Annotated in this window: 52 protein-coding genes and 1 tRNA gene (1 of these 53 running past the window's edge); 12 read left to right on the top strand and 41 right to left on the bottom strand. The window is 39.1% G+C overall.

The window, feature by feature from the left end; all coding sequences use genetic code 11:
* The 5 genes from ruvC to rplU all read right to left on the bottom strand — a co-directional run.
* Positions 1-178: the start of a crossover junction endodeoxyribonuclease RuvC gene (ruvC, locus tag JIV24_RS08030; protein ID WP_200464513.1), read on the bottom strand. 377 nt of this gene lie to the left of the window's left edge; 178 of the gene's 555 nt are visible here — the first part of the coding sequence; the start codon lies at positions 176-178; its stop codon lies beyond the left edge, outside the window.
* Complete coding sequence (locus JIV24_RS08025; RefSeq protein WP_200464512.1) at positions 171-479, bottom strand: DUF4286 family protein; 309 nt, start codon at positions 477-479, stop codon at positions 171-173. Before JIV24_RS08025 ends, ruvC begins: the two co-directional genes overlap by 8 nt.
* Before the next feature lie 72 nt (positions 480-551).
* A complete protein-coding gene (serS, locus tag JIV24_RS08020) occupies positions 552-1823 on the bottom strand; it encodes a serine--tRNA ligase (protein ID WP_200464511.1) in 1272 nt (423 codons plus the stop codon).
* Between the two features lie 89 nt (positions 1824-1912).
* On the bottom strand, positions 1913-2176 hold the full coding sequence (rpmA, locus tag JIV24_RS08015; protein ID WP_200464510.1) for a 50S ribosomal protein L27: 264 nt from the start codon (positions 2174-2176) through the stop codon (positions 1913-1915).
* Positions 2177-2196: 20 nt separating this feature from the next.
* Positions 2197-2508 (bottom strand): 50S ribosomal protein L21, encoded by a 312-nt coding sequence (gene rplU / locus JIV24_RS08010; RefSeq protein WP_200464509.1) that lies wholly within the window; start codon positions 2506-2508, stop codon positions 2197-2199.
* Positions 2509-2823: 315 nt separating this feature from the next.
* Here rplU and JIV24_RS08005 point away from each other — a divergent pair, with 315 nt between their 5' ends.
* Positions 2824-3426: a bifunctional nuclease family protein gene (locus JIV24_RS08005; RefSeq protein ID WP_200464508.1), complete on the top strand. Its 603-nt coding sequence runs from the start codon at positions 2824-2826 to the stop codon at positions 3424-3426.
* Between the two features lie 50 nt (positions 3427-3476).
* Complete coding sequence (locus JIV24_RS08000; RefSeq protein WP_200464507.1) at positions 3477-4868, top strand: NupC/NupG family nucleoside CNT transporter; 1392 nt, start codon at positions 3477-3479, stop codon at positions 4866-4868.
* Positions 4869-4931: 63 nt separating this feature from the next.
* Here JIV24_RS08000 and JIV24_RS07995 read toward each other — a convergent pair whose 3' ends face one another.
* The 3 genes from JIV24_RS07995 to dnaE form a co-directional block, all read right to left on the bottom strand.
* Entirely contained in the window at positions 4932-5723 is a 792-nt protein-coding gene (locus JIV24_RS07995; protein WP_200464506.1) for a toxin-antitoxin system YwqK family antitoxin, read from the bottom strand.
* An 86-nt stretch (positions 5724-5809) separates the two neighbouring features.
* Positions 5810-6127 (bottom strand): thioredoxin, encoded by a 318-nt coding sequence (gene trxA / locus JIV24_RS07990; protein WP_200464505.1) that lies wholly within the window; start codon positions 6125-6127, stop codon positions 5810-5812.
* A 150-nt stretch (positions 6128-6277) separates the two neighbouring features.
* A complete protein-coding gene (dnaE, locus tag JIV24_RS07985) occupies positions 6278-10669 on the bottom strand; it encodes a DNA polymerase III subunit alpha (protein ID WP_200464504.1) in 4392 nt (1463 codons plus the stop codon).
* 351 nt (positions 10670-11020) lie between these two features.
* On the opposite strand from dnaE, the gene JIV24_RS07980 reads away from it, so the two are divergent.
* Together JIV24_RS07980 and JIV24_RS07975 are read left to right on the top strand one after the other, a co-directional pair.
* Positions 11021-11179: a TonB-dependent receptor plug domain-containing protein gene (locus JIV24_RS07980; RefSeq protein ID WP_200464503.1), complete on the top strand. Its 159-nt coding sequence runs from the start codon at positions 11021-11023 to the stop codon at positions 11177-11179.
* Between the two features lie 131 nt (positions 11180-11310).
* Positions 11311-11889: a 30S ribosomal protein S16 gene (locus JIV24_RS07975; RefSeq protein ID WP_200464502.1), complete on the top strand. Its 579-nt coding sequence runs from the start codon at positions 11311-11313 to the stop codon at positions 11887-11889.
* A 144-nt stretch (positions 11890-12033) separates the two neighbouring features.
* Here JIV24_RS07975 and JIV24_RS07970 read toward each other — a convergent pair whose 3' ends face one another.
* From JIV24_RS07970 to ispG, 5 genes are all read right to left on the bottom strand, one after another.
* Positions 12034-12642: a PAP2 family protein gene (locus JIV24_RS07970; RefSeq protein ID WP_200464501.1), complete on the bottom strand. Its 609-nt coding sequence runs from the start codon at positions 12640-12642 to the stop codon at positions 12034-12036.
* A gap of 40 nt (positions 12643-12682) precedes the next feature.
* Positions 12683-14131, bottom strand: a complete 1449-nt coding sequence (gene rpoN, locus JIV24_RS07965; RefSeq protein WP_200464500.1) for an RNA polymerase factor sigma-54 — start codon at positions 14129-14131, stop codon at positions 12683-12685.
* A 185-nt stretch (positions 14132-14316) separates the two neighbouring features.
* A complete protein-coding gene (gene asnS / locus JIV24_RS07960) occupies positions 14317-15765 on the bottom strand; it encodes an asparagine--tRNA ligase (RefSeq protein ID WP_200464499.1) in 1449 nt (482 codons plus the stop codon).
* Between the two features lie 163 nt (positions 15766-15928).
* Complete coding sequence (locus JIV24_RS07955) at positions 15929-16714, bottom strand: hypothetical protein (RefSeq protein WP_200464498.1); 786 nt, start codon at positions 16712-16714, stop codon at positions 15929-15931.
* 130 nt (positions 16715-16844) lie between these two features.
* The gene (ispG, locus tag JIV24_RS07950; protein WP_200464497.1) at positions 16845-18710 is read right to left on the bottom strand and encodes a (E)-4-hydroxy-3-methylbut-2-enyl-diphosphate synthase; all 1866 of its coding nucleotides are present in this window, start codon (positions 18708-18710) and stop codon (positions 16845-16847) included.
* A gap of 138 nt (positions 18711-18848) precedes the next feature.
* On the opposite strand from ispG, the gene gldA reads away from it, so the two are divergent.
* The gene (gene gldA / locus JIV24_RS07945) at positions 18849-19751 is read left to right on the top strand and encodes a gliding motility-associated ABC transporter ATP-binding subunit GldA (protein ID WP_200464496.1); all 903 of its coding nucleotides are present in this window, start codon (positions 18849-18851) and stop codon (positions 19749-19751) included.
* Here gldA and pdxH read toward each other — a convergent pair whose 3' ends face one another.
* A complete protein-coding gene (gene pdxH / locus JIV24_RS07940) occupies positions 19752-20390 on the bottom strand; it encodes a pyridoxamine 5'-phosphate oxidase (protein ID WP_234445755.1) in 639 nt (212 codons plus the stop codon).
* A gap of 146 nt (positions 20391-20536) precedes the next feature.
* Between pdxH and JIV24_RS07935 the strand changes: the two genes are divergently transcribed.
* Positions 20537-21106, top strand: coding sequence for a cob(I)yrinic acid a,c-diamide adenosyltransferase (locus tag JIV24_RS07935; protein WP_200464494.1), 570 nt, complete (start codon positions 20537-20539; stop codon positions 21104-21106).
* Positions 21107-21165: 59 nt separating this feature from the next.
* Positions 21166-21702: a ribosome maturation factor RimM gene (gene rimM, locus JIV24_RS07930; RefSeq protein ID WP_200464493.1), complete on the top strand. Its 537-nt coding sequence runs from the start codon at positions 21166-21168 to the stop codon at positions 21700-21702.
* Positions 21703-21741: 39 nt separating this feature from the next.
* Here rimM and JIV24_RS07925 read toward each other — a convergent pair whose 3' ends face one another.
* From JIV24_RS07925 to rsfS, 9 genes are all read right to left on the bottom strand, one after another.
* A complete protein-coding gene (locus JIV24_RS07925) occupies positions 21742-22167 on the bottom strand; it encodes an acyl-CoA thioesterase (RefSeq protein ID WP_200464492.1) in 426 nt (141 codons plus the stop codon).
* A gap of 8 nt (positions 22168-22175) precedes the next feature.
* Entirely contained in the window at positions 22176-22739 is a 564-nt protein-coding gene (locus tag JIV24_RS07920; RefSeq protein ID WP_234445754.1) for an L-threonylcarbamoyladenylate synthase, read from the bottom strand.
* Between the two features lie 130 nt (positions 22740-22869).
* Positions 22870-23136 (bottom strand): hypothetical protein, encoded by a 267-nt coding sequence (locus JIV24_RS07915; protein WP_200464490.1) that lies wholly within the window; start codon positions 23134-23136, stop codon positions 22870-22872.
* A gap of 20 nt (positions 23137-23156) precedes the next feature.
* On the bottom strand, positions 23157-23774 hold the full coding sequence (locus JIV24_RS07910; RefSeq protein WP_200464489.1) for a cytochrome c oxidase subunit 3: 618 nt from the start codon (positions 23772-23774) through the stop codon (positions 23157-23159).
* 218 nt (positions 23775-23992) lie between these two features.
* Positions 23993-24646, bottom strand: a complete 654-nt coding sequence (locus JIV24_RS07905) for a phosphatidylserine decarboxylase family protein (RefSeq protein WP_200464488.1) — start codon at positions 24644-24646, stop codon at positions 23993-23995.
* Positions 24647-24670: 24 nt separating this feature from the next.
* Entirely contained in the window at positions 24671-25480 is an 810-nt protein-coding gene (locus JIV24_RS07900) for a phosphatidate cytidylyltransferase (RefSeq protein ID WP_200464487.1), read from the bottom strand.
* Positions 25481-25532: 52 nt separating this feature from the next.
* Positions 25533-26177 (bottom strand): LutC/YkgG family protein, encoded by a 645-nt coding sequence (locus JIV24_RS07895; protein WP_200464486.1) that lies wholly within the window; start codon positions 26175-26177, stop codon positions 25533-25535.
* The gene (gene ftsH / locus JIV24_RS07890; protein WP_200464485.1) at positions 26167-28206 is read right to left on the bottom strand and encodes an ATP-dependent zinc metalloprotease FtsH; all 2040 of its coding nucleotides are present in this window, start codon (positions 28204-28206) and stop codon (positions 26167-26169) included. Before ftsH ends, JIV24_RS07895 begins: the two co-directional genes overlap by 11 nt.
* Before the next feature lie 15 nt (positions 28207-28221).
* Positions 28222-28593, bottom strand: coding sequence for a ribosome silencing factor (gene rsfS, locus JIV24_RS07885; protein WP_200464484.1), 372 nt, complete (start codon positions 28591-28593; stop codon positions 28222-28224).
* Positions 28594-28805: 212 nt separating this feature from the next.
* Here rsfS and JIV24_RS07880 point away from each other — a divergent pair, with 212 nt between their 5' ends.
* Entirely contained in the window at positions 28806-29558 is a 753-nt protein-coding gene (locus JIV24_RS07880) for a biotin--[acetyl-CoA-carboxylase] ligase (protein WP_234445753.1), read from the top strand.
* A gap of 75 nt (positions 29559-29633) precedes the next feature.
* Here JIV24_RS07880 and JIV24_RS07875 read toward each other — a convergent pair whose 3' ends face one another.
* A complete protein-coding gene (locus tag JIV24_RS07875) occupies positions 29634-30038 on the bottom strand; it encodes an SRPBCC family protein (RefSeq protein WP_200464482.1) in 405 nt (134 codons plus the stop codon).
* Between the two features lie 162 nt (positions 30039-30200).
* The gene (gene pyrE / locus JIV24_RS07870; protein ID WP_200464481.1) at positions 30201-30833 is read right to left on the bottom strand and encodes an orotate phosphoribosyltransferase; all 633 of its coding nucleotides are present in this window, start codon (positions 30831-30833) and stop codon (positions 30201-30203) included.
* Positions 30834-30921: 88 nt separating this feature from the next.
* Between pyrE and JIV24_RS07865 the strand changes: the two genes are divergently transcribed.
* Together JIV24_RS07865 and JIV24_RS07860 are read left to right on the top strand one after the other, a co-directional pair.
* On the top strand, positions 30922-31461 hold the full coding sequence (locus tag JIV24_RS07865) for an NUDIX hydrolase (RefSeq protein ID WP_200464480.1): 540 nt from the start codon (positions 30922-30924) through the stop codon (positions 31459-31461).
* Between the two features lie 99 nt (positions 31462-31560).
* Complete coding sequence (locus JIV24_RS07860) at positions 31561-32229, top strand: hypothetical protein (protein ID WP_200464479.1); 669 nt, start codon at positions 31561-31563, stop codon at positions 32227-32229.
* Between the two features lie 92 nt (positions 32230-32321).
* On the opposite strand, the gene JIV24_RS07855 is transcribed toward JIV24_RS07860, so the two are convergent.
* The 7 genes from JIV24_RS07855 to JIV24_RS07825 all read right to left on the bottom strand — a co-directional run bounded on the left by JIV24_RS07855 (position 32322) and on the right by JIV24_RS07825 (position 41603).
* Positions 32322-33002, bottom strand: coding sequence for a c-type cytochrome (locus tag JIV24_RS07855; protein ID WP_200464478.1), 681 nt, complete (start codon positions 33000-33002; stop codon positions 32322-32324).
* On the bottom strand, positions 32986-34152 hold the full coding sequence (locus JIV24_RS07850; RefSeq protein ID WP_200464477.1) for a hypothetical protein: 1167 nt from the start codon (positions 34150-34152) through the stop codon (positions 32986-32988). Before JIV24_RS07850 ends, JIV24_RS07855 begins: the two co-directional genes overlap by 17 nt.
* An 83-nt stretch (positions 34153-34235) precedes the next feature.
* Positions 34236-34751, bottom strand: coding sequence for a DUF3341 domain-containing protein (locus tag JIV24_RS07845; protein WP_200464476.1), 516 nt, complete (start codon positions 34749-34751; stop codon positions 34236-34238).
* Positions 34752-34753: 2 nt separating this feature from the next.
* Complete coding sequence (gene nrfD, locus JIV24_RS07840) at positions 34754-36121, bottom strand: NrfD/PsrC family molybdoenzyme membrane anchor subunit (protein WP_200464475.1); 1368 nt, start codon at positions 36119-36121, stop codon at positions 34754-34756.
* Positions 36121-39087, bottom strand: a complete 2967-nt coding sequence (locus JIV24_RS07835; RefSeq protein WP_200464474.1) for a Fe-S-cluster-containing hydrogenase — start codon at positions 39085-39087, stop codon at positions 36121-36123. The genes nrfD and JIV24_RS07835 overlap by 1 nt, the downstream gene beginning before the upstream one ends.
* 93 nt (positions 39088-39180) lie before the next feature.
* The gene (locus tag JIV24_RS07830) at positions 39181-40224 is read right to left on the bottom strand and encodes a cytochrome c3 family protein (RefSeq protein WP_200464473.1); all 1044 of its coding nucleotides are present in this window, start codon (positions 40222-40224) and stop codon (positions 39181-39183) included.
* 269 nt (positions 40225-40493) lie between these two features.
* Positions 40494-41603, bottom strand: a complete 1110-nt coding sequence (locus tag JIV24_RS07825; protein WP_200464472.1) for an AI-2E family transporter — start codon at positions 41601-41603, stop codon at positions 40494-40496.
* A 207-nt stretch (positions 41604-41810) separates the two neighbouring features.
* Between JIV24_RS07825 and JIV24_RS07820 the strand changes: the two genes are divergently transcribed.
* Positions 41811-42623 (top strand): ADP-ribosylglycohydrolase family protein, encoded by an 813-nt coding sequence (locus JIV24_RS07820; RefSeq protein WP_200464471.1) that lies wholly within the window; start codon positions 41811-41813, stop codon positions 42621-42623.
* A gap of 38 nt (positions 42624-42661) precedes the next feature.
* On the opposite strand, the gene lon is transcribed toward JIV24_RS07820, so the two are convergent.
* The 6 genes from lon to JIV24_RS07790 form a co-directional block, all read right to left on the bottom strand.
* Entirely contained in the window at positions 42662-45112 is a 2451-nt protein-coding gene (lon, locus tag JIV24_RS07815; RefSeq protein ID WP_200464470.1) for an endopeptidase La, read from the bottom strand.
* 96 nt (positions 45113-45208) lie between these two features.
* On the bottom strand, positions 45209-46423 hold the full coding sequence (locus tag JIV24_RS07810) for a putative sugar nucleotidyl transferase (protein ID WP_200464469.1): 1215 nt from the start codon (positions 46421-46423) through the stop codon (positions 45209-45211).
* Between the two features lie 108 nt (positions 46424-46531).
* Positions 46532-46792, bottom strand: a complete 261-nt coding sequence (locus JIV24_RS07805) for a type B 50S ribosomal protein L31 (RefSeq protein ID WP_200464468.1) — start codon at positions 46790-46792, stop codon at positions 46532-46534.
* 109 nt (positions 46793-46901) lie between these two features.
* Positions 46902-48095 (bottom strand): GNAT family N-acetyltransferase, encoded by a 1194-nt coding sequence (locus JIV24_RS07800; protein ID WP_200464467.1) that lies wholly within the window; start codon positions 48093-48095, stop codon positions 46902-46904.
* Positions 48096-48335: 240 nt separating this feature from the next.
* The gene (locus JIV24_RS07795) at positions 48336-49805 is read right to left on the bottom strand and encodes an aminotransferase class V-fold PLP-dependent enzyme (RefSeq protein ID WP_200464466.1); all 1470 of its coding nucleotides are present in this window, start codon (positions 49803-49805) and stop codon (positions 48336-48338) included.
* 146 nt (positions 49806-49951) lie between these two features.
* A complete protein-coding gene (locus JIV24_RS07790) occupies positions 49952-50638 on the bottom strand; it encodes a DNA alkylation repair protein (protein WP_200464465.1) in 687 nt (228 codons plus the stop codon).
* Between the two features lie 111 nt (positions 50639-50749).
* Here JIV24_RS07790 and JIV24_RS07785 point away from each other — a divergent pair.
* Positions 50750-50826 (top strand) — tRNA-His (locus tag JIV24_RS07785).
* Positions 50827-50860: 34 nt separating this feature from the next.
* Here JIV24_RS07785 and JIV24_RS07780 read toward each other — a convergent pair.
* The 3 genes from JIV24_RS07780 to JIV24_RS07770 form a co-directional block, all read right to left on the bottom strand.
* Positions 50861-51481 carry a DUF6266 family protein gene (locus JIV24_RS07780; protein ID WP_200464464.1) on the bottom strand — a complete coding sequence of 207 codons (621 nt, stop codon included), beginning with the start codon at positions 51479-51481 and terminating at the stop codon, positions 50861-50863.
* A gap of 357 nt (positions 51482-51838) precedes the next feature.
* Positions 51839-54226 carry a glycosyl hydrolase family 95 catalytic domain-containing protein gene (locus JIV24_RS07775; protein WP_234445752.1) on the bottom strand — a complete coding sequence of 796 codons (2388 nt, stop codon included), beginning with the start codon at positions 54224-54226 and terminating at the stop codon, positions 51839-51841.
* Positions 54227-54353: 127 nt separating this feature from the next.
* The coding region (locus tag JIV24_RS07770) for a glycoside hydrolase family 2 TIM barrel-domain containing protein (protein WP_200464463.1) at positions 54354-57671 on the bottom strand (3318 nt) is incomplete at its 5' end.

Raw genomic sequence — 57671 nt, 5'->3', positions numbered from 1 at the left:
CCAACTGTACAACGCGTTCAAATATCTTTTGCAGCTTCAGGTAATGATCGCCATACTTATGTAGTTCGAGCACGCCCATGGTTACCAAGTCGGCTTTATTACCAATGCAACGGATAATACCATAACCCATCACGGTTGTTCCCGGGTCAATACCCAATATAATGCGCTCTTTAGCCAAGTTGAACCTCGTTTAAAATAGAGCTAAAGGTTAAGCACTTATCGCCAAACTTTCCTTTGACATTATTCACCAATACCGCATTGTACTTGTTGATGGTATCCAAATCAGCAGGATTGCTAACTTGCATCTGGCACGAGAAGTTAGTATTTCCTTCTTCAACCACTGCCATAACTTCATACAATTCAACACGGATGTCTTTCACCAAATCTTTCATGGTAGGTATGTAGTTGCGGTTCATCCATTGTTTCCAATCATCAACAATAGAATCAGCAATCATAAATGTAGTGTTGAATATATACATGGTCATTCGCTTAAATAATAAAAGGGCAGAAGTTACGATAATAACTTCTGCCTTCTGCCTTTAATCTTCAGTCTATTTTATAATATCGAATCCACAGTAAGGAACCAGCACCGCTGGCACTTTAATCCCTTCATCAGTTTGATTATTCTCAAGAATAGCTGCTACAATACGTGGTAATGCCAAAGCACTACCGTTTAATGTATGTGCCAGCTGAGCTTTTTTCTCGCCGTCTTCTTTGTAACGTAGTTTTAATCGGTTAGCCTGATAATTTTCAAAGTTAGAAACCGAACTTACTTCTAACCAACGCTCCTGAGCGGCTGAATACACTTCAAAATCGTAGGTTAATGCTGAAGTAAAACTTAAATCGCCACCACACAAACGAAGCATACGCCATGGTAACTCTAATTTCTCAACCAAAGTTTGAACATGCGCTACCATTTTGTCTAATATCTCATATGAATTATCAGGATGTGCTACTTGCACAATCTCTACCTTATCAAATTGATGCAGGCGATTCAAACCACGCACATGTGAACCCCAGGAACCAGCTTCGCGACGGAAACATGCTGAATAAGCGCAATGCTTAACCGGCATCTCAGAAGCCTTTAAGATTACATCACGAAATATATTCGTTACGGGTACTTCGGCTGTCGGAATCAAATATAGATTATCAGCTGTTGCATGATACATCTGGCCTTCTTTATCTGGCAATTGCCCTGTTCCAAAGCCTGAATCTTCATTAACCAAAAGTGGCGGAATCACTTCATTATAGCCTGCTTTATCAGCTTCATCGAGGAAGAAGTTGATTAACGCACGTTGCAGGCGAGCTCCCTTTCCTTTATAAACTGGGAAACCAGCGCCAGTTATTTTTGTACCTAATTCGAAATCAATTAAATCATACTTTTTTATTAAATCCCAATGAGGTTCTTTGGCCTCAAGCTGTGGCATTGTCCCACCAGCTTTCACTTCCACATTATCCTCTTCGCCTTTACCAGGAGGAACGATTTCATTAGGTATATTTGGCAATGACACCAATTGCTCGTTTAATTGAGCTGTTATTTCATCATGCTTAGCATTTAGCACCTTAATGCTTTCTTTAAGCTCACCGGTACGTTCTTTTGCTTTATTCGCCTCTTCAGCCTTTCCGGACTTAAACAATTGTCCAATCTCCTTCGATAGAGCATTCATCTCTTGCTGGAATGTTTCGGCTTCAACCTGAGTAGCTTTGCGGCCATTATCCAGTTCAATGATTGTTTCGACAATTTGTGAGGCGTCGAAGTTCTTAATTTTTAGTCGCTCTACGACTAATTCTTTATTATCCTGAATGAATTTTAACGTCAACATGATGTCATCTTGTTTGCGAGTAAAAAAAATCTCCTGAAATTATCACGAAAGTAATAAAAACAGGAGATTTAATAATGCTTTCAGTAATCTTATTCAGCAGTAAAAGGTTCTACTGATACATAAGATCTGTTGTCTTTTTTCTTGCGGAAAGCAACAGTACCATTAATTAAAGCGAAAAGAGTGTGGTCTTTACCCATACCAACGTTTTCACCAGGGTGGTGCTGTGTACCTCGTTGTCTAACAAGGATGTTTCCAGCTTTGGCAGCTTGACCGCCATAAATTTTTACGCCAAGTCGTTTACTTTCCGACTCTCTACCGTTCTTCGAACTACCGACGCCTTTCTTATGTGCCATCTTATTCTAATTTTTTTGTATTAACCTACGATTTCTTCAATTTGAATTTGTGTGAAGTATTGACGGTGTCCGTTCTTCTTCTGGTAACCTTTTCTTCTTTTCTTTTTGAATACGATTACTTTATCACCTTTTACGTGTGATAGAACTTTAGCCGTTACTTTTGCACCTTCAACAACAGGAGCGCCAATTTTTACATCTCCTTCGTTGTCTGTTAAAAGTACATTTTCAAATTCAACTGTAGCGCCTTCATCGGCACTCAATCGATGCACAAAGATTTTTCTTTCTTTCTCTACTTTGAATTGCTGTCCAGCAATATCAACAATTGCGTACATGTCACCAAATTTTATGGTTTTATCCAGGAGGTGGGTCTACTCTTTCAAAACCACTTTTTCTACCCCTCAGGATTCAATGGAGTGCAAAAGTATATAAAATTAATATTCAACACAAATAAAAAGGACTTCTGTAAGCTGAAAATTAGTTTTTTATGCACCTCAAAGGTAATGAATCTCTGATTTAAAAAGCCCTATACAATAAATGTTAAAAACTAATTACTATATTTGTTTCAATGCATTAATACACTAATCCTCTTGATTTTTGACACTAATTTATGGTATCAACTTTATCGAGACAATGATCTAACAGCGATTATGAGCAGAAAAAAAATCAAGTTAAACATTCTTGGTTTGTCATATAGCCAAACCCAATCAGGAGCTTATGCTTTAGTTTTGGCCGAAGAAGATGGAGAAAGGCGTATCCCCATTATAATAGGAGGGGTAGAAGCACAGTCAATAGCCATTAAATTAGAAGGATTAGAACCACCTCGCCCATTAACTCACGATTTATTTCTTAACTTCTCCAAATCATTTAATATTGAAATAGAGGAAGTTATCGTTTATAAACTCGAAGAGGGCATTTTTTACTCTGAACTTGTCTGTCAAAGAGATAACGAAAAATTGCACATCGACTCCCGTACCTCAGATGCCGTTGCTTTAGCCTTACGTTTTGGTTGTCCAATTTACACCTATGACGATATCATTGAAAAAGCCGGCATCGTACTAGATTTTGATAAGAAAGAAGAGGGGCATGCAATAACCCCTATTGATAAACCAGAATCTAAAAAGGAAAGCTCAGCAAAGTATCAATCAAAAACGATTGACGAACTAAAGAAGCTACTTGAAGAAGCGATTATGTCTGAAGATTATGAAAAAGCCTCAAAAATAAGAGACGAAATTAATCGTCGAGAAGAATAAATTAACCCATTCAGCTACACCTTACCAACACGTATTAAAGCCTAAACCTTATGAAGAAGTATGTTATAGCACTTGCTTGCCTGCTATTATCAACGGCTCTTTTTGCGCAAAACACAAACCAAATAGTAGAAGTTAACACCGCAGCATCATTTAATTTTATGGGAATAGTCCGAGGCTTATTCGGTATGGGCGTATTAATTGGCATTGCTTGGCTATTTAGCTTAAATCGAAAAGGCATTTCATGGAAAGTTGTAGGAATTGGTTTAGGCATACAGCTCTTGTTAGCAATATCAGTTTTGTATATTCCTTTTGTACAAAGCATTTTTGAGTTCCTTGGAAAGTTATTTACATTGGTATTGGACTTTACTAAAATTGGAACTGAGTTTCTACTTGGCGATTTGCTGGATACTACAACGTTTGGATACATATTTGCCTTTCAAATTTTACCGACCATTATTTTCTTTTCGGCTTTAACGAGCGTGTTGTTTTACCTGGGCGTAATACAAAAGGTGGTATGGGTATTAGCTTGGTTACTAACCAAAGCTCTAAAGCTTTCTGGTGCAGAAAGCTTATCTGTTGCTGGGAATATCTTTTTAGGACAAACAGAAGCGCCCTTAATGATTAAGGCATATCTGCCAAAGATGAATGCTTCAGAAATGTTTTTGGTGATGGTTGGAGGCATGTCAACTGTTGCTGGTGGAGTTTTGGCAGCTTACATTGGTTTTTTAGGTGGTGATGATCCGGTTCAGCGCTTAATGTTTGCGAAGCATTTATTAACGGCATCAGTAATGGCAGCACCTGGTGCCATTGTCATTTCTAAAATATTGGTTCCACAAACTGAGGAGATACGTTCGGAAATTAAGATTTCACTTGATAAAATTGGCAGTAACATACTCGATGCCATGAGTAACGGCACTACCGAGGGCTTAAAATTAGCAGCAAATGTAGGTGCTATGTTATTAGTGTTTTTTGCCTTTATAGCACTTGTTAATTATGGTTTTGATAAAATTGGCGAATGGACAACACTTAATAATTCGATTGCTCAATGGACCAACGGACAATACGAACATTTTAATCTTGAATTTATTCTCGGATATTGCCTTGCTCCACTAATGTGGTTAATAGGAGTACCATCGCAAGACATTACTTTAGTAGGCCAATTGCTTGGAGAGAAAATTATAGCCAGCGAATTTGTGGGTTACACCAGTCTGGCCGAGTTCAAATCAACCGGAGCACTTGCCAGCAGCAAATCTGTAATAATGGCCACTTATATACTATGTGGTTTTGCCAATTTTGCATCCATTGGCATTCAAATTGGAGGCATTGGCGGATTGGCACCTAACAAGCGAGAATTCTTATCTAAATTTGGCTTTAGAGCATTGCTGGCCGGCACACTTGCCTCATTAATGTCAGCCACCATCGTGGGGATGATGATGGGATAAAAAAAGCCCCGGGAATGTCCCAGGGCAAACAAATATCCTTTAACCCGAGTTCAGGTTTTTAGATTAAATACCACGTGCATCAACCTTTACAGGCTTCTGAATAATCAGTTTTAATCCATCTGATGTTGTACATACAGCTACAACATTTAAGGTTTTATTTATCGAACTGCCTTTTGGTAGTTTAATTCGAATCTCACCTTTTTTCGAAGAAATCTTTTTAGCGGGTGATAAGTTCTTATGATAGTACTTACCTTCAATAAGTTTACCTTCGTAAAACTCAACCGATTTAATACTTTTTGTTCCTTCACCGCTTAAAGATAATCCTATAACATAAGTACTTGCTGTACGAATATTATCATTTTTTGTAATCTTAATTGCAGGATCCTGGCGTAGTTTTCCAAGATTAGTGTAACGCTTAAGACCGATTCCCGGCAATCCATTTTTGTATTCGTATTCCGCCGAAATACGTCCTTCACGATCAAATCGTTTACAGGTGCCTGTTAATCGACCATCAACATATGGTTGCTCTTTGTAAACCTTTCCTGTTGAGTGATAAGTTAAGCGAACTCCTTCTTTTTTGTTTTCTGCATAATTGATGGTTTCTAACAACTTACCTGACTTTGAAAAGCGCTTTGAAATACCGTGACGAATAGCAGATTTACTGCCTTCTTGAAATTTCATCGATATCTCCCATTCAACAGGCGAATGAGGGTCATCATTAAAATGACGCTTTTTAATAAAGGTGCCATCCGCATTTTTAGCGTTGGTTTTCACCACTTCTTTTTGAGGTCCGAAAAATTGGCAACTACTTAATGCTATTACCAAAATTGCAACCAATAAATGTAATCGTTTCATAAAAAAAAATAAGGGGGTAGTTTAAATATAAGGATCAAAAAAAGGCTGCCAAGTAATTGACAGCCCTTATTAATAGTATCTTTTTACTATAATAGAGCATCAATTTTTGATGCCAATATAGTTTTTGGAACAGCTCCAACTTGTTTGTCAACTACTTCTCCATTTTTGAAGAATAAAATTGTAGGAATGTTACGAATACCAAACTTCACTGAAGTACCAGGACTACTGTCCACATCCATTTTTGTGATTACGGCTTTATCGCCATATTCTTCTGCCAATTCTTTAACAATAGGCGTAACCATACGACATGGTCCACACCACTCAGCCCAAAAATCAACCAATACTGGCTTGTCTGAATTTAATACTAACTCTTCAAAATTGGCATCAGTAACTTCGATCAACATAGCAAATCTGTTTTACTTTATTATTATAAAAATTTTAACTTCCTAACTTAAAAGTGATTGCGCAAAGTTAAATAAAATAACTACTGCAGGTCCAAAAATACACATTTTTTAATATATAGGAATAGATTAAGAACTGATTCTCATCAAGTCTTACGCAATCGTCATTTCAATATTCTGATGTTCTTCAATATACTTAATAAAATCATCGTTGAGATCAACACGCATGGTTCTTGACAAAAACTGTACCTGATTTTTAGTTTCCGGGTCCTGCACCATGAATTTTAGGGTTACTTTTCCTTCGTTGGTTTGTAATATATTAGCTAACTCAGTAATTAACTCCTGCGAAATAGCATTCAGTGGCACTTTTAAAGTCACTGTATTCACCATTGTATCGCGCAGCTCGCTCAAAAATTTGATGCTGTTAATTTTAAACTCAAGCTCATCCTGATTGTAACGACGTGGTTGTACACGACCTTTAACCATAATAAAATAGCCCATCTCAAGATATGGCAAAAACTCAGTAAAATCATTTCCGAAGAAGGCAAATTCAAATGAGCCAGTATAATCTTCCATAGACATAATGGCATATGGATTTCCTTTTTTAGTAGTACCTCTACGAACATTTACGACACTACCGGCCAATGTCATTTCCCGGCCTTTCATGTTTTCTAAATCGTCCAGTTGCTTCAATCGGTGATGAATAAAATTTTTCATCTCCAGTTTATACTGGTCAAGCGGATGAGCCGATAAGTATATACCGATGTATTCTTTCTCATGATTGAGTTTCTCAATAATAGAATACTCAATACAATTTGGCATATCGGGCGTTTTAATGGCGATATCACCTCCCATGGCACCAAATAATGAGTTTTGCGATGACGCTTTATCGGCCTGATAGCGATTGCCATAGCGAATCAAATGCTCAATAAAATTCATATCATCGTTTTCATGCTTCCCAAAGAATTGGGCACGATGATAGCTACCCATCGTATCAAATGCACCTGAAAAAGCCAGCGCTTCAATATTCTTTTTGTTAACCGTGGTCAAAGGTAGTCGCTCTACAAAGTCATATACAGTTTTAAAGGGCCCATTGCTTTCTCGTTCTTGAATAATGGCTTCTACCGCACCTTCACCAACTCCTTTAATACCAGCCATACCAAAACGAATCGCCCCTTCTTTGTTTACGGTAAACTTACGATACGATTCATTCACATCAGGCCCCAAAACATCCATCCCCATGTTTTTACACTCTTCCATGAAGTTGGTAATCTTGGTAATATCACTCAGATTACGGCTCAGTACTCCCGCCATAAACTCGGCCGGATAATGTGCTTTAAGATAACCTGTTTGATAGGCGATATAGGCATAACACACTGAGTGCGATTTATTAAAGGCATAACTGGCAAAGGCTTCCCAGTCACCCCAAATCTTCTCAATTAAATCCTCGGGTTTCTTAATGGTTGTTTTACCATCCGTACAGGCCTGAACAAACTCATCACTACCAAGACATCCACTTACGAATTTCTCTTTCAGTTTGTTCATCATCTCCATAATCTTCTTACCCATAGCTTTACGCAATGAATCGGAATCACCACGCGTAAAACCACCCAGAGCACGAGATTGTAACATCACCTGCTCCTGATACACGGTAATACCGTAGGTATCTTTCAGGTAAGGTTCCATCATTGGATGATCATAAACAATTTCTTCGCGACCATGCTTACGGGCAATAAAGGATGGAATGTACTCCATCGGTCCTGGACGATACAAAGCATTCATAGCAACCAAATCTTCGAAACGGTTTGGCTGCAATCCTTTCAGGTGCTTTTTCATCCCCGGCGACTCAAACTGGAAGATGGCAGTTGTTTCGCCTCGACTAAATAACTTAAAGGTCTCCTTATCGTCCAGATCAACGTTATTGATATCAACATCAACCCCTTTAGAGAGCTTTATATTACTCAATACTTCTTTAATGATAGATAGTGTTTTCAGCCCCAGAAAATCCATCTTCAACAAACCAATATCTTCTACAAAACGGCCATCGTATTGGGTTGTTAGCAACTCCTCACCTTTTGTTGGCATCACCGGCAAATGCTCGTCAAGCGGATTTTTTCCGATTAGCACACCACAAGCATGAACACCTGTTTGGCGCACTGAACCTTCAAGTGCTTCGGCAAATTTTATAGTTTGAGCAATGAGTGCGTTCGATGATTCTTTTTCTTCCAGAAGTGCTGGTTCCTCCTTATAGGCCTTCTTAAAACTCATCTTGGGTGCTTCGGGTACCATTTTTGCCAAACGGTTAGCTTCAGCCAGTTCTAGTCGCAATACACGCGCCACATCTTTAATGGAACTCTTTGTGGCCATTGTACCAAAAGTACATATATGTGCCACTTTATCTTGCCCATATTTATCAGTTACATAGTCCAATACGGCTTGTCGTCCATCATCATCAAAATCAATATCGACATCGGGCATGGATACACGATCAGGATTTAGAAAACGCTCAAAAAGCAAATCGTACTTGATAGGATCAACATCGGTGATGCCGGCACAGTATGCCACCGCAGCACCCGCTGCCGAACCACGACCAGGCCCTACAATCACACCATTGTCCTTCGCCCAATTGATAAAATCCTGTGTGATTAAGAAATAGCCGGGAAAACCCATTGTTTTAATGGTGTCGAGCTCAAACTCCAAACGCTCAGTTACATGATCTTCCAACTCCTCACCGTATCGTTTATGTGCTCCTAAAAACGTTAAGTGCTTTAGGTAATCTGCCTCCAGTTTAATCTGAATAACCTTTTCGTACCCACCTAAACGCTCAAATGATTTTTCACTAAACTCCTCAATTAATGCCTCTTCGGAGAATTTATTTGTATAAGCCTCATAGGTTCCGAACTCCTCAGGAATATTAAAGGGCGGCATAATAGGGTCTGAGTCGAGCTTAAAATATTCTACTTTCTCGGCAATTTCAGCAGTGTTAGCTAAGGCATCGGGCACATCGGCAAAAAGCTGATTCATCTCGTCAGTGGTTTTAAACCACTCTTGCTTTGTATAGCGCATACGAGTTGGATCATCGTAATCGCGCCCGGTGCTTAAGCAAACTAAAACATCATGTGCCTCGGCATCCTCAGGGTTCATAAAATGTGAATCATTGGTGGCTATTACTTTCACCTCTAATTCGGCTGCCAAACGGCGAATGACCTTATTAACCCTCACCTGGTTTTCATAAACATCGGCCCTTAAACGTGGATCATTATTGCGATGACGCATTAACTCCAGATAGTAATCTTCTCCAAAAACATCCTTAAACCAAACAATGGTTTCTCGTGCCTTTTCGATATTACCGGCCATAATATGCTGAGCCACTTCTCCACCCAAACAAGCACTGCTGACAATAACACCTTCACTATACTTCTCAATTAAATCCTTATCTATTCGAGGCTTATAATACATTCCATCGGTATGAGCAATGGAAGTCATTTTCAGCAAATTCTGATAGCCCTTGTAGTTTTTTGCCAACAAAATAATGTGATGACCACCTGAATCGGTTTTATCATCTTTCCTTAAATGTCCTCGTTTGGCCACATATGCTTCTACGCCAATAATTGGCTTTACATCGGCTTTTGTACAAGCCACATGAAATTCTTTAATTCCAAACATGCTACCATGATCGGTTAAAGCAACGGCCGGCATACCATCTTCTTTGGCTTTGGCAGCAATATCGCCGGTTTTGGCAGCTCCATCTAATATCGAATACTGCGAGTGCACATGCAGATGTACAAATGGCTGTGGTGTTATATTCTTCTTAGCAGCTTCCCATTTCGCCTCCTCTTCTTCGATGGAAACCTCATCAAATGCCGAACTAACCTTAAATGACTCGTACTCTACACCAACGAGCTCAATGGTTTTTGGGTTATTCTCTTTAAATGCCTGAATCTGATTGGCCGACATTTTATGCAAATCAGGACTCAAGCCGTCAACCCTTATTAATTCAAGGAAACAACGAGATGTAGCCTCAACATCGGCTGCGGCATTGTGAGCTTCGGCAAAAGGAACGCCGAATAATTTCAGGTGAAGTTCGGTCAGCGTTGGATTTTTAAGTTGCCCCTTTCTTTTCAGGTCGCAAAACTCCTTACTGCCAGTCATGGTATCCAGCATTGGTGCTGTTACCAATTCCTGTTCATCCATCTCACATCGAAGCAGCTCACACCCAACAATGTTTATATCAAACGTTACATTATGGCCAATTATATACTTTGACTGCTTAACATCTTCAATAAAATCCTTTAAAGCTTCTATTAATGGAATCCCTTTTTCGTGAGCAATTTCTGTAGAGATACCATGAACTGCAACAACATCTTCAGGAATAGTGTAACCATCGGGTGTAATAACATGATTTTTGGCAAACAAGAAATTCCCTTCAATATCATGGCATTGCCAAGCTAACTGAACCATTCTTGGCCAGTTATCAAAGTCAGTTAAAGGTGCTTTCCACTTTTTGGGTAAACCAGTTGTTTCAGTATCAAATATTAAAAACATCTCAGTATCAGAATTTTCTATTATCCAGTTATTGCACAGAGCAGGGTTGGCGAAGTTAACGAATAAAAAGATGAATACATTGAATCATTGCATGTCAAATTACCCTTTTAATTATGAAGGAGATCCTCTCGTGAAAATAGTCGTAACCTTTGTGTTCATGCTACGTTAAGCGCTTATAAATTGTTCAATTTGATGTGAAATTGGGAAATTAATTGAACTTAATTGGGGATCTAATACAAATAAAGATGATGTTGAAAAAAAGGATTGCGGCATGGCTGCCATAGCCATGTACTGGGGTAGTGTATACGCGCAGGAGATTGATTTAAACAGTGAACTGGATGATATTTTTATATGGAGGTATCGGTTGCGTCTAAAAACTCTGTGTCAATTAATGAAACACCAGGTGTAGTAACTGTTATCACAAAGGAGGAGATTCAAAACTCTGGTGCAAGAGATTTAATTGATGTATTGAGTCTTGTTCCTGGCTTTGGCTTTGGCATGGATATGTGAAGTACAACTTTGGGCTCTAACATAACAAAGTGTAATTAATCGCAATTCGTTTGTAATTCATTTAGAAAGAGGTATCTTTGCACCCGCAAAACGAGTTTTTGCAATTGTTTAATTAATTAAAACGTAATACTATGCCTGTAAAAATTAGACTGGCACGTCACGGACGTAAAAGGTATGCTTACTACCACATTGTAGTAGCCGATAGCAGAGCACCACGCGATGGTAAATACATTGAGCGTATTGGGTCATATAACCCAAACACCAATCCTGCTACAATCAACTTAAACTTTGATAAAGCAATTGACTGGTTAGGAAAAGGTGCTCAACCAACTGACACTGCTCGTGCGATTTTATCGTACAAAGGTGTGATGATGAAGAAGCACTTACTAGAAGGTGTTAAAAAAGGTGCTTTTGATGAGGCTGAGGCTGAAAAGCGTTTCAACGCTTGGTTAACTGAAAAAGAAGGTCAGATTCAAGCTAAGAAAGATCAATTAGCAGGTGCTAAAGCAGACGCTACTAAAGAGCGTTTAGATCATGAAGCTAAAATCAACACTGAGAGAGCTGAATCTCTTGCTGCTAAGAAAGCTGAATTGGCTGCTGAAGCTGAAGCCGCTGCCAAAGCTGCTGCTGCTGAAGCTGCAGGTGAGGAAGCTGAAGAAGAAGCTACTGAGGGAACTGAAGAAGCTCCTGAAGCGCCAGCTGCTGAGTAATTCAGTCCGATCTTTTTCAAAAGATATTAAGAAGCCATCCATTATGGGTGGCTTTTTTTATACCATTAATTCTAATCTTAGTTTATTAAGTACACTTAAGACGCTCATTAATAAGCTTCAAATCACAATTGGGAATAAGTTTGATTACAAGAATAAAGAGCCACAGAAAACGACTCCAGCACCAAGCAGGAATCCAACATGCACTTGCAATGGAGTATGTGCATTTAGATACAGTCGAGCCGAACCAAGTGCCCCTGCAATGCTAATCGCAAGAATAAATACCACCCACAGATCAAGACCAAAGGTTAGTGCCAGAGCCAATAGTGCGCCGCACAAACCTCCTATACCAATCATATGCATGCTAATCTTCCAGAATATGGTGATTCCTAAGGCCATTAATATCACTATAATGGTTGCTAACATAAAGCCCTGGATAAAAGATGGCACGATGGGTATACGACTCAGAAAGAAATAACCAATTCCATAAAAGATGGATGTAAATAAAGTAGGCCAGAGTCGTTCCTTTCTATCGGTCATATATACACTTTTAACAACTCCCAATAGCATAAATAGAGGAATAAGGCTTACCGGCAAAGCACAGGTACTAATAAATACAAACAAATAAATTAGTCGTTTGTGCTCAAAAGGAAGGTATGAAAAATGTCCACCCAAATTAAATATCAGAAACAAACCAATGGTAGGTATTAACATTGGATGTAAAACTGTAGAAAGAGCTTTTGCGGCTGTTCGCATGTACTATCCATTAAAAAGCCGGTTATTAACCGGCTGAAGTTTATAATTCTTTCCTGAGGCGTGCCACTGGAATATTTAATTGTTCGCGGTATTTAGCAACGGTTCGTCTGGCTATATTATAAGATTTCTCTTTTAGAATGGCTGCCAGCTTATCATCAGTCAACGGCTTTCGTTTATCTTCATTAGCTATACATTCTTCTAATATCTTTTTAATCTCTCGCGTACTCACTTCTTCTCCAGTATCGGTCTGCATACCTTCCGAGAAGAAATACTTAAGAGCAAAAATACCAAAGTGTGTTTGAATATATTTGCTATTAGAAACCCTTGAGATGGTCGAAATATCCAGGTTCGTACGCTCAGCGATATCTTTCAGAATCATTGGCTTCATCTTGGTTTCATCGCCTTCCAGAAAATAGTCATTCTGATACTCTAAAATAGAGTTCATCACCGTCATCAAGGTATTTTGACGCTGCTTAATTGCATCAATAAACCACTTAGCTGAATCGAGTTTTTGCTTAACAAACATCACAGCATCTTTCTTATCCTGAGTCTGATTCTTTTTATTGGCACTGTAATCCTGTAACATATCAGAGTAGGTATTACTAATACGTAATTCAGGCACGTTGCGATTGTTCAAACTCAATTGAAACTGGTCGTCTTCCACCTCAAGTATAAAGTCGGGGATTATATGCTGAACAGTTTTGGTCATTGGGTTACTATACGAACTGCCCGGCTTCGGATTTAGCTTGAGTATTTCAGCCAAAGCATCTTTCAGCTCTTCTTCATCGATATGAAGGCGCTTAGATATTTTGTCGTAATGTTTACGGGTAAATTCCTCAAAGTGATGTCTCAAGACCTGAAAGGCATTCTCAATATCTGGGAAAGTACGATCTTTACGCTTTATTTGAAGCAATAAGCACTCTTGTAAATCCCTGGCAGCAACACCCGCAGGGTCAAAGTCCTGTACAATTTCAAGCACATCCAATGCTTCACGTTCATCTACTTCAATATTCTGCGCAAAAGCCAGATCATCGATGATTTCGTCTACTTCACGACGCAAGTAGCCATCTTCATCAATATTACCAATGATGTATTCAGCAATATTTCGTTGTCTATCGTTTAGTATGCGTAAGCCAAGCTGAGCAATCAAATGTTCGTGAAACGTAGCACCTGTAGAAAATGGGATGTCTTCATGCTTATCGTCTTTAGAGAAGTTACGCGCTTGTAGCTTATAAGCCGGTATATCTTCGTTATTGATGTACTCATCTATCGACAGCTCATCACGCTCTATCTCTTGCTCAGGAGCCTCCTGCTCATCCTTATCAGGATCTTGCTGTTCCCTCTCCAATTCAAGAATAGGATTTTCTTCCAGTTCTTTTTTTATGCGTTGCTCCAATTGAGTTGTTGGTATTTCCAGCAACTTTATCACCTGAATTTGTAAGGGTGATAATTTTTGAAGTAGTTTTTGTTGTAAACTCTGTTTTAACATCCCTATCGCTTCGTTCTTAACATTTCTGTGTCAACTTCACCGTGTGAAATAATAGTGAGTCTCAAACAAAATTAAGATTAATTAATCAAAAGCGATAGAAGTGGCCTGTTTTTTGACGAATAATAAAAACAAATGCCGACTTTCATAGAGAGTCGGCATTATTATTTTGTACGAATTATGATCGTTTAAAACTCGGCTGTTTTTGGTGCACGAGGAAAAGGAATAACGTCGCGAATATTACCCATACCCGTTACGAACAACATTAAGCGTTCGAATCCTAATCCAAAACCACTATGCGTAACTGAACCAAAACGGCGTGTATCGAGGTACCACCACATTTCGTCAGTTGGCACACCCATCTCTTCCATTCGACCTACAAGCTTATCGTAATTCTCTTCACGCTGCGAACCACCAATGATTTCACCAATCTGAGGGAATAGAACATCCATTGCTCGCACTGTTTTTCCATCCTCATTTAACTTCATGTAGAAAGACTTAATATCTTTAGGATAATCAGTTAAGATGACTGGTTTCTTAAAGTGCTTTTCTACTAAATAACGCTCATGTTCTGATTGTAAGTCACTACCAAAACCATCGATCGGATATTTGAACTTACCTTTCTTATTTGGCTTTGAGTTACGTAATATCTCTATTGCCTCGGTATATGTCAGACGAATAAAATCATCACTTAAAATAAACTTCAGCTTCTCGACTAATTCCATTGAACGCTCATCAGCTTTCTTATTCTTTTCTTCATCCTGAAGACGTTTGCTTAAGAATTGCAGGTCATCCATACAATTGTCAAGAGCATACTTAATCAGGTATTTTAAGAATTCTTCAGCCAAATCCATGTTATCATCCAAATCATAGAAGGCCATTTCAGGCTCTATCATCCAAAACTCAGCTAAGTGACGCGATGTATTAGAATTTTCAGCACGGAAGGTAGGACCAAAAGTATAAATCTCGCCCATAGCCAAGGCAGCTAACTCACCTTCTAACTGACCAGAAACAGTTAAATTTGTAGCTCTTCCAAAGAAATCTTGTGTGTAATCAATATCTCCCTCTTCGGTACGTGGAAGATTTTCGTAGTCCATCGTTGTAACTTTAAACATCTCACCTGCACCCTCGGCATCAGATGCCGTAACAATTGGCGTGTGTATATTCACAAAACCTTTTTTGGTATAGAATTCATGCACTGCAAAAATCATTGCATGACGCATACGTGCAATGGCTCCAAAAGTATTGGTACGATAGCGCAAATGCGCATTCTCACGCAAGAATTCCAAAGTATGTTTTTTAGGCTGGATTGGATATTTCTCTGGATCACAATCCCCCATTACCACAATCTCTTTCGCTAAAATTTCAACTTTTTGTCCACTACCAGTTGATTCTGTAATTTCTCCATTAATTGAAACGGCTGCCCCTGTAGTGATTCGCTTTAACAAAGACTCATCAAAATTAGGTACGTCAACTACTATTTGAATATTATGAATACACGACCCGTCATTTAAAGCAATAAAATTTACTTGCTTATTACCACGCTTGGTTCTAACCCAACCTTTCACATTTGCCTGCGTACCAAATCCGGTACTTTTTAGCAGCTCAACAATTTTTGTTCGACGAATCTGTTCCATTTCTATTTTTGTTTATATTCAGGATTGCAAAATTAATGATTTGTTTTTATTGATTGATAACTCCTTGCCTAAATGCAAGCGAATTACCTCTTTTTCTTTCAGTTTTATAAAAAAAGAAAGGTGACTCATTGCGAATCACCTTTTCAAATCTGAGAAACTCAGTTTATTTTTTTGTGAATCGTTCCATCTTATTGTCGTAATTAATGTAATAACGACCTTTTTCGATACCTGTCACATTTACTTCTGCTCCATAACCTTTAAACACAATACCTCCGTATTCGTCGTATATTTCATACAGAGTTGGTGCTGAGAAAGTGACTTTATCGGCTACTTTACTAGGTCCAAAGGTAACTTCTGCTTTAGTAGAAATACTTTTAACCTCATCAGAATAGCGCGGCTTATTTCGATAATCAATTTGCTTAATGCGAAAACGATTTTCACCACTATGCTTTCTTACTGTCACATTATAGGCATTTGATTGAATAGAACCTTTTCCTTCGACCTCTCCAACTTTCACCCATTTATTCCAACGGTATTGCTCAACTACAAATGGTAAAGCACCTGATTCTTTCGTTGTTTCCCAACTTAGATTTTCATCAGTCACGTTTATGTTGCTAATTTCAAAAGTAGCCCTTGGATTTAACACTTCAGGGTTAAGTACTTTTGGTTCACAATCATCTTTAAATTTGATACCAACAATTAAGGCCTCTCCAATTACAAACTGGAATACACCTAAATCAATCTCAAAAGCACTTGAGTTAATTTCGTCGGTTGTGGTTTGTCCATTTACAGTTACTTCGTATACACAAAACCCAACACCAGAAGCGGCAAATGGATTCTTTACATACAGGTTTTCACCCTGAAAAGTACCTCTCAGCTCAATTTCTCCGGCATGAGCGCTCATAATGGTTAAAACCGTCGCAAAGAATAAAAGAAATATCCGTTTCATTTAGGCTAGACTCAATTAGTTATTTTTTGGGAAACGCAATTTATAAAATTAGACCCACATACCAAAAAAATCATTCCGAACAACCTAAAAAATCCACGATTGACTGTATTTCTTTGATTAAAAAACAATTCTAAGCAGGTTCTACCCAATCACCATTCTCTTTTATCAGATTAATTAACTCTTCAACAGCTTCTTCTCGTGGCAAGTTTCGCTTAATTAACTCACGCTTTTTAAACAAGCTCACAGTAGAAGGTCCAGAACCAATATATCCATAATCGGCATCAGCCATTTCGCCCACACCATTTACCACACAACCCATTACAGCAACTTTTAAACCTTTTAAATGCGATGTGCGCAATTTAACTTCTTTGGTTGTTTCCTGAAGGTCGAATAAGGTACGTCCACAGCCGGGACACGAGATAAATTCGGTTTTAGTAAACCTTACACGTGCTGATTGCAAAATAACAAAGTTCGTATTTAATATTTCTGAATGGGGTAAGGAACCTTCATTTTCTAGATATAAACCATCTGCCAATCCATCAAGAAATAAGATACCTGCATCGGCAGCCGATTTAATTTGGATATCCTCAGCATCCTCTTCGTCATATATATTGTGCAAAACAACCGGATGCGTTAAGTCATTCGCTATCATCTTAAATATAAATGCTCGTTGTTCAATAGGCGCATTTAAATGCTCTGACCCAAGCAATATAATTACATTCTTTTCCTGTTTTAGGCGAGCCATAAGCTCATCATTGAGTTGAGAGTAGGTAACTGACAAAAAACAATACCTGGGTAAATCTTCTGTTTTTAATAACTCAGCTGCATCTAAAATCGGATAGGTATTGTTTGATGTATTGGCTGTTTTCCATGCAGCAAATGGAATCAGGTATTTCGTATAGTGGTTTTTTACATCCTCAGGAAAATCAATGAACTGATAATCGGCCTTTAGTTTTTTATCAGCACTAAACTCATCATAGGCATCACTTATCACAACCGTTGTATTATCACCACCAATATTAAGTACAGCGTGAGTCTTGCGACGATTATATTCAAACGGGGTGTAGTCCTTTATGTCAAATGATTCGATTACAGAATGCCCAGCTCTAGCACCTATATAATTGGCCAGTTTACTAGCCACCGGCACTTCTTTTTCGGGATCTTCCGTTAGCGATACCCGGATAGTATCGCCCAAGCCATCGACCAAAAGAGCTCCCGTGCCAACAGCCGACTTTATGCGTCCTTCATCTTCACTCCCGGCTTCAGTAACACCCAGATGAAGTGGATAATTCATGCCTTCCTTTTTCATGGCCACAACAAGCAGGCGCACCGTATGAACCATTATGCGTGTGTTACTAGCTTTTATACTGAATACAATATCTTTAAAATCCAAGTCTTCACAAATGCGCAGATATTCCATACAAGCCTCAACCATCCCTTGCGGTGTATCGCCATATCGGCTCATGATCCTATCGGATAAAGAACCATGATTGGTTCCAACACGAATGGCCGTACCGTATTGCTTACAGACATTGAGGAATGAACCAAGTTTTTCTTTTGCTACCTCCAGTTCATTCGTATATTGTTCATCGGTGTAATTAAGCTCAAATTTTTTAGCGCCTCCAGAGAAGTTACCAGGATTGATTCTTACTTTCTCAACATTTGAAGCAGCTACTTTGGCAGCATTCGGATTAAAATGAATATCAGCCACTAAGGGCACATCGTAACCTTTTTTACGAATGATTCGCTTGACATGCTCCAGGTTGTGTGCTTCACTGCGTCCTTGTGTGGTTATTCGAACAATATCGGCACCTGCATCAACAATGCTCATTACTTGCTTGGCAGTGGCTTCAGCATCCATTGAGTTGGTGGTAGTCATCGATTGGATTTGAATAGGACTATCGCCGCCAATGGCCGTGTTACCCACCACTACTTTACGTGTTGGATTTCGATGATAATTAAATAAGTCTTCGCAGTATAATGGTTCTTGTGACATTGTGCTGAATATTGATTCAAAGAATAAATGCAAAAATATGCATAGTTGAGTAGTTATTAGTCAGAAGCCAGCAGATTATTTACTTTCCCTTTTATTTAGCCGAGTTTATTGATATTTTTGAATTCAAAATTCATCATTATGTCCATTGTAGTTAAAGATGTTATAAAAGAATTTGGTCGACAGAAAGCATTAAAAGGTGTTTCATTCTCCATTGAATCAGGTGAAATTGTTGGTTTCTTAGGCCCAAATGGAGCTGGCAAATCAACCATGATGAAAATAATATCAGGACTATTGCCGCAAACAACTGGTGAAGTAGAAGTGTGTGGCATTAACAATGGCGATTACAACGAATCATTTCGGCGAAAAATAGGTTACTTACCAGAACACAATCCTTTATATCTGGATATGTATGTGAAAGAATACCTGTTGATGGTTGCAGAACTCTATCAACTGCCCAAGCGAAAAGAGCGGGTTGCTGAGATGGTTGAATTAACCGGTTTAACCCTTGAGCAAAATAAGAAAATTGGCACACTATCAAAAGGTTATCGACAGCGTGTAGGCCTGGCTCAAGCCCTGATACATGACCCTGAGGTACTGATCTTAGACGAACCAACCACTGGATTAGATCCCAACCAAATATTAGAGATTCGTAACTTGATTAAAACGGTTGGAAAAGCAAAAACAGTGATGCTAAGCACACACATCATGCAGGAGGTTGAAGCCATCTGCGAGCGTGTTATCATTCTTAATCGGGGCGAGATGCTGGTTGATCATCCATCTACAGATTTATCCATATTGCAAAACAGTGGTCAATCTATGGTTTTTGTTGAATTTGACCAAGCGCCTGATATCGAAAGTATTCGAAGCATCAACAACATTAAGAATGTTGAATCTATTTCGAAAACCGAATTACGTATTGATGCCAATGATGATGTTAGAAAATCCATCTTTAACTACGCTGTTGACAATAACCTCGCTATATTAACGATGACACGCGATGAGCAAAACCTCGAAAGTGTTTTCCATGCTCTAACCAAATAATTAAGGTGCAAACTGCCTTATTTGCCAATGATCATTTTCATAAAAATACTGAAAGCGATCGTGCATGCGATTGGCACGGCCTTGCCAAAACTCTACTGTTAAAGCTTTAACAATATAACCGCCCCAATGGGCCGGCCGCGGAATTAATTTATCCTGATATTTCACATTTAGGTGCTCATACTTATTCAGCAGTTCTTGCCCGTCAGTAACAATTTCGCTTTGATCAGATGCCCAGGCTCCTAACTGACTTTCGCGCGGTCGTGACTGAAAATAATCGTCTGACTTTTGTGCTGAGACTTTTTCAATGACACCACGAATTCGCACCTGACGCTCCAATTCAGGCCAAAAGAAATTTAAAGCCGCTTTTGATTGCTCATGCAATTCTACTCCTTTCTGACTGTTATAATTGGTGAAGAATACGAATCCACCATCACAAACATCCTTTAAAAGCACTATGCGACAATTAGGCATATTTTCACCATCGACAGTTGCAATAGTCATCGCTGTTGGCTCATTGCATTTTACTTCTAAAGCCTCACTCATCCATTTTTCAAATTGCTCAAACGGGTTTTCTAAAAGGGATTCCGGTTGCAAGATTCCTTTTTTATATTCATTTCTAATATCAGCTAATCGATTCATCATCCTCACTTTTGTACTCCCTTAACAAGAAGTACTGAATATTGTTGAGGAATCGGATGCCATATTCAAACTTTTATTACTCTTGCTTGTTTTGATGACATGTTTAAGTTTAAACACACATTCATTTACAAAAAGATATAAAAACAATGAAAATATACACTAAAACAGGCGACCGCGGACAAACTGATTTATTAGGAGGCGTTCGGGTTAATAAAGACGACATACGAGTTGATGCATATGGCACCTTTGATGAAGTTAATTCGTTTATCGGGTTATTAAGAGCTAAGCTCGAACCAAAACACGAATGGCAGGAAAAGCTACACCACATTCAAGTGGAATTGATGAATACCATGAGCCATCTGGCAACACCAAGTGAGTTTCAAGAGAAAAACACGATGCCTTTGCCCGAGGATATGGATAAATTCTGTGAGCAATGGATAGATGATATTGAAACGCAGTTAAGTAGTCGCTCCGACCACTTTATATTACCTGGTGGCAATGAAGTATCGGCCTTATGTCATGTGGTACGTTCGCAACTTCGTAATGGAGAACGTAAACTAACCTCCTTACACAGAGCCTATCCTGTTGAGAGAGCTATTCTGCTATTCATCAATCGCCTATCTGATTTGTTCTTTAGCCTGTCAAGAGCCGCAATGGAAGAAGCACATTTAACAGAAGAACGCTGGAAAGCCTTCTTATACAAGCGAAACAAATAGAAAGGAATTTGACAGTTTCTGATGTCTGTTAGGTATATTTGTCCATCAAATACATTGAGATGATTGAAAAGCATAACTGTCGACAAATAGGTGTGTTGGTTAAAACACATGGTATTGCTGGTGAAGTAGTCATTCGTTTATTCGACGAATTCACAATTGATGATTTGGATACCGAATTTCTTTTTCTTGATTTAGATGGCGGATTGGTGCCTTTTAGCATTGACGAATTACGAGAAAAGAAACATGCCGATATCCTCGTGAAACTTGAGCAAGTTAAAAGCGATAGACAAGCTCTAACGATTATTGACGCACCTGTTTATGTAGAAAAGTCACTTGAATCAGACGAATCTAAAGAATCAATCTCATCGCAGAATTTTTCGGCCTATCAACTCGTTGGTTATCAATGTCAGGCTGTTGGACATGGCCACATTGGTGAGATCATAGCGATACGTGAAATTGCTAAAAACCCTTTGTTTGAAATTGATAATGATGGTGAAGAAGTACTAATACCTATTGCTGAACATTTTATTGCTGGCATTGATGACGAGCAACAACTAATCATTTTTGATTTACCTGAAGGATTAATCGATTTATAAAAAACATGGCCTTAAAACAATTTGTCTTAAGGCCGCTTATTATAATTCTTTCTTTTCCCGACTACATACCTGTTCTCGCCATTCAGGCTTTATTTCAATGGCCACTTCTTCTATTTTAAGAAACGCTACCATCACAGATTTACACATCGCCTTCACAACGCCTGAAGCCTTATCAATTACTTGTTGCTCCATTTGTAAACTTTTAGTGCCAATGCGCACAATAGCGGTTTTAACTTCGAGCTGATCCTTTAAATAAACAGGCGATAAAAAATCGGTATTAATATTAGCCAGAATAAGGGTAGCCTCGCCACTGAAAATGGCATTGGTAAATACATCCTTCATATAATGCATCCGGCCTAAGTCAAAATACTCCTGGATAGTAGTATTATTGACGTGACCTAAGCCGTCAATATCATTAAAACGGATTTGTACCACTGTTGAATGATTAAAAACTGTTTCTTCCATATTCTCAATTACTCTCTAATAATGGTCACCTGTCCGTCTCTGGCCAATTTAATAATACTTGATGGTGCCGGATTTTTCGTTTCTTCCTGACGGAAATTAACAATATAATCTACGCCTTCTTTTACAGCATCACTCACTTCTCTAAAATTCTGAGGCGATGGTTCACCACTAATATTGGCTGAAGTTGAAACGATTGGCTTCTTAAAACGAGCACACAATTGCTGCGAAAATGTTTCTTCAGTAATACGGATACCAACACTACCATCTTCAGCCAGCAGGTTAGAAGCTAAATTCTTGGCATCATCGTAAATAATGGTGAGAGGCTTGGTCGTAAGCTCAGCCATATCGTAGGCAACCTCTGGAATATCATTGACATACCCACCCAGTTTGGCTGTATTATCCAAAAGCACAAGCATGCTTTTCGAATCAGCACGTTGCTTTAGTTCATAGATACGTTTTACAGCATCAGCATTGGTAGCATCGCAGCCCACTCCCCAAATTGTATCGGTCGGATAAAGAATGATTCCGCCGTTTCGTAGCACCTCAAGTGCTTGTTTTAAGTCCTCGTGCATTCTTAATATTTTAGATGCGAAGATATGAAAAAGAGTACATCCGAGGAAGCACAAACGATTCATTACGACACAACAATGCACAAAAAAAGCGTTCCTTAGAAAGCATCGCTTTGAATAGAAATATTATTTTTTAACCTACGAACGCCACAAAGAAGATGAGTAGTGCTAAAGCCAAAATTCCAGCTACAAGCAAGCGGGCAAAACTACCATCTAGTTTTATTTTCATAAATTGAGTTAATACAATGATAGCACTAACTCCAGCCAAGCCTATCGTTAATAGGGGGTTTAAGTATCCCAGATTGAGTGTGCTGATTCCTGTTGAAATCAATACAAGAGCAACAAGTGCCACAAAAACAAGAATGTACTTTTTTGACGAAGCTATATTTTGATTATCCATAGTTATTCAATTAGTAGTTTTTATAACAAATAAAATAAAGGAAAAATAAGCACCCATATTAATGTAGCTAAATGCCAATATGTTCCTGTTTTATCAAGTAGTGCGTAGTTGTTAGCACCTAATGAATTGTTATTAACCTTTGATGTTACATATATTAAAACAACAAAGCCAGCTAGTAAATGAAGGGCATGTAACCCGGTCATGAAAAAATACAAGCCAAAGAACAACACATCACCATGTCCTAAACGAGCTAACTCTTCGCTACCTGGAAATAAACCAAAATCAATACGTCCCTTCCATTCGAAATAACGATTAACCAAAAACATAAAACCAATAAATAGCACACCAAGTAACCAAAACAAAGCAGCCATTTTATTCCCTTTACGGATAGCTATTGAGGCAAATGCCATCACTAAACTACCAGATAGTATAATAATGGTATTCCATACACCAGAAGCGACACTTAACTCACTTGCTGCTAAATCAAAGGCCATACCGTTTTTGTATCGGTAAACAGCATATAATAAAAACAAACCGGCAAATAGTAATAACTCAATAAATATAAAGAGCCAAACGCCTGAAAGGCTTGTTTCTTTAGGTTTCGATAAATTTCCGGTCATAGATAATGATTGACTCATAATTATATGATTTTGTTAACAACTTTCATTAATCAATTAAGGCGATAAAAATATATAAAAGTATTTAATTACTTCTTTTCATTATTAAATCTTTTCTCTGTATCCGCACTTTATGCCTTTGCCTGATATTAACAAATTAACACCTAAGAAGTTTTAAAGTATAAATACAAAAAAAGGCTACCCAATGGATAGCCCTATATATCTGAAAGATGAAACTCCTATTTAAACCAACCTAATATTGTTTGTCGCCCGGTTACTTTCTGATCGAGCTTAACATCAATTCTTGTATCAAGAGGTAAATACAAATCAACCCGTGAGCCAAATTTGATAAAGCCCATCTGTTGCCCTTGTCCAATTTTAGTCTCTTCCTCGGCATAACAAACAATTCGCCGAGCCATGGCACCAGCAACCTGTCTTACAAGAATCTGTGTTCCGTTTTCGTTTTCAATAACCACAGTTGTGCGCTCATTCTCAGTAGAAGACTTAGGCAAATAAGCTGCCATAAACCGGCCGTTATGATGCCTGAAGTACTTTACAAGTCCTTTAATAGGAAACCAATTAATATGCACATTAAACACGGACATAAAAATAGATACCTGCAGGCATTTTGTTTTAAGGTATTCGTTTTCTTCAACTTCTTCGATAGCAACAACTTTACCATCGGCAGGAGCGATAATTGCTCCATCTTGTACAACGGCATCACGCTTAGGGTTTCTAAAGAAATTTAACACCAACGCAAATACAATAAAAGAAGCCAAGCTTGTAAACTTTGTGACTTCAACGCCTGCCAGAAAATATACTCCAGCATTGAGTGCCAAAACAAATGCCAGCACTACGAATATTGTTCCAAATCCTTCCTTATGAATAGTCATTATATCTTTAAACTTTATTTATCATTAACCAAATAAAACAAACAGCGCAAATATCATTGGGGCCGCAAACAAAACTGCATCGAAGCGATCTAGCACCCCGCCATGACCGGGTAATATCGAACCGGAGTCTTTTATACCCACATTGCGCTTTAACATGGATTCTACCAAATCACCAATTGTTCCGAAAACCGACACCAACAAAGCTGCAGCTATCCAAACAGGTAAAGTGGCAATACCCGTTATTTTAAATATGACGAACCCTGCAATCATTGTAAATACAACACCTCCGAAAAATCCTTCCCAGGTTTTTTTGGGTGAAATTCGTTCATATAATTTATGTTTCCCAATTGTTACACCAACAACATAAGCACCACTATCGTTACACCAAACTAATATGAAAAAACCTAATAATATGGATGCCTGAAACGTTCCATTAACACATCCCGTTAGGAATAAGAAACTTAAAGGCAACGAAATATAAACAGGTAACAATAAGGTTAGTGCAATCCTCTGAAAAGGATTCTCTCCGCCCTTAAAAAGTTCGTAAACAAAGGGCAACCAAACCAGCGGCATTAAAATAACATACCAACTTCGTTCGATGTATCCCTGAGTATCCAGAAACACCAGAATCTGAAATGTAAGCCCTAAAAGTAATGCAGAAAAGATATTCAGACGGCCATATTTACTTTCCAAAAGTCGCCCTAGCTCAAGCATTCCGATGACAGCGACCAGCAAGCAAACCAAAAAGAAAGCGATAGGATGTATAAATATAGATCCGGCCACTGCTCCAACGAACAGTATGCCTGTCAAAGTGCGCTGTAAGAAATTATTCATTGATTATCTTTAGTGCTGCAAAGTTAATATATCCTGCCAAAAAAGAAAATCATCAATATTTGCGAACAAACAAAATCAACTCTTTAGGACCATGAGCTCCCATAACAAGTGTTTTTTCAATATCAGCCGTGCGGCTGGGACCTGTTACGATGGTAGCTTGTGAGGGCCAATTATCGGAATATTTCGCGGAGAATTTTTCGATGGCATCATCTAAGAAAGCTACCAATTGGTTTTCATGAGCCACAACGACATGAACAGGCGGAAAAACATTAAGTAAACGCCCCGATAGACCTGCAGCACTAATCATTATTGAACCTGTACGAGCTATTAAATATTCGCAAGCAGTTATCCCAACACCTATATCATCCATCTTTGAATCATCTGTTAGCAGGGACTCTTCAGGCAGCAAGACTTTCAGTTCATCATCCTTACAAATAATATTCGTCCATCCTTTGCTTACTCTTTCCGATTCAAAATGATTTGTAAACTCTTCGTCATTATTACAAACAAATACCTGACCATTAACTTTCTCGAACTCTTCAATAAATGTATCTAACAAGTTCTCAGGCACAGGAAAAACATCAGCGGACCGACCCCTTTCAGGAATCAGTCCGCCTTTATTTATATCAGCATGCTTTAAGCGATTGAGAATATTCGCGCGTGCTTTATCTGATGTATCTTTAATATTATTTTTCATCCTTATCCGAAGAACTATCCTTTTCAGTATTTTCTTCAGCCTTAATATCTTTGTCTACAACTTCTTCAGTTGTTTCATCATCCTCTTCAATTACGTGCTCAGACAGCTTACGTTTTCCGAAAATCTTCTCTAAATCTTCACTAAAGATAACCTCACGCTCAAGCAGTAGTTCGGCCAGTTTCGAATGCTTTTCATGATTCTCTACCAATAACGCTTTAGCTCGCTTGTATTGTGTTTCGATGATTTGAGCAACTTCTTCGTCTAATAATTCAGCCGTCTTCTCGCTATATGGCTTACTAAACGAATAATCGGATTGACCTGATGAATCGAAGTAACTGATGTTACCAACCTTTTCGCTCATTCCATAATACGATACCATCGCATACGCTTGCTTAGTGACTTTTTCAAGGTCATTTAAGGCACCTGTACTAATTTTACCAAACATGATTTCTTCTGCAGCACGTCCACCTAAAGTTGAACACATCTCATCTAAAATCTGCTCAGTGGTGGTTAATTGGCGCTCTTCAGGTAAATACCAGGCAGCTCCAAGAGCTTTACCACGCGGTACAATGGTTACTTTAACCAATGGGTGAGCATGCTCCAATAACCAACTGATAGTTGCATGACCTGCTTCGTGATATGCAATGGCCTTCTTCTCACCTTTTGAGATGATTTTATTTTTCTTCTCCAGCCCGCCAACAATACGGTCAACAGCACTTAAGAAATCTTCTTTCTCAACAATCTTTTTATCGTTACGAGCAGCAATCAATGCCGCCTCGTTGCATACATTGGCAATATCTGCTCCTGAAAATCCAGGTGTTTGTTTAGCCAGGAATTTACTTTCCACATCATCTTGCAAACGTAATGGGCGAAGGTGTACTTCAAATATGGCTTTACGCTCTTTTAAATCAGGTAGCTCAACATGGATCTGACGATCAAATCGTCCGGCACGCATCAACGCTCTATCCAGAATATCGGCACGATTAGTTGCAGCTAAAATAATCACACCACTATTGGTACCGAATCCATCCATCTCAGTTAATAACTGGTTAAGCGTGTTCTCGCGCTCATCGTTTGAACCCATATTAGGGCTTTTTCCACGAGCTCGACCTATGGCATCAATCTCATCGATAAATACGATACATGGTGATTTCTCTTTGGCTTTCTTAAACAAATCACGAACACGGCTGGCTCCAACGCCGACAAACATCTCCACAAAATCAGAACCCGACATGCTAAAAAATGGCACATTTGCTTCACCTGCTACAGCTTTGGCTAAAAGGGTTTTACCAGTTCCGGGAGGGCCAACCAATAAGGCACCTTTTGGAATTTTACCACCTAACTCGGTATATTTCTCCGGCTTTTTAAGGAATGAAACAATCTCTTCCAGCTCTTGCTTGGCCTCAACCAAACCTGCAACATCTTTGAAGTTTACATTGATGGATGACTCTTTATCAAACATCTTGGCTTTTGACTTTCCTACATTAAAGATGTTACCAGCTCCACCGGCTCCACCTTGTGAACCCATTCGGCGGAAGATAAATATCCAAATAGCCACTAATAGCAATAATGGCCACATAAAAGTAAAGAACTCACCAAGGAAATCAGTTCTGCTTTCGTAATCAACAGGAATAGCTTCACCAAGATCCGATTCGGCTACGGCAAGTGCTTCATCGAACTTATCAATGGTTGATAAATTAAATGTAAAATGAGGTCCTTCGGCTGAAGGGCCTGAATTCGTCAGGTTCTCATTAAAAAGATGCTTGTATTTATCTAGTTTATCCTCCTCAATAGTGACCTCAGCCACGCCTTCGTTTCGAATAACTACAATGTTATCGATATCTCCACCAGTAAGAATCTCTTTTTTAAAATCGCTATACGAAATTTTATGTGGTCCCTGCCCAAAATCCATGCGGCTGACCAATATAAGCGCAATAGCTATTAAACCATAGGCCCAATAAAGATTAAATTTCGGAAACTTCGACTTTTCTTTATCGTTGCCCGGTGTATTTGGTTTTCCGTTTGACATGTGTTTACTTTCTAGTTAAAATAGGTTTTCTATATCTGTACGTTTGGCATCGGCCCACAAGCCTTCAAGGTTATAAAAGCTTCGCTCATCTTTATGAAAAACATGTGTTACTACATCAAAATAATCCAGCAGTACCCACAATGCGTTTTGTTTTCCTTCTGTATGATTAGGCTTATCTTTTAAATGCTCCCGTACATAATCTTCTATTCCCTCAGCAATTGCATTCACTTGCGTGGTACTTTCTCCTTCACAAATTACAAAATACTGACAGATAGTGTTATCTAATTTTGACAGATCCAAGATAGCAATATTTGTGCCCTTCTTCTCCTGAATACCTTTCACAATGACTTCCGCCAGTTCCTTGGCAGAATAATTCTCTTCATTCATTCGCAATAGTGTCTTATTCTGTTGCCTTATTTGCAGTTATATTGATTGGATTAAAGCCTACCTGTAATAGGTTATTCAACTAATATATAAGAAAACAACCAAAAGTACACTTTTGCTCAAAGATACTACTTTTAAAAAATTATAAACACCTATTTTTGCCAAATAGATAAAGAGCTGCATAAGCTGACATTTTTTCACAATAAACTGCAATGATGACATATTCAGCACCAGAGTTTTTAGTTTACCCCGAATTACAATCAACAAATACGGAGCTTAAAAACCTTTTAGCAAAGAATAAGTTAGCTGAATACAGTGTGATAGTAACTCCACATCAAACAGCCGGACGTGGACAGGTAGGCAATGTTTGGGAAAGCGAATTAAATAAGAACCTTACATTTAGTCTGTTGTTGCGCCCCACTTTTTTAGCGCCTCATCTTCAGTTTTATATATCTAAGCTGGTGTCAATGGCAATTATTGAAACTATAAAGCAGATAGCAAACATTGAAGCTAAGATCAAATGGCCCAATGACATTTATATTAATGATAAAAAAGCAGCTGGCATTTTAATCGAAAATTCGATTCTGGGAACAAAGCTTGATTACTCTGTGGTTGGCATTGGCTTAAATGTAAATCAGGAAATATTTATTTCTGATGCACCTAATCCTATTTCATTGTGGCAACTCACTAATGAGCATTATAATCTTGAAAAACTATTAGAACGCCTGCTTGAAAATATCGAACATGCTTATCACCAACTGGAGGTTAACCGCCTAAGCCTCATCAATAACGAGTACCATAATTCATTGTATCGCATTAGTGGGTACCATTGGTTTGAGGATAATAAAGGCAAATTTGAAGCCTGCATTGATCATATCAACGAAATGGGCTTATTAACTTTGGTGGATAAAGAAGGACAAAAAAGAGAGTATGCGTTTAAAGAGCTTAAGTTTGTAATAAATGACTAACCTGAAGAGATTCAGATTTCATAGCATAACAGCTATCAGCCAAAAACCTGCAGCTGACAGCTTTCTGTTTGTAATTTAATACTTGTGATTAGCAATTGCATCACTCAATACTTCCAAAAACTTTTTTATTGGCTTGCTGGCCATCATTTTAATCATTGGATTCATATCAGCTTTAATGGTCAGCTTCACACGTGTATCGTCTTCGGCCTTTTGAACCAATTGAATCCATAAAAAAAAGTTGAACGGCGTTTTACCTTCGGCCGTGTACTTAATAACTTTAGGCGATTCTTTTTCAACGATTCGTAAGCCAACTTCGCCAACCGGATCGATTGTAAACCGACAACTATCGCCAAATGATTGCCAGTTACTAATTTTATCCTTAGGAATGACTTCTCCAAAATGATTGAAATCAGCTAAGAAATTAAACATTATTTCAGCCGGGTAATTGGCTTTTTTTATATCGCTTTCAAAGGTGGTCATAATGATAGATTATTAGACGATTAGAAACTAGAGACAAGTTTACTCTAACATAATAAGGGCTCGCACCTTTAGTTTACAGCCTCTAAGATTAACCGGAATCCTTATTCGAAAAAAAGAGCAAGCCTAACACAGACTTGCTCATTCATATTATTAGTTAAAAACTTATTTTTTCCAATTAGCCGGGTCTTTTCTCCACTCTTGAAGAGTAGCAACATCTTCAGCTGACACATAACCTGATGCACTTGCAAAAGGAATCATCTCTTCGTAAGAGCTTAATGTAGTTAACTCAACACCCGCATTTTCAAAAGCTTCAGAGGCGACAGGAAATCCATAAGTGAAGATGGCTAACATTCCCAATACTTCAGCTCCTGATTCACGAATAGCTTCTACCGCTTTTAAGCTACTTCCTCCGGTTGAAATCAAATCTTCAATCACAACTACTTTTTGTCCAGGTTTTAAATCTCCTTCAATCAAATTTGTTAAACCATGACCTTTAGCTGCCGAACGCACATAGATAAATGGTTTATTGATTGAATCTGCTACCAAAGCACCTTGAGCAATGGCTCCTGTTGCTACACCGGCAACCACATCTACATCTGGATATTTCTCCAATACTAAACGCGCAAATTCCAACTTAATAAAGTCGCGTACTTCAGGGTACGAAAGCGTTTTACGATTATCGCAATAGATAGGTGAGTTCCACCCTGATGCCCATGTAAAAGGGTTTGCAGGTTGCAATTTTATTGCCTTAATTTGCAACAACTGTTTGGCTACAATTTCCGCTAATTTTTCCATACCGCAAATGTATAAAGTTTTTTTCAAGGATAGAACTCTTTTTTTGACTGATACACTGGAGCAGGATCTGACACAAAACTTTGATGCAATGCACAAGTACACTTCGCATCATGAATTAAAGCAGTTTATTGAGACTTTTGAAGACAATACACAATTAAAACAGGGCTTTGTTTATGGCCGTAAAGAAGAATTTCTGTTAGATGCGTTTAAAAAATGTTTCAGATTTATAACGGCTGCAGGCGGGCTGGTCATTAATCCAAACAACGAATACCTTATCATTCATCGCCTGGGAGTTTTTGACTTACCCAAAGGTAAAACTGAAGATGGTGAAACATTCAGAAGAACAGCTTTGCGTGAAGTGGAGGAAGAATGTGGGCTTGATAATTTAGTTATCCGCCACCCTTTACTGTCAACCTATCATACTTACGAACAAAACGGCATCCATTATCTAAAAGAAACAGCTTGGTTTTTTATGGATTATTTTGGTTTTGAAAAGCCATCTCCTCAAACAGAAGAAAACATAACTTCGGCTCAATGGGTTAAAAAAGCTGACTTGCCGAATGTCGTTCAAAACACCTACCCATCCATTATTGAAGTATTAAAAAAAGCCAGCTTATTATTCCAATAGACCCAAGCTGTTAATATCTTGTTAGTTAATATCGCCTATTCTTTATTTACAAGCTAGTTGCAATAACTTAATTTAGTAACAACATTAAACACCCAAATAATGTCGTTACCGGAAAATACAATGCCTGAGCACAAGCTGCAGCTTCGTGTGGAGGCGCTAAACAATGAATTAACCCGACTGCGGAAGAGTTCAAAAAAGCAAACTGTCAAAATCAGTAATCTACGATTGTGGTTCTATTTTACACTTGTTTTCTCAGTCACTCTATTCTCATTTTTGATTATTCAGGGATTTATTAGTTTACCTAACAATCAACCTACAGCCCAATTTACCCCATTAATTGATACTGTTTATATCGAAAAAGCAATCGATATTGATTCGTTAGAAAAGATCACCTACAATACTCATAAATCGGCGCTTCCTAAAGAAGATTACGATGGTGTTTTATTTGCCATACAAATAGGTGCCTACAAAGATCTGGATTTGAGCGATTATAAGAACAATATGCTGGGTTTAAAGCAAGATACCTACGACAGCATTAATCAGTTCACATTGGGTGAATTTATTCAATACGAGGAGGCAACCAAATTTTTATCAATAGTGCAACACATGGGATTTGAGCAAGCACATATTATGTCATTTAGAAATGGCTATCGTATTCGTTTAGAGAATGCTTTAGCGCTGCGCCAAAAAATAAAAAGCACAAATAAAGTAGCTGACAAGGGCTTTCTTGAAGCCAATGATGAGCGATTTGACTTATTAGCCCAATAAATAATAATGGGGAGACAAATAATAGATCAGTAGAACAGAAAAAGCCCAATTGAAATGAATCCAATTGGGCTTTCTTTATTTTATCAGTCTAATTATGACTTCTCTTCAGCTTTTTCTTCTTCTGTCTCACCCGTTTCTTTTGCGTTCTCAGCTTCAGCTTTGGCATTAGTCGCTGCTTCTTCAGCCATTGGGTGTAGTTCCTGACGTATGTAAGACACTATTTTCCAGCGCTCTTCGGGTAATACTTGGGCACCATGTGCACCCATAACACCATAACCAACTGTGATTACCTGGAATATTTCACCATCGGGATGTGTTCTTATCTTTTCAGAATTTAAATCGGCAGGTAGATACAAATACTTTTGGGAGTTATACAAGTGACCTTTTCCATCACCCATGTCGCCGTGGCAATGCCAACAGTAAATATCATATAAGCGTTTTCCTTCAGGCAAAACAGAAGCATCACCAGCAAAAGGATTCTCCAATTCCTGACCAGCCCATGTTCGGTTCACATCCGTCTTCTCAAAATCGAATGGAATCATTTCACGTGGAACGGTACCTTCAACAGGCAATTGGTTCGTTCTACCATTCTCCCAATTAGGATTTGATGTATACGTTTCATAAGCCTGTGACTGCTCCATATCAGGAAAATAGCTATAACCGGGTTTATTCCGATCTTTATCACAGCTTGACACAGCAATAACAGTTAGCAAAGCAATGCCAATTATTTTCACGTTTCGTAAGTAGTTCATCTCTCTATCGAATATTGTCATAATCAAAACTCTCTTTAAAGTATGGATGATTCTCAGGTACAACAGGTGCTTTGGCAAAGTTTCTGAAAAACATAAATAGGAATATTCCCAGAACAAACACTGTCATGCCAATTTCTAAGATGCCAAATTCAGGATGTCCAATAGCGCCAGGCATAATCGCTAAATACATATCTACCCAGTGCCCAAGCAATACTATAATTGAAGCGGCTATCAACCAATTTAATTTACGTTTGGTACCTCGTGCCATCAAAATTAAAAATGGTGCCAAAAAGTTGATAATCACATTGGCATAGAATAGGCCTTCAAAATCCTGAATTCGTTTTACATAGTAGATTGTCTCTTCTGGAATGTTACTGTACCATATTAATAAGTACTGCGATACCCACAAGTATGCCCAAAAGATGCTGAATCCAAATAGATACTTACCCAAATCGTGCAAATGTTCATCATTAATGTGCTCCATATAACCCATCCGTCTTAAAACAAACAGAAGAAGGATAACAACAGCTACGGCTGAAACAAATGTGCTTACGAAAATATACCATCCAAATAAGGTACTGAACCAATGTGCATCAATAGACATTATCCAATCCCAGGCTGATGTAGAACTCGTTACTGCGAATATGACGATGAATATACCTGCTATACCTCTTTGCCTATTAAACAGCTTAATGTTAGCATCGGTATCAGTTTTCAAAGAGGTTTTTCGAAACCAAATAACCAGCAAACTCCATATGATGATGTAAGCCACTGTGCGAATACTGAAAAACATCGGATTAAGGTATGCGCTCTTGCCTAGAAGTATTTCATCTAAATGTTCGGTATGACTCCAATGGTAGATATCGTGCATCCCTACTAAAACGAGTAGCATAAATACACCACCGATTGGCACATACATGGCCATTGCTTCCGGTATTCTTTGAACAGAGGTATGCCAACCAGATTCTCCAAGTACGTGAACAATCACAAAGAAAGCAGCACTCATTGCAATAGCCGTAAAGAAAAAGCCGTTGAGCAAAACATTAGCCCATATACGGTGCGTGTGGTCCAAATTCATCGCAATTCCGGCCACTGCCAATACAGCACCAATAACAATCGTAGCGATTAAGAAGGACTTTATCTTTTTTGTAAATTCAAATGACTTATACATAGTTCAATAATTAGTATAAAGATTTAAGTATCAAGTATCAAGATTTTATGCAATAGTCTTTGGTCTTGACACTTATGTCTTATTTAAACATCGTGGTGCTTTACACCTTCAGCTCCGGCCGATTGTAATTCTGATTGCAACTGTTCGCTATTTCCATTGCTTACTTCAAGCAAAATTTGAAATCTATCGTTGGTTACTTCCTCATCAAAAATGACATTATCGGCACCAGGCCCAAGTTTACTACTGATTAGAAATCCAAAAACCAAAGCAAAAGCAGCCATTAATACGGTTAACTCAAATGTAACCGGAATAAACGATGGTACAGACAAAAATGGCTTACCACCAAAATTCAATGGCCAGGCCTCAGTAAATACCCATGCCTGAAAACCAAAACCAATTGCTGCACCAAAAGCACCGGCAACAAATCCTGCACGAGGCAAACGTGAACGACGATACTTTAGCACTTTATCCAAGCCATGAACCGGGAAAGGCGTGCGTACGTCAGCTATCTCTATATCTTTTTCCTGTAAGGCTCTGATTCCTTCAACCAAATCCTTATCATCGAGGTAATATCCTGAAACAAAAGCTTTTTCTTGCATAATTACTTTCCTTTCTTAATAAATTTTTCGCTTGATGTCTTCAATACACTCTTCACTTCGGCAATGGCAATTACCGGGAAGAATCGAATAAATAAGAAGAACAGTGTGAAGAACAAGCCAAATGTTCCAATATAAATACCAACCTCAACCCAGGTAGGCGAATACATGCTCCAACTAGATGGCAGGAAGTCGCGGTGAAGCGAAGTAACAATAATTACAAATCGCTCGAACCACATACCAATATTCACAAAAATGGAAATAACGAATGTGGCTGCAAAGCTACGACGTATCTTCTTAATCCAGAATAGCTGTGGCGTTATTACGTTACAAGTCATCATAATCCAGTAGGCCCACCAATATGGTCCAAAAGCCCGGTTAACAAAGGCATATTGCTCATAAACAACACCTGAATACCAGGCGATAAAAAGCTCTGTGATATAGGCTATACCAACAATTGACCCCGTTGCTATTATAATTTTATTCATCGACTCCAGATGAGCCTTGGTAATATAATCTTCAAGGTTAATGGCCTTACGTGTGATAATCATGAGCGTTAGTACCATAGCAAAACCCGAGAACACCGCACCCGACACAAAATATGGCGGGAAGATGGTGGTATGCCATCCGGGAATCACTGAAGTTGCAAAGTCAAAACTAACAATGGTATGCACCGACAATACAAGAGGCGCAGCCAAACCAGCTAATATTAAACTCATGGATTCATGACGTGCCCAATGACGTGCTGAACCTGTCCAGCCGAAACTTAAGAAGGCATAAATCTTCTTTTGGATACCGTTTTTCAATCGGTCACGAATGGTTCCTATATCCGGAATCAGTCCCATATACCAGAACAGCAATGAAACCGTCAGGTAGGTTGATATCGCAAAAACATCCCATAATAATGGCGAGTTAAAGTTCACCCACACATCACGTGTGTTTGGATATGGAAATATGAAGAATCCTAATGGCAAACGCCCCATGTGAATCAGTGGAAATAATCCGGCACACATAACGGCGAAGATGGTCATTGCCTCAGCGCTTCGATTAATGGAGGTACGCCACTTCTGACGAAACAATAACAGGATGGCCGAGATAAACGTACCGGCATGACCGATACCTACCCACCACACAAAATTAGTGATACCCCAGCCCCATCCAATGGTTCTGTCCAATCCCCAAGTTCCGATTCCATCCCATACAGTAATGAAGATGGAGAACAAGCCGAATCCCAGTGCAATTAATGCTAATGTCAAACCTCCAAACCATAGTTTGCCAGGCTTACCGGTCATCGGGGCATAAATATCCTCGGTAACTTTACTGTAGCTTTTTTCTCCGCTAATGAGCGGCTCTCTTACTGGTGATACGTACATTAGCTTAGCGTTTTATTTTTGTCTTTATTTCTTACTTTCGATAGATATACAACCGATGGCAAAGTGTGTAACTCTTCTAACAATCCATATTGGCGGGCATCTTTTAAAAGTTTTGACACTTTGCTGTTAGGATCATTCATATCACCAAAGGTAATGGCATCGGCCGGACAAGTTTGCTGACAAGCTGTTTTGATCTCTCCGTCAGATAACTGGCGGCCATCTTTTTTGGCAGTTAATTTCTTATCCTGGATGCGCTGAATACACATCGAACATTTTTCAATAACACCCTTAGCACGAACGGTGACATCAGGATTTAATACCATTCGTTTTAAATCAAGCGTCATTCCAGCCGGATCTACACGGTTATTAGGAATGGTATCTGCTCCTGTATAATCATACCAGTTGAATCGACGCACTTTGTAAGGACAGTTGTTATTGCAATACCTCGTTCCGATACAGCGGTTGTAGGCCATCTGATTAATACCCTCTGAACTATGGTTAGTTGCCGCTACCGGACAAACATTTTCACAAGGTGCATTATCGCAATGCTGACACATAACAGGCTGACGAACAACCTCCGGGTTATCAGTATCTCCTGCATAATAGCGGTCTAAACGTAACCAGTGCATTTCGTGCGAACGACGTACTTCGTTACGTCCAACAACCGGCACATTATTTTCAGCCGAACAAGCAACCACACAAGCATTACAGCCAATACATGAGTTCAGGTCAATGACCATTCCCCAATGATGACCTTTGTATTCATGCTCGTGATATAAAGTTGTATGTAGTTTTTCAACCTTCTCATGCATCTCATTTCCGGCAGCCGGATTCTCCAGGTATTCGGCAATCGTTGTTTCACGCACCAATGCACGGCCTTCCATCGAATGGTGAGACTGTGTGGCAGCCAATTCGTAGGTTCCACCTGTTGCTACTGCTTCAACTTTAGGTATTGTATATAAACGATGTCCATTTTTTAAAGTCACAAAAGGATAAACATTCTTACCTAAGTCGCTGGCCACACGGCCGGCATTTGAGCGACCATAACCAACGGCAACGGCCAATGTATTTCGTGCCTGACCTGGTTGAACTAATACCGGTAGCTCAAGACCATTAACATCAACCACATCACCTTGCGACCAACCTCGAAGAGCTGCAAACGCTGGTGAAACTGATACATAATTATCCCAACACACCCTTGAAACAGGCTCAGGTAATTCTTGTAACCATGGATTATTAGCCAATGTACCATCACCGATCGGCACACTTTGATATAATACCAGTTCCAGATCGTTAGATGATTTTGCAGAGCTATTATTCTTCATAACAGATGCAATATTAGCACTTGAATAAGTTAAGGTTTCACCAGACTTCTTCGTATCTACAACGATTCCGTCCCGTAAACTAACTTTCCAAAAATTTTCAAATTGCTTGCCTTTCGAAAGATTTGAGTTATAAACATTCTCTTTCCAAGAGAGTTTAATAAAATCGTAATAAGTTCCTTCGAAACCAGCCCATGCCATCAAGTTCTCCTGAGGTGTTCTGGTTTTGAACAGTGGACGAATAGCAGGCTGAGTTAAGGTGTATACACCATCTACCAATTCAGTATCATCCCATCTTTCGAGAAAATGTGGCGCTGGTAACTGATAATTACATAACAAAGCAGTTTCGGTTTGTTGCGATTGCACAGCAAGACGAACAGGTACTTTTTTTATGGCTTCTTCAGTACGGCTACTTAGTGGCGCGTGATATACAGGATTCGTTTCCCAAAACATGACTGCGCCAACTTTATTGGCTTCCATACGAGCTAATAGAGCGTCGTATGCCGTGTCATCACCCTGATAAAGATTCACTGGAGAGTTAACCATTATGGTTTGTCCCACATTCTGAAGCAGGTGATTGATTTCAACAACCAAAGTTTGAATCCCAATATCATTAGTTCCTGAAACAACAAGCGATTTGCCTCTGCAAGCCAGTAGCTCATCAGCTATCTTATCAATTACATCGGGCCCTTTAACAGCTGCAACCATTAAACCGGATTGCTTCGCAATTGCTAGATACAGACTATTAAGGCAGTAGCCTTCATCACTGGCTGCCATAGGAATACGCTCATCAGCATTAGAACCGGTTAAGGTCATAATTGGCTCAAACTGCACGTGACGCATCATTTCGCGCTGCCCTTCGGTTAACTTTCGAGCAGAAGCATACTGACGTCCAAAAACGGTAGGTTGCAACCAGGTTCCAAGAAAGTCGGCATTAAAGCCTACAACTAATTTTGCCTGATCAAAACGGAATGAAGGAATAATAGCTTTACCAAAGCTTTGCTTATAAGCTTGACGAAGTGCTGAATATGAGAAAGCATCAAACGTTTCGTGAATAACAAATGGAAACTTTGCTTTAAAATCAGCCAGTAGTTTTTTAGTTGACGGGCTGATAATACTTGGTGTCAGAATGACAAACTCTTTAGTATCATCCCAGGAAGCAAGTGTTTCAGTTAATTTATCATCTACATCCTCCCAACGAATTGGATTACCATCTAAAGTAGGTTGAGTCGGCCTCGACTCATCATATAAATTTAACAAGGAAGCCTGTACACGAGCAGATGCAGAACCTCCGGTCATCTGACATAAATCGTTACCTTCTATTTTAATGGGACGGCCATCGCGCACTTTAACAAGGATTGGCACCATTTCGGCCCCATCATAAAAAGTAGATGCATAATAATTAGCTGTTCCAGGCTTGACCTCTTCAGGTTGTATCAAATATGGTATGGCTTTCTTTACAGGTCTCTCACATCCGGCCAATACGGCAGCCGATGCAATACTAAAACCGAAATACTTTAAAAAATCACGGCGAGTATTTTTAGAGGAGTCTGCTGAGTCAGAAAGTACCACAGAAGATTTCTTCTCTTGCGTCGCTTCTTCGGCCGGCAATAAATCTTCAAGGCTTCTCCAGTATTCTTTCATATTATTTAAATTTAGTATCAAGGTTCAAGACATCGGTTTCAAGATTACTCTCTTCCTGTGTCTTTTATCTTGTATCTTAAATCTCTTTATTAATTAATGGTGACACTTCATACAATCGTTAGCGCCAATATCAGCTGCTTTTATTGAGTCACGTACACCTTCGGCTAAATCTTTATGTAAAGCCTCAAAGGTTTTATAATAGTCGTTTCCTTTGAAATTGACATTGGTTTCTTTATGACAGTCAAGGCACCAACTCATTGAGAGGTCATTTTCCTGCTTCAGAATATGCATATTTTCAACATCACCGTGACATTCCTGGCAATCGCGCTGGCCAACGTTTACATGCTGTGCGTGACTAAAGAACACATGATCAGGTAAATTATGAATTCGCACCCACTCAATGTCTTTATTATTTTCGTAAGCATCTACTACTTTACCAATTTCAAACTGACCAGAATGTGACCCATTTCGCACTACCTGGTGACAATTCATACATAAGCCTGCACTTGGCAATCCAGCTGATTTACCTTCATCGGCATTGGAGTGACAATACAAACAATCTATTTTATTATCTCCGGCATGTACTTTATGCGAAAACTTAATAGGTTGATCAGGCATATAACCTTCACTACGGCCAAGATCTATCATTTCGTGAGCTACTATTTTCAACTGAAAACTCACACCGAAAATGATAATTAAGACATGTATAGCTTTATAAGGTATCTTTTTTGTGAAGATTAAGTCAACCAAGGCAATCGTCATTAGGCCTCCTAACAGAAGAAAGATTAAGAGTTGATTAATGGACATTGGTTTATCCTTAGCTCCTGTTTCCGATAGTTCTTTTAAGTACCCTTGCAGATGAAACAACTGCTCATCATCCAATTGGTATTTGACATGAACTTTCTCGCGCATTGCACCAGATGGCGTTAACAAGTGTTCTTTAAAAGTTGCTAAGTCCATTTCGGCTGCAACTTTTGCCATTTCAACGGCCGAGGGATTCCAGTTCATGGTATCGGCTGTGTGCATAGTGTGACACGATACACATGAATTTGATCCTTCACCGGTAGATATTAAGCCATAAAAAAGTCGCTCTCCAACTTTCACATCAGGTTCGGGCCCATTGCTCTTTGCATACATTGTTGTGTTGCCTGCAAATTGATGCAGAACAAAAAACAGTATGAAAAACTTTAAGATTTTTCTCCCATGACAAAGGGACCTTGATAAAGTCTTTACCATAATTAGTCGCTATTTGTTTCTGAGCATAACACCAAGCCCTCTGAAAGCCTTGTTATTACACAGATTCTTTTTATATTTTGTTGTTATTTTTTAACACTTCAACTTTCAACAATTGTTAACGAATCAATGCTTAAATTGTTTTAAGCGACAAATATAATATTTCAGACCTTTTATTCTTTTATTTTCTCGGTTAGTTTTTGAACTAATTTGTAGTTGAAGAAGAACTCTTTGGCTATCACCCTGATAATCGTATATACAGGAATTGCCAGAAACATACCTATGATTCCTGACATGTAACCAGCCATCAGAATTAGTATAAAAATCTCAAGTGGATGTGCTCGTACACTGGCAGAAAATATAAAGGGCTGAAATACAATGTTATCTAACAATTGTACGATTACAAACACCAGAAACACACCAAACATATAATTTATAAAATCAGGAGGCACGGGCATCTGAACATAAACAACCAAGGCAACTAAAAAACCAAAGAATGCTCCAATTAATGGCCCCATATAGGGAATCACATTTATAAATCCTGAGAAAAGACCAATAATGACAGCATGCTGCAATTCCATTCCTACCAAAAATAATCCAAAAGTAACAACAGTACTTATAAGCGTAATTTGGATAATAATGCCAATAAAATAACGTCGCAACAATGTTTTTATTGATGACAAAGCATGTTTAATACCTTCTTCGTAGTGACTTGGCACAAACAAAAGTAAGCCTTGCACAATCAGCCACTCTTCTTTCAAAAAGAAAAAGGTAATGAACGAAACACTAAAGGCAAAAATGAAAACACCTCCTAAAAATCCAGCCAGGGAAGCAAAAATATCGCGCAGGCGAGAAAAATCAAAAAACGTAATAGCCGTTTCTTTTATTTGTCCTTCAATGACATCTAATCCGGCTTTCCCAAATTCAGTTTGTTTAAGCGGATCGACAATCGAACTCAGAAGTCGCTCAGCGGTATCAAATACTGCATCTAAGTCAACATTGGATAAAAAATGGATTTCTTTAACGATAAAAGGTATACTCACTCTAAAGAAAGTCAGGATAAATACCCATAAAGTAAGCACCGTCAATATGGCTCCTAATGCATTAGACGGACGCCAACTTTTGATTTTTATTCTTTTAATCAAATCAAATATAGGCCTGGCAACCAATGATAAAACTGCCGAGACAATCAGAAATGACACAACCGCCCGAAAGTACCAAATCAAAAGGATTGATAAACTGGCAATTATAAACCAAATGATGTATTTAATTCTTTCGCCCATTCAATAATTTCCGAAATTAATGATATAAGCACGGAAAATAATCAACTAAAAGCAAGCATTGCCAATGAAATAATTAATCTATTGGTCAAATAAATACAGCTGTTAATCCTATAATATCGTCAGTTAATCACAAGGCTTGCCAGCTAAAGTTTTGCGGCTCATTGTAAACACTATTTTTACAGCTCCAACACCTAACAATTAAATTATATGAGAGGAGCTATTATTGGCGACATTATAGGTTCGGCGTTTATTGATTCGCCTCAACCATCGTTAAAATTTCAATTGTTAAAACCATTTTCGGCCTATACCGATGACACCGTTTTAACGATTTCAACTGCAGATGCCATCTTATCTGGCAAACCGTATTGCAATAAACTCAGGCAGTGGACACAACATTATCCTAAAGCCGGTTATCAACCTGCATTTTTAGAGTGGGCACTCTCAAATAACCCTAATGAAATATACAAAAGTAAAGGTGACGGCGCTGCCCGTAGAATTAGTCCTATTGGTTTTGCTGCCACTACGCTTGACGAAGCAATGGAAGAAGCCCGTAAAGCCACCATTGTAACACACCCCGATGAAGCCAAAATAACTGCATCACAAGCTTTATGCGGTTCAATATTTCTCGCCAAGTCCGGCAAAAAGAAAAGTGAAATACGTGATTTCCTTTGCAATCAATTAGGTTATGAATTGCCAGAAACTTTAACGAAAGAATGCGCTACTATACTGAATGAGAGATACCAATCGCCAGTACCTTGCGCGATTATGGCCGTATTAGTATCAGATAATTTTGAAAATGCCATACGCCATGCTATATGGATTGATGGACCAAGTAATACTTTAGGTAGTATAACCGGGGCGGTTGCGCAAGCCTATTACAAGCATATTCCGAAGTCAATTATAAGAAAATCACTGGCCCGCCTTTCGCCAGAGCTAGAAGATATCTTAAGCCAGTTTGAAAATAAATATTGTCAACCCTTTTTAATTGATAAAAAAGAGATACAATTTAACTTTCACTAAAATAAAAGAGGCCGGTTAACCCGGCCTCTCATTTCATATTATATTGCTAATGGTTTCTTTACCTTCTCATCGAGCAAGGCCAGTTTCAGCACTTCTTCCACTTCTTTCACAAAATGAAACTCTAAGCCTTCCAGGTAAATATCATTTATTTCTTCGATATCCTTTTGATTCTCATGCGATAGGATAATATCAGTAATACCAGCACGCTTAGCCGCCAATATCTTCTCTTTGATGCCTCCCACCGGCAATACTTTACCACGAAGAGTAATTTCACCTGTCATGGCTAATCGAGCTCTTACTTTTCGCTGTGTAAAAGCCGATGCCAATGACGTAACCATGGTTACACCAGCCGAAGGGCCGTCTTTTGGAATTGCTCCTTCCGGCACATGAACGTGCACATTCCACTCATCAAAGCTCTCCGTTTTAAGACCTAACTTATCGGTGTTGGCTCGCAAATACTCCAGGGCTAATAAAGCAGATTCCTTCATTACATCACCTAGATTACCGGTTAGGGTCAACTTTCCCTTTCCTTTACTTAGGCTGGTTTCTACAAATAGTATTTCACCACCAACAGCGGTCCAGGCTAAACCTGTAACAACACCGGCTGTTGAGTTATCTTGCCACTTATCTTTTGAGAAACGAGCAACTCCCAAATAGGTAGCCACATCTTTAATGGCCAGAGTCTTTTTCATCTCTTCATCTTTGGCAATTTTAAGCGCAACTTTACGGCATAGCTTTGCCAAAACTTTATCTAACTCACGTACTCCTGACTCACGGGTATACGACTCAACAATATAAGACAGTACTTTCTTACTAACCGAGATGGTTCCTTTTGGAATGCCATGATTCTCCATTTGCTTTGGCATCAGGTGACGCTTGGCAATTTCCGTTTTTTCCTCAATGATGTAACCACTCACATTGATTAATTCCATACGATCTAACAATGGTTGAGAAATACCACCTAAGGTATTAGCCGTAGCCACAAACATTGTTTTCGATAGATCGAAATCCACCTCAAGGAAATTATCATGAAAATGCTCATTTTGCTCAGGATCCAGTACTTCTAATAAAGCCGCAGACGGATCGCCATGAGCACTGGCATTTACCTTGTCAATTTCATCAAGTATAAATACTGGATTGGCAGCCCCTGCTTTTTTAATGCTCTGAATAATTCGACCCGGCATGGCTCCAATATACGTTTTTCGATGACCTCTGATTTCGGCTTCATCGTGCACACCACCTAAGGACATACGCACATATTTACGCCCTAAAGATTCGGCGATTGATTTACCCAAAGAAGTTTTACCAACTCCCGGAGGGCCATACAAACATATGATTGGCGATTTTAACTCACCCCTTAATTTTAACACAGCCAAGTGCTCCAAAATGCGCTCTTTCACCTTATCCAGCCCATAATGATCGCGATCCAAAATGCGCTCTGCACGATTCAAGTCATAAATATCTTTCGTATACTCGTTCCAGGGTATATCAATCAGCGTTTGCAGGTAATTATGCTGAACCGAGTATTCGCCTGCTGCAGGGTTTAATCGCTGAAGTTTATCCAGTTCTTTTTTGAAAAGATCCTTAACCTCTTTTCCCCACTTTTTCTTCTTCGCTTTTTCTTTAAGATCTCTAATTTCCTGCTCGATAGGGCTAGAACCCAATTCATCCTGAATGGTTTTGATCTGTTGCTGCAACATGTATTCACGTTGCTGCTGATCAATATCGAGCTTTACCTTACTCTGGATATCGCTTTTTAACTCCTGCATTTGCACTTCGCGAGCCAAATGTTCGAGTAGTAGCATACCACGATCAAGAAGACTGTCTTTACCAAGTAAGTCTTGCTTTTCGTCAACGCTAATTTCAGAATTGGAACAAACAAAGTTGATTAGGAAACCATCATTTTCAATATTTTTTACAGCAAAAGATGCCTCAGGTGGCACATTAGAGTTCGCCTTAATCACACGTAGTGACAAATCTTTAATGGAACTAACGACCGCCTCAAACTCATCGCGCTGCTTCTCATCCTTTTCATCTTCAAGGCCTTTAACTTTAGCCATATGATAAGGTTCATCGGTAATCATCTCCTCCAGCTGAAAACGTTTTTTACCCTGAATAATAACAGATGTAGAGTTATCGGGCATTTCAAGTACCTTAATGACTTTAGCAACCGTTCCAACTTCAAACAAATCCTCTTTTTGCGGATTATCTTCCTTAATATCTTTTTGTGCAATAGCTCCGAATACGCCCTTAGACTTCTGAATCTCACGTATTAATTTCAAAGACTTATCGCGTCCTATTGAAATTGGAATAATTACACCTGGGAATAATACCGTATTTCGCAACGGCAATATTGGCAAGATGTCAGGTACCTCGAAAGCACTGACATTTTGTTCATCCTCATCTGTTACGATCGGAATAAACTCTGCATCAGATTCAAATACATCAGACATAAGCACCTTATCTAAACCAAATTTATCATTATCCATATCTTAATTCTCTAAATCACTGTCAATAAATGACAAAATGTCGGAGACTCCTTTTAAAATTCTCCGCTGCCTTATTGTCAATTGGCGTGCCAAAATTTATCGCAAGGATGTCCGATACTTTTGAGTACTTTCAAAAACATCTTCGAGCACCGCGACATCTTTATCATTCAACTCTACGTTGCGTCGAGCCATGGCCATTTTAGCGGTTTTAGCAACAGCTTTCAAGTGATTAATTTTATACCCCTGAGGCCCACCAATCACAAAAGAAGGGACAAAATTACGTGGAAAACCACTTCCAAAAATATTGCTTCCAACACCTACAACAGTGCCGGAGTTAAAAGAGGTATTGATGGCACAGCGCGAATAATCGCCCATCACTAAACCACAAAACTGAAGACCTGTTTTTGCAAAACGCTCAGTAGAATAATCCCACAACTTAACCATTGCAAAATCATTTTTTAAGTTAGATGTATTTGTATTGGCACCTAAATTACACCATTCACCTAATACTGAATCGCCTAAATAGCCATCGTGCACTTTATTAGAGTAGCCGGTGATAACCGAATTACTAACTTCGCCACCTACTTTCGACCAAGGTCCAATAGTCGCACCTGGTAATATCTTGGCTCCCATACTAATCTGAGATGATTCGCCTATAGCGATAGGCCCTCGTAACATCGAACCTTCCCATATCTTGGCATTCTTACCAATATAAATAGGTCCTTCCTGCGGATTCAGGTAACAATATTCAACTTGCGCTCCTTCTTCAATAAAAATTTGATTAACAAGCTCAGGTTTTTTATTAGCTCCAACTACAGTCACAGTTTCATCTATCTTCTGCGATTGACGACCCTTTGTTATTAATTCAAAGTCGTTTTTAATCTCATCCTGGTTATGAGGAATTAACTGATAGATTTTATCCAAAATGGTTGTCTCGCCTTCAAACTCGATGGTTACAAAAGGTGAAAATTCATTGGCTTCAATCGCCTCTTTTACATCCTTTCCACCACATGCAGCTAACAATACACCATCTTTAAATAAGGCCTGCCCCAAGGTCATACTTTTAACTACATCTACCAGTTGCTTGTTGGGCAATACTGAAGCTGAAACGTACATGTTTTCATCCATCATCTTTAACTTGAACTTTTCAGCTAAAGATTCTGATGCTAAATAACTAGCTACCTCATCTAACCAAACTTCCCATTTTTCTTTTACGGTCAATATGCCAATACGAATATCTGCCTGTGGGCGAGTGAAAGTCAGTGGCAACATGCCACTTCGAAAATTATTATCAAATAGTATTAAATTCATGTAACACCAGTTTTAATAGAATTCTGATTGATGAGGCAATTTACAATTATTGTAAAAAAAAAGCTTCGGAAAAATCCGAAGCTTTATATTTTAGTCTCAAAGCAATAATTACTTACGCTTATCGAAATGCTTTTGGTATCTGCTCATGAACTTATCTACACGTCCTGCAGTATCAACAAGTTTCATCTTACCAGTATAAAATGGGTGAGAAGTACTTGAGATTTCTAATTTAACCTGAGGATATTCAACTCCGTCGATTTCAACAGTATCTTTAGTGTTAACAGTAGAACGAGTGATGAACGTATCCCCATTTGACATGTCGGTAAAAGCTACCAATCTGTAGTTGTCTGGATGAATGCCCTGTTTCATTGCTATATAATTTAATTCTTTAATATTCTTATTCGTATCGGGCTGCAAAGGTAAATTATAAAATTAAACCAGCAAAGCTTTTAATGCATTTAATCTCTGAAATTTATAATTATTTTTCTTTATGAGCATTATATTTGGTATCTAAAGGTATTGCAGTTGCCTTGGTTTGCCCATTGTTCTTTTTATTAAACAAATAGCGATAGGTAATATGCTTTTTACCAAATGTGGCACCCATTGATTCCTGAAGAATACGCATCTTAGGGTTAAAATCGCCTACCCAGGATAACTCTAGCTCTTTCAAATGTGGATTCTTATCAACCACACCCTGCAAATGCCAAAATAAGCCAGACTCAATACCCGAACGCTGAAACTTTGGTACTACACCTAGAATAACAACACGAGCACGTGTCATATACTTTCTGTGTTTCATCCACATGAATCGCAGTTTATTCCACAGATTCATTTTACCATTAAAATGTTTCAGTATTTGATTTACATCAGGAAACAATACAATAAAACCAATTGGTTTACCATCATGATAAGCATACCAGATTAAATCTTCCATCATAAAAGCTTTAGTCTTCATCATGGTGGCTTTTAACACTTTCTTATCGATGGGTGTAAAGTTCTCATGAAAACGCCAGGCATCATTATAAATGGCCTCAAAATCGTTAATAAACTTATCTGTTTCCTTAATTCTAAAATGCCTAAAGCTAAAACCTTCCTTTTTTACCACCCAACCTGCTATTTTCCAAAATCGCTCAGGAAAAGGCACTGTTAAATCCAGATGGTTTGTGATTTGCTCGAAGTAAGTCGAAAAACCGTACTCCTCGAAAAAGGCTTTATAATAAGGTGGGTTATATTGCATGCCAAAACCAGGCTGTGAAAAACCTTCAACCAGGCACCCCCAGAAATTATCATTTTCGCCAAAATTGATGGGGCCATCCATTGCCTCCATCTGGTTTTTCTTTAACCACTCTTTTGCCGCATTAAACAATACAAAGGCAGCTTCCTTATCGTTGATACATTCAAAAAATCCCAAGCCTCCCGTTGGTTGATCAAAGCCTTTCGATTTCTTATGATTGACGAATGCTGCTACACGGCCAATCACCTCCTCATTTCGAATTAATATAAATCGAGTTGCTACACCATGGTTAAAATAGGTATTTCGATTGGCGTCAAACACCTCTTCTATCATTGAATCAAGCGGACGCACATAATTCTTATCGTCGCTATAAATAACGTTTACGACATTCAGAAATTGCTTTTGTGATTGCTTATCAGAAACCTCAACTACTTTCATTCACACTAATGCTTTGTAAGAAAAATAGCGAGCCGAAGGACTCACCACAAAAATAGACGATTATTTTAATTATCCTAAAAATACGTGCGCTAAAAACCCGGTGTTATACCAAACCACAATCTATTTTTTCGAGCATTTACTCCCTAAATCCATTACAAAACACGAATAGCCAAACCCAATTTACAAAAGAAAGGCGACCCCTATTTGGTTCGCCTTTCTAATTATAAATATTGCATTTCTCTAAAATTCAAACCAGTCCCTGTAGTCATCAGGTTTTTTAGCAGGAACATCTTTGTGGTAATATTCATTTTGAGCAGCTTCGTAGTTATAATCAGCCTCCATCTCTCGCCAATTTTCAGCCACATGCTTTACTGAACTTATCAAATAATCGACTTCCTCATCTGACATGCTTGGATGCACTGACATTCTAATCCATCCCGGCTTTTCAGACAAATCACCTTTATTTATCTTACTGGTAATCTTGTTGGATGTGTAATAATCAACATGCAGCAAGTAGTGACCATATGTTCCTGCGCACGAACAACCACCTCGCACCTGTATTCCAAAATGATCGTTTAACAAGCGAACGGCAAGGTTAAAATGTAAATCATCAATATAAAAAGAGATGGCACCCAAACGCTTATCAACATTATTAGCTAAAATATTAATACCCGGTATCTGACGAAAGGACGTGAGTATCTTTTTTATCATCTCATCTTCACGAGCATGTATATTTTCAACACCCATCTTCTCCTTTAGCTTGATCACCAAAGCAGCTTTTATTGATTGTAGAAAACCTGGCGTACCGCCATCTTCGCGCGCTTCAATATCATCTATATATCGATATTTCCCCCAACGGTTAGTCCAATCCACAGTGCCACCACCTGAATTATCGGGTGCTGAATTATGATACAATGATCGATTAAAAACCATCACACCTGAACTTCCAGGTCCACCAAGAAATTTGTGTGGTGAAAAGAAGATTGCATCGAGACTTTCCAATGGATTTTCAGGATGCATATTAATATCGTCATAAGGCGCAGAGGCCGCAAAATCTACAAAACAGAAACCTCCATTCTCGTGCATGATACGAGCCAGCTCGTAATAAGGCGTACGAACGCCGGTTACATTAGAGCAAGCACTAAATGAGCCAATTTTAAGGGTTCTGTTTTTATATTTCTCTATTTCACGACGCAAAGCATCTGGGTTAACCAGTAGCTGATCATCCGGCTCAATAACCACTACATCAGCATTAGTCTCAAGCCATGAGGTATGGTTAGAATGATGCTCCAGGTGTGTCAGAAAAACAACTGGTCGCTGGTCGATAGGAATACTAAAAAACTTTTGCGCCTGCTCAGGCACACGTATTCCTAGCATGCGTTGCAATTTATTAATCACGTATGTCATGCCAAACCCGGCTGTAATAATAATATCATCCGGACCAGCGTTTACATGTTCTTTAATGACACTATGCGAGTGCTTGTAGATATTCGTCATGATCATACCGGTATCACTCGATTCAGAATGTGTATTGGCCACCATCGGGCCAATTTTATTCTTCATCAATTCTTCGATGGGACCATAAAGCCGACCACTTGCTATCCAATCGGCATAAACTAGTGGCTTTTCACCATAAGGCGTTTGAATAGTGGCATCATATCCTATTGTATTTTTTCTAAACTTTTCGAAATGTCCGCTTAATGTACTCATTAATCTCCTGGTTTATATTTTCAACAACACAACCTAAATTCCAACATACATTTCATATTGGTCTTTGCACAAATATAGATAATTCTATATGAAAGAAAACATGATTTTCTAACAAGTAAATCATTATCAAATAAGTAATAAACTACTTATTTAGCCTCAGTAAATTCTATCTCAGTGAGGAGCTCCTGAGCAACTATTTTCTTGTTAGTACTCCCTGATTCCTTAAATTCATTCGTCAGCTTTTTGATTTCCTCACGCTCGCTTGCAGAAACTCTCAACTTCATACGAAGTGCAAAAGATAAAGCCTTTAAAACATAAAGTTCATTGCTATTATTAACGGATGCCACTAAATCTCTTGCAGTAGGCACTGAGCCAGATTGTTTAGCTTGTAATATTCGTCCAATGGTATAAAATGACGTTGCTTTCAAGTAAGTACTTTCACCAGCTAACCAGGTAACACATAACAATGATGAGTTTTCTAAACGAGACCACAAATACATGGCTGAACGCTCAACCAAATCCTTATTACTAATTTTAGTCGCCCATTGTAAACACTTTTCTACGGTCATCTTATCGGCCGGAACTATCATCGATGCTAAAATCATCGTTTCACGTATTTCTAAAAACCAAAGTCGCTCAGCCAGTTCGTAACTGACAGGAATACGCTTAGACAATTGTTGCAAATGAGGTAATCCAACTCCATAATTGATGCGATAATTGATGCCACTATTCTCCATTTGAGCAGTTGTGGCTCCATTCATATGCAAACGTAGCTGACCAAGCACCCACTCTACTTCTTTCTCTACCTTCTGATTTTCAATAAAAAACTTCATATACCAGGTGTATTAACAGCTACAAAGGAAAAAGTTTTTTTGTTTTTTTTCGATTCTTCTTGCAATTATTAAAACACATCTATTATCTTTGCAATCGCAAAAACAAAAATGGTGGTTGTAGCTCAGCTGGTTAGAGCGCTGGATTGTGGTTCCAGAGGTCGCCGGTTCGAAACCGGTCTTCCACCCCAAAAGCCTTAGTTAGAAATAACTAAGGCTTTTTTATTACTCACAAAATTCCCCTAAATACAGACTATTACTAATGTCTTTCTCGTCGGCACTGCGAAAAGCCAACCAAATATGCCATGTCGCTCCTTGCAAATCAATATCCCAAAAATATTCTTCTTTAGATCTGGGCACTCCAGTCAAACGGTATTCGAGCCAATTATTACCAGGCACAAAAGCTATCACGACAAGCGTGTCATTGGATTTCCCTTGTTCACCTGACCATCGAAAACGACAGCCATTCGGCTCAATGTGTACTTCACATGCATCAGCTAAGTCAGTAGCCCCAGCAGCAACACGTACCTCTTTCCAATCAATGACCTGATCGGGGTATTCCCCTTTTATAGCATTCATGAGGTTATATGACTTTGCAACATGATAGGGGGCATTGTTTACTGTAGCAGGGGCAAAAGTGATTTTAATTAAATCCTTCATTGGTTTCAATAATTGCTGAACCAATGCCATTTTTTGTCGTTGTGCCTCTTGCTTTAAAGAGGGCTTCTTTCGCTTATTCGTTTGAGGCAAGGAGCGAACGATGTTCTTTCCATACATCGTGTAAAAAACCACATTACCCGCCTTGCCCTTTACAATACCGTTGATTCCATCTTTTACTATTGCCATGATAATCTAATTAATGGTATCTACTTCCAATTAACATACAAGTATTTCTCTAATATTCAATTCATCATCAAGTTACAGTTTTATCATAGTTTTGTCAATGATTATACAATTATTATTGAACATTCATTGCAGGAACTATGAGTTAACTGTGAATAATCTTTAAATAAAAGAAGGTTGAAGAATACTTGAAGTAATATGGATGGTGGAATTATTCTCTAAGGATGGCAATCTCTAAAAATCAGCTCAACATGGGAATAATTTTTAGTGTAGGAAGTGTATTTTGCAAACCTTTGTTAGAAAATAAAAAAGGGAACTCATGATTGAATTCCCTTTCTCGTCAATAAGTATAATGATGAATTAATTTCTAAAAGTAAAAGTCTTACCCGCAGTTAAATTTACTTCAATCGTCTGCGCTTCATAGATCATCTTGATTTGCTTTTTCTCCGGGCAAGTTAAATCGACCTGTTTGATTACACCATCTTCCCATAGTATATCTACTGTAATGTTCCCCCTTGCCTTTAGTCCTCTAATGTATCCATTTTCCCATTTGGATGGCAAGGCTGGCAAAATCCTGATCAACTCTTTTTCATGCGATTGAAGCAGCATTTCCGCTACGCCAGCGGTATAGCCAAAATTACCGTCTATCTGAAACGGTGGATGTGCATCAAACAAGTTTTTATACATTGATTGTTTCAATAGTAATTCGATATGTTGCTGGGCCATATCACCATCAAAGAGGCGCGCATAGCAATTAATTAACCAGGCTCTACTCCATCCGGTACCGGCACCTCCATTTTCTAAACGGCAATCAAGTGTTTTTCTTACTGCATCCATTATTTCCGGCGTTTCACTTTGAGTGATCGCAGTACCTGGATGAAAGCCATACAGATGCGACATATGTCGATGCCCTGGCTCCACTTCTTTATACTCTCTATCCCACTCTAGGATGCGGCCGTCACCACCTAACACAAAGCCTGGACGTAAACTTTTACGCTGCTTCCTTATTTTTTCCAACAAAGGAGGCTTGACTTCTAACAATTCACATGCTTGCACATAATGATCAAATACTTCGGCAATTACCTGCTGATCCATGGCTGATCCCATGCAACTGGCCACAGCCTTTTTATCTGTTGAAAAAAAGCGGTTCTCAGGTGATGTGGATGGGGCAGAGACCAGGTAACCATCTCGTGGATCTTCAATCAACCAATCACTATAAAACAGGGCCGATTGCTTTATGGCAGGAAAGGCACGTTCCTTCAAAAAATCAAGGTCATTGGTAAAGGCATAATGCACCCAATAATGTTGCATCAACCAAGCTCCTGCGCCAACAGAACAGCCCCAATACGCCGTTGGTGCCCTTAACCAGGTTGGAGCCCATAAATCGGTAGCATGTGGCACAAAAGTACCTTGACAATCGAAATTAACTTTTGCCGTCTTTTGACCATTCTGCACTAGGCGATCAATATAATCAAACAATGGTTCATTAAGCTCATCCAGATTGGTAACATTAGCTAACCAATAGTTCATTTGCAGATTGATATTCAGGTGATAATCTGCATTCCAAGGAGCATTAATGTGCTGATTCCATAGTCCTTGTAAGTTCGCAGGATTGGTTCCGGGACGAGATGAACTAATCAACAGGTATCGGCCATAGTTAAACAACAGGTTTTGTAAGCCAAGGTCTGTCTCTCCATTCTTTACTCTTTCAAGGCGTTGATCAGTGGCCAAGCTGTCAGGCGATTCATTTTCCAAAAACAATTCAACTCGTTGATAATACTTTTGATATTCCTTGACGTGCTCTTTTTTTATTTTTTCTGCACCAGCAGCAATCGCTTGCTGCAGATCTTTATTATTCTGAGTTACAAAATCCTTTTGATAAAACGATGTATTATTGACAAGAAAGATGGTGGCCTTTTTAACACCTTTCAACATAAGGGATTTGTCTTTTGTCAGTACTTCACCATTTTCGTTCAGTACTTTTAAACAAGTCTGAAAACGAACACCGTTTAGAATAGGGGTCGGTTTTGAGTCAATTTTGCCGTCACGTTGAGTCACCTCACCTTCCATGACCAGCACCATATCATCACCTATATGACTTTTAGCCGTAGGGTATCCAGCATCATTTGGTCGGCCCAGCTCTATTGTTCCATTAAAGCCTTCCGGCGACTCACTTGATAACTCAATAACAATAGCACGATGGGGGTGCGATGCATACACTTTTTGACTTATCTGGTATCCTTTGCTTCTATAGTTGGTATGTGCTATCGCAGTATTGATATCTAGCTCTCGCCTATAATCGGTAATATCATCATGTTCGAAATTCAGAAACAAGTCTCCGAGTGTTTGATGAGAGCGCACTACTGATTTACGGGAGAATCTTTCAACGAATAAATGATCAGCTTCCTGGTGCTTCCCTTTGATAAGCAACTGCCGGATTTCTGCTAAGTCATTTGCATTTCCTGCTGGTTCATCCCATCCTAAATCAGCTGGCCACATCGAATCATCATTCAGTTGAATGCGTTCATGGCTTGTTTTGCCAAAAACCATAGCACCAATACGTCCATTTCCGATGGGCAGAGCCTCTTCCCACACATTAGCTGGTTGCTCATACCACAATTGACTGTTCTTATTGCTTTTTCTTTGCCCTGCTTCTGAATAGCATCCTGAATGCATTCCAAGTATAAACAGAAACATTACAATTGACATGTTACTCTTTAAAGTTCGATAGTTGTTTGATATGTTCATTGCTGTGGGATTTTAGCATACAAAAAGAGCTTAGTAACAAGGACTAAGCTCTTTGAAATATTATAATTAGTACAAGATATATATTTACACTCTAAAAACTACTACTAGATTCATTCGAAACAGGATCTTAGTCGGCCAGAATACCAAACTCAGCACCACCTGCAAAGTCCTGTCCGTTCTGAGAACTTTTAGCCGTAAATCGTATATAACGTGCTTTTAATGGCTTGTTAAACTCAACACGTTTCTCTTTTTTATCTCTGGAAAACTGACCTTCGTGAATTGCTTCTCCCCAGTTTTTTCCATCCATACTCACGTGAATGGTATAGTCCTTCACATCCCCGTTTCTTCCGCCATCCTGGCGAGGCAGGTAGGTAAAACCTTTAATGAACTTAAGCTCGCCGCAGTCAAAGTCAACCCAGTGTGGAAACTGAGCTACTGTTACTGAATACATGGTATGCCAGGTAGTGGCAGGATCGCCATCCACCAGGTTTTTGGCCGAAGCACCAGAACCAGGCTCTTCACTGCTCACAAAGACAACAGTTGTTTCTATTTTTTCAATTTTATTGAAGCGCATAGATACTTCCGAATCTTTATTGCCTTTGAACCAGGCTTTAATGGCACCTGCTTCGCGCATGCTAAAGGTCTCATCGAAAGTCTTTGCTCTACCTCCATTCACAGAATAGCTGTACTGAGCATCCTCTTTGGTCGACGAAATCTCTACTTTACCAGTAGCTGAACGCGTAATCGTAATAGGCACTTCTCCTGAAGGTGCTACATGAGCAATTTGATCTAAATCTTTGCCAGCAGGACGGATGATAAAACCAAAATCGTTTTGACCAGCATACACACGATCGTGCTTTAATGGCGCTCCCTGTCCACAGCTCGCACCACCTAAACCAGTTACTTTCATATCCAAGTGAAGCGTAATATCTCCTGGCTCAGGTAATTCGTAAATATGAGCAGCAACACCCATGTCCTGAGCCGTATAGGGCAAAGCGCTGACAACCATCTCATCCGCCGCTATAAATACAGCACCGCTCTGACTATTATTAGTTAAGGCACACCAACGTGTTTCCTCGTGGTTGGCCATATCCTGTGGTTTCGGGAAGTTGACAAACTCCTTATTAACCGTTGTCGTGTATTTCTGAATATTCTGAGCCGTTTTACGGTCGTTGTAGTTACCAATCGGACCACGCCCGTAATATGTCAGGTTCTCGTAAGCCTTAGGGATGGTCATTGAATAACCCAAGCGTGGCAATACGTATTGTGACTCATTGGTAGTGATGCTCGACTGCAACTCCACCGAACCATCCTGGTAAACCGTCCATATCTGATTAGTTACAAAACGGAAGTCATCCTCTCCAAATGTCTGATCAGTCAATTCTTCGACCGATAAGACATTACCACTTGTGCCACCATGTTGTTTAGCTGCGTTAGGTGCTTGCGAAACCACCGTAAAGGCTATGCTAACCGTTCCATCGGCATTGCTTCTGACTTTAGAGTCGATGGCTTTATGTTTCAGGTTATGCAAACCTTTTTCGTACCAGCTACTATAGCCCCATGTATCGTTATTCACAAAAGCACGGAAGGCATCTAGCTTAGGTCCATTACCATCGGCGATGATAAGTTGACCATCGTACGCTAAGCCATAAAGCGAACCGTCTGCCATGTTAAATTTAGCCGTGAAATTTAGACCACTTACCAACTTAATGTTGTTACCGGCATCCGTCAATTTCACTTTACCACCTGCTGCTTTAGTCGCTTCTGCCATGGTTGGCACTTCAGTTTTTACTTTCAGCAAGAACTGCTCTTCGGCCTCCACAAAGCCTTTATCCGCCCATGGCTGATTGTTTTTCAATGTGAACTGTAATTTCACAAAGTATTCAGAGCCTGCCTTTAAGTTGTTAAACTCATAAGGAAGCTTGACCGTCCTTTTTTTTCTTGCTGCGATTGGCTCAAAAGTCAATTGACCTTTTTTAATCTCCGAGCCATTTTCCCAAAGCGACCAAGTTAAATTGTAATCAGCCAATGACTTAAAGTAATACTTATTGAAGATTTCAACAGTACCTTCCTGAATATCCAAAGCTTTGAAACCAATATTCTGGTATACTTTTTTCACTTCGTAATACTGAGGTTTCAGGTCGCGCTCGGCGAACAAGATACCGTTCATTACAAACTGACCACTGTTAGGCTTGTCGCCAAAGTCACCACCAAAAGCCAGGTAACGCGTACCATCTTCACGGTAGTTATAAATCGCCTGGTCAATCCAGTCCCAAATAGCTCCACCACAGAAATAATTGGTCGACTCAATGGCCTCCCAATAGTCAATCAGGTTACCACAGGCATTTCCCATCGAATGCGCGTACTCCGAAATATGGAAAGGGTATTTGATATTCATTTGACCGGTCACCGCCATTTTCATCCAACCGATAGACGGATACTGGTTAGAGCCCATATCCACAATACTGTTGTTACGTTCGTACTGCACCGGACGTGACTCATCAATTTCTTTCAATGCATTATAGGCGTGTACAAAGTTTTCACCAGGCCCAGCCTCGTTACCCAATGACCAAATGACGATGGACGGATAGTTCTTATTCTGATGCGTCATCTCTACCACACGTGCAACATGTGCATTTTTCCACTCTGGTGGATGAGAAAGCGATGCTTTTCCGTAATAATACTGGTGTGACTCAATGTTGGCTTCATCTTCCTGATATATACCATACTTGTCGCATAGGTAGTACCAATATGGCGCAGGTGGATAATGTGAATTACGAACATGGTTAATATTACCTTGCTTCATCAACATCACTTCCGCTTCCATTTGCTCACGTGTTAGTGTGTGCCCGGTTTCAGGATGTGTTTCATGACGGTTGACACCTTTTAGTTTAACCGTTTTACCATTGATGTAATAATAGCGACCGGCTAAACCAAATTCATCATCTTCAGCTTTTGTATCTTTAATCACCACTTCACGGAAACCAGTATGTGTAGAAATCGTTTCTACAACTCTACCTTTCTTATCTTTTAGCTCAGCTACCAATGTATAGCGATAAGGGTATTCGGCCGACCACTGCTTTGGAGCTCTTACTTTCATTACAGCTGTAGCTTTGCTTTCAGCACCGCCATTGATTACAGGAACTGATGCTGTAGCCACTGCTCCATCTACCAGCTCATTGTCATCTGAATATAATTTATTGGCGTAGAGCGAATAATCCACTTTGTAGCCTTTGGCCGCTTTTTTAGCAAAATTACGAACATCAACTGCAATGTTTAATGCGCCATCTTGATAGTTATCGTCCAACTCAGGTAGTACAAAAAGGTCTCGAACCTGAACCTTAGGTGTTGAATACAGTTGTACACTGCGGAAAATACCCGGAAGGCGGAACATATCCTGAGCCTCCAAAAATGAACCATCGGAATTACGGTACACCTCAGCGGC

The sequence above is a fragment of the Carboxylicivirga marina genome (assembly GCF_016612505.1).
GTDB classification, from domain to species: Bacteria; Bacteroidota; Bacteroidia; order Bacteroidales; family Marinilabiliaceae; genus Carboxylicivirga; species Carboxylicivirga marina.
This window is presented reverse-complemented; position numbering and strand designations above follow the sequence as displayed.

Excerpts from the sequence above, each read along its gene's own strand:
- JIV24_RS08025 (WP_200464512.1), bottom strand. The coding sequence starts at position 479 with ATGTATATATTCAACACTACATTTATGATTGCTGATTCTATTGTTGAT.
- JIV24_RS07975 (WP_200464502.1), top strand. The coding sequence starts at position 11,311 with ATGCCTGTAAAAATTAGACTGGCACGTCACGGACGTAAAAGGTATGCT.
- ftsH (WP_200464485.1), bottom strand. The coding sequence starts at position 28,206 with ATGTCAAACGGAAAACCAAATACACCGGGCAACGATAAAGAAAAGTCG.
- JIV24_RS08005 (WP_200464508.1), top strand. The coding sequence starts at position 2,824 with ATGAGCAGAAAAAAAATCAAGTTAAACATTCTTGGTTTGTCATATAGC.
- rimM (WP_200464493.1), top strand. The coding sequence starts at position 21,166 with ATGATTGAAAAGCATAACTGTCGACAAATAGGTGTGTTGGTTAAAACA.
- asnS (WP_200464499.1), bottom strand. The coding sequence starts at position 15,765 with ATGGAACAGATTCGTCGAACAAAAATTGTTGAGCTGCTAAAAAGTACC.
- JIV24_RS07860 (WP_200464479.1), top strand. The coding sequence starts at position 31,561 with ATGTCGTTACCGGAAAATACAATGCCTGAGCACAAGCTGCAGCTTCGT.
- trxA (WP_200464505.1), bottom strand. The coding sequence starts at position 6,127 with ATGTTGATCGAAGTTACTGATGCCAATTTTGAAGAGTTAGTATTAAAT.
- rpoN (WP_200464500.1), bottom strand. The coding sequence starts at position 14,131 with ATGTTAAAACAGAGTTTACAACAAAAACTACTTCAAAAATTATCACCC.
- JIV24_RS07980 (WP_200464503.1), top strand. The coding sequence starts at position 11,021 with ATGGAGGTATCGGTTGCGTCTAAAAACTCTGTGTCAATTAATGAAACA.
- pdxH (WP_234445755.1), bottom strand. The coding sequence starts at position 20,390 with ATGAATCGATTAGCTGATATTAGAAATGAATATAAAAAAGGAATCTTG.
- dnaE (WP_200464504.1), bottom strand. The coding sequence starts at position 10,669 with ATGTTTTTAATATTTGATACTGAAACAACTGGTTTACCCAAAAAGTGG.
- JIV24_RS07855 (WP_200464478.1), bottom strand. The coding sequence starts at position 33,002 with ATGACAATATTCGATAGAGAGATGAACTACTTACGAAACGTGAAAATA.
- JIV24_RS07955 (WP_200464498.1), bottom strand. The coding sequence starts at position 16,714 with ATGAAACGGATATTTCTTTTATTCTTTGCGACGGTTTTAACCATTATG.
- JIV24_RS07775 (WP_234445752.1), bottom strand. The coding sequence starts at position 54,226 with ATGAACATATCAAACAACTATCGAACTTTAAAGAGTAACATGTCAATT.
- JIV24_RS07920 (WP_234445754.1), bottom strand. The coding sequence starts at position 22,739 with ATGCACGAGGACTTAAAACAAGCACTTGAGGTGCTACGAAACGGCGGA.
- JIV24_RS07875 (WP_200464482.1), bottom strand. The coding sequence starts at position 30,038 with ATGACCACCTTTGAAAGCGATATAAAAAAAGCCAATTACCCGGCTGAA.
- JIV24_RS08000 (WP_200464507.1), top strand. The coding sequence starts at position 3,477 with ATGAAGAAGTATGTTATAGCACTTGCTTGCCTGCTATTATCAACGGCT.
- JIV24_RS07780 (WP_200464464.1), bottom strand. The coding sequence starts at position 51,481 with ATGGCAATAGTAAAAGATGGAATCAACGGTATTGTAAAGGGCAAGGCG.
- ispG (WP_200464497.1), bottom strand. The coding sequence starts at position 18,710 with ATGTCACAAGAACCATTATACTGCGAAGACTTATTTAATTATCATCGA.
- serS (WP_200464511.1), bottom strand. The coding sequence starts at position 1,823 with ATGTTGACGTTAAAATTCATTCAGGATAATAAAGAATTAGTCGTAGAG.
- JIV24_RS07910 (WP_200464489.1), bottom strand. The coding sequence starts at position 23,774 with ATGAGTCAATCATTATCTATGACCGGAAATTTATCGAAACCTAAAGAA.
- JIV24_RS07810 (WP_200464469.1), bottom strand. The coding sequence starts at position 46,423 with ATGAATTTAATACTATTTGATAATAATTTTCGAAGTGGCATGTTGCCA.
- JIV24_RS07800 (WP_200464467.1), bottom strand. The coding sequence starts at position 48,095 with ATGAAAGTAGTTGAGGTTTCTGATAAGCAATCACAAAAGCAATTTCTG.
- JIV24_RS07795 (WP_200464466.1), bottom strand. The coding sequence starts at position 49,805 with ATGAGTACATTAAGCGGACATTTCGAAAAGTTTAGAAAAAATACAATA.
- gldA (WP_200464496.1), top strand. The coding sequence starts at position 18,849 with ATGTCCATTGTAGTTAAAGATGTTATAAAAGAATTTGGTCGACAGAAA.
- JIV24_RS07825 (WP_200464472.1), bottom strand. The coding sequence starts at position 41,603 with ATGGGCGAAAGAATTAAATACATCATTTGGTTTATAATTGCCAGTTTA.
- JIV24_RS07935 (WP_200464494.1), top strand. The coding sequence starts at position 20,537 with ATGAAAATATACACTAAAACAGGCGACCGCGGACAAACTGATTTATTA.
- JIV24_RS07925 (WP_200464492.1), bottom strand. The coding sequence starts at position 22,167 with ATGGAAGAAACAGTTTTTAATCATTCAACAGTGGTACAAATCCGTTTT.
- JIV24_RS07865 (WP_200464480.1), top strand. The coding sequence starts at position 30,922 with ATGCACAAGTACACTTCGCATCATGAATTAAAGCAGTTTATTGAGACT.
- JIV24_RS07820 (WP_200464471.1), top strand. The coding sequence starts at position 41,811 with ATGAGAGGAGCTATTATTGGCGACATTATAGGTTCGGCGTTTATTGAT.
- lon (WP_200464470.1), bottom strand. The coding sequence starts at position 45,112 with ATGGATAATGATAAATTTGGTTTAGATAAGGTGCTTATGTCTGATGTA.
- pyrE (WP_200464481.1), bottom strand. The coding sequence starts at position 30,833 with ATGGAAAAATTAGCGGAAATTGTAGCCAAACAGTTGTTGCAAATTAAG.
- JIV24_RS07850 (WP_200464477.1), bottom strand. The coding sequence starts at position 34,152 with ATGTATAAGTCATTTGAATTTACAAAAAAGATAAAGTCCTTCTTAATC.
- JIV24_RS07790 (WP_200464465.1), bottom strand. The coding sequence starts at position 50,638 with ATGAAGTTTTTTATTGAAAATCAGAAGGTAGAGAAAGAAGTAGAGTGG.
- JIV24_RS07835 (WP_200464474.1), bottom strand. The coding sequence starts at position 39,087 with ATGAAAGAATACTGGAGAAGCCTTGAAGATTTATTGCCGGCCGAAGAA.
- JIV24_RS07995 (WP_200464506.1), bottom strand. The coding sequence starts at position 5,723 with ATGAAACGATTACATTTATTGGTTGCAATTTTGGTAATAGCATTAAGT.
- rplU (WP_200464509.1), bottom strand. The coding sequence starts at position 2,508 with ATGTACGCAATTGTTGATATTGCTGGACAGCAATTCAAAGTAGAGAAA.
- JIV24_RS07805 (WP_200464468.1), bottom strand. The coding sequence starts at position 46,792 with ATGAAACAGGGCATTCATCCAGACAACTACAGATTGGTAGCTTTTACC.
- JIV24_RS07880 (WP_234445753.1), top strand. The coding sequence starts at position 28,806 with ATGACATATTCAGCACCAGAGTTTTTAGTTTACCCCGAATTACAATCA.
- rpmA (WP_200464510.1), bottom strand. The coding sequence starts at position 2,176 with ATGGCACATAAGAAAGGCGTCGGTAGTTCGAAGAACGGTAGAGAGTCG.
- JIV24_RS07970 (WP_200464501.1), bottom strand. The coding sequence starts at position 12,642 with ATGCGAACAGCCGCAAAAGCTCTTTCTACAGTTTTACATCCAATGTTA.
- JIV24_RS07900 (WP_200464487.1), bottom strand. The coding sequence starts at position 25,480 with ATGAATAATTTCTTACAGCGCACTTTGACAGGCATACTGTTCGTTGGA.
- JIV24_RS07845 (WP_200464476.1), bottom strand. The coding sequence starts at position 34,751 with ATGCAAGAAAAAGCTTTTGTTTCAGGATATTACCTCGATGATAAGGAT.
- JIV24_RS07895 (WP_200464486.1), bottom strand. The coding sequence starts at position 26,177 with ATGAAAAATAATATTAAAGATACATCAGATAAAGCACGCGCGAATATT.
- JIV24_RS07915 (WP_200464490.1), bottom strand. The coding sequence starts at position 23,136 with ATGGATAATCAAAATATAGCTTCGTCAAAAAAGTACATTCTTGTTTTT.
- nrfD (WP_200464475.1), bottom strand. The coding sequence starts at position 36,121 with ATGTACGTATCACCAGTAAGAGAGCCGCTCATTAGCGGAGAAAAAAGC.
- JIV24_RS07905 (WP_200464488.1), bottom strand. The coding sequence starts at position 24,646 with ATGACTATTCATAAGGAAGGATTTGGAACAATATTCGTAGTGCTGGCA.
- rsfS (WP_200464484.1), bottom strand. The coding sequence starts at position 28,593 with ATGAATGAAGAGAATTATTCTGCCAAGGAACTGGCGGAAGTCATTGTG.
- JIV24_RS07830 (WP_200464473.1), bottom strand. The coding sequence starts at position 40,224 with ATGTATGCAAAGAGCAATGGGCCCGAACCTGATGTGAAAGTTGGAGAG.